At 66.6% G+C, this 56,965-nt stretch carries 50 protein-coding genes (1 of these 50 cut by a window edge); 21 read left to right on the top strand and 29 right to left on the bottom strand.

The annotated features are described in order from the left end of the window. The 7 genes from U4012_RS33430 to U4012_RS33400 form a co-directional block, all read right to left on the bottom strand. Positions 1-1,933, bottom strand: the 5' portion of a protein-coding gene (locus U4012_RS33430; protein ID WP_321804005.1) for an ATP-binding protein. The gene continues 1,538 nt to the left of window position 1, outside the view; only the first 1,933 of its 3,471 coding nucleotides appear in the window; its start codon is at positions 1,931-1,933; the stop codon falls past the left edge of the window. A 3-nt stretch (positions 1,934-1,936) separates the two neighbouring features. Then, complete coding sequence (locus tag U4012_RS33425) at positions 1,937-3,187, bottom strand: metallophosphoesterase family protein (protein ID WP_124489712.1); 1,251 nt, start codon at positions 3,185-3,187, stop codon at positions 1,937-1,939. Between the two features lie 617 nt (positions 3,188-3,804). Then, positions 3,805-4,344, bottom strand: a complete 540-nt coding sequence (locus U4012_RS33420) for a hypothetical protein (protein ID WP_044848832.1) — start codon at positions 4,342-4,344, stop codon at positions 3,805-3,807. Positions 4,345-4,591: 247 nt separating this feature from the next. Then, a complete protein-coding gene (locus U4012_RS33415) occupies positions 4,592-4,960 on the bottom strand; it encodes a hypothetical protein (RefSeq protein WP_321804002.1) in 369 nt (122 codons plus the stop codon). 172 nt (positions 4,961-5,132) lie between these two features. Next, complete coding sequence (locus U4012_RS33410) at positions 5,133-5,612, bottom strand: RES family NAD+ phosphorylase (RefSeq protein ID WP_044848830.1); 480 nt, start codon at positions 5,610-5,612, stop codon at positions 5,133-5,135. After that, on the bottom strand, positions 5,609-6,064 hold the full coding sequence (locus tag U4012_RS33405; protein ID WP_124667906.1) for an antitoxin Xre/MbcA/ParS toxin-binding domain-containing protein: 456 nt from the start codon (positions 6,062-6,064) through the stop codon (positions 5,609-5,611). The genes U4012_RS33410 and U4012_RS33405 overlap by 4 nt, the downstream gene beginning before the upstream one ends. A gap of 345 nt (positions 6,065-6,409) precedes the next feature. Then, the gene (locus tag U4012_RS33400) at positions 6,410-7,051 is read right to left on the bottom strand and encodes an HD domain-containing protein (RefSeq protein ID WP_321803999.1); all 642 of its coding nucleotides are present in this window, start codon (positions 7,049-7,051) and stop codon (positions 6,410-6,412) included. Positions 7,052-7,275: 224 nt separating this feature from the next. On the opposite strand from U4012_RS33400, the gene U4012_RS33395 reads away from it, so the two are divergent. From U4012_RS33395 to U4012_RS33385, 3 genes are all read left to right on the top strand, one after another. Continuing rightward, on the top strand, positions 7,276-8,241 hold the full coding sequence (locus U4012_RS33395) for a GlxA family transcriptional regulator (protein ID WP_185640901.1): 966 nt from the start codon (positions 7,276-7,278) through the stop codon (positions 8,239-8,241). A gap of 448 nt (positions 8,242-8,689) precedes the next feature. Beyond that, positions 8,690-9,001: a DUF4148 domain-containing protein gene (locus tag U4012_RS33390; protein ID WP_124893821.1), complete on the top strand. Its 312-nt coding sequence runs from the start codon at positions 8,690-8,692 to the stop codon at positions 8,999-9,001. Between the two features lie 312 nt (positions 9,002-9,313). Next, the gene (locus U4012_RS33385) at positions 9,314-10,027 is read left to right on the top strand and encodes a dienelactone hydrolase family protein (RefSeq protein WP_124530008.1); all 714 of its coding nucleotides are present in this window, start codon (positions 9,314-9,316) and stop codon (positions 10,025-10,027) included. A gap of 336 nt (positions 10,028-10,363) precedes the next feature. Here U4012_RS33385 and U4012_RS33380 read toward each other — a convergent pair whose 3' ends face one another. Both U4012_RS33380 and U4012_RS33375 read right to left on the bottom strand, forming a co-directional pair. Then, the gene (locus U4012_RS33380; protein ID WP_044848839.1) at positions 10,364-11,305 is read right to left on the bottom strand and encodes a LysR family transcriptional regulator; all 942 of its coding nucleotides are present in this window, start codon (positions 11,303-11,305) and stop codon (positions 10,364-10,366) included. Between the two features lie 237 nt (positions 11,306-11,542). Further along, complete coding sequence (locus U4012_RS33375; RefSeq protein WP_321803993.1) at positions 11,543-12,832, bottom strand: adenylosuccinate synthase; 1,290 nt, start codon at positions 12,830-12,832, stop codon at positions 11,543-11,545. 140 nt (positions 12,833-12,972) lie between these two features. On the opposite strand from U4012_RS33375, the gene gcvA reads away from it, so the two are divergent. Then, complete coding sequence (gene gcvA / locus U4012_RS33370) at positions 12,973-13,878, top strand: transcriptional regulator GcvA (RefSeq protein ID WP_044848823.1); 906 nt, start codon at positions 12,973-12,975, stop codon at positions 13,876-13,878. Between the two features lie 324 nt (positions 13,879-14,202). Here the strand turns inward: gcvA and U4012_RS33365 are convergent, their stop codons facing one another. Beyond that, positions 14,203-14,529 carry a hypothetical protein gene (locus U4012_RS33365; RefSeq protein WP_044848822.1) on the bottom strand — a complete coding sequence of 109 codons (327 nt, stop codon included), beginning with the start codon at positions 14,527-14,529 and terminating at the stop codon, positions 14,203-14,205. Between the two features lie 229 nt (positions 14,530-14,758). After that, the gene (locus U4012_RS33360) at positions 14,759-15,334 is read right to left on the bottom strand and encodes a hypothetical protein (protein ID WP_321803990.1); all 576 of its coding nucleotides are present in this window, start codon (positions 15,332-15,334) and stop codon (positions 14,759-14,761) included. A 1,723-nt stretch (positions 15,335-17,057) separates the two neighbouring features. Between U4012_RS33360 and U4012_RS33355 the strand changes: the two genes are divergently transcribed. Continuing rightward, positions 17,058-18,374 (top strand): replication initiation protein, encoded by a 1,317-nt coding sequence (locus U4012_RS33355; protein WP_321803988.1) that lies wholly within the window; start codon positions 17,058-17,060, stop codon positions 18,372-18,374. A gap of 90 nt (positions 18,375-18,464) precedes the next feature. Here the strand turns inward: U4012_RS33355 and U4012_RS33350 are convergent, their stop codons facing one another. Together U4012_RS33350 and U4012_RS33345 are read right to left on the bottom strand one after the other, a co-directional pair. Further along, on the bottom strand, positions 18,465-19,496 hold the full coding sequence (locus U4012_RS33350; protein ID WP_321803986.1) for a ParB/RepB/Spo0J family partition protein: 1,032 nt from the start codon (positions 19,494-19,496) through the stop codon (positions 18,465-18,467). Then, positions 19,489-20,184, bottom strand: a complete 696-nt coding sequence (locus tag U4012_RS33345; RefSeq protein WP_006759638.1) for a ParA family protein — start codon at positions 20,182-20,184, stop codon at positions 19,489-19,491. The genes U4012_RS33350 and U4012_RS33345 overlap by 8 nt, the downstream gene beginning before the upstream one ends. 380 nt (positions 20,185-20,564) lie before the next feature. On the opposite strand from U4012_RS33345, the gene U4012_RS33340 reads away from it, so the two are divergent. Beyond that, a complete protein-coding gene (locus U4012_RS33340) occupies positions 20,565-20,795 on the top strand; it encodes a hypothetical protein (RefSeq protein WP_321803983.1) in 231 nt (76 codons plus the stop codon). 1,275 nt (positions 20,796-22,070) lie between these two features. On the opposite strand, the gene U4012_RS33335 is transcribed toward U4012_RS33340, so the two are convergent. Beyond that, positions 22,071-23,195, bottom strand: a complete 1,125-nt coding sequence (locus U4012_RS33335; protein WP_321803981.1) for an MBL fold metallo-hydrolase — start codon at positions 23,193-23,195, stop codon at positions 22,071-22,073. Between the two features lie 84 nt (positions 23,196-23,279). On the opposite strand from U4012_RS33335, the gene U4012_RS33330 reads away from it, so the two are divergent. The 4 genes from U4012_RS33330 (at position 23,280) to U4012_RS33315 (ending at position 27,720) form a co-directional block, all read left to right on the top strand. Beyond that, a complete protein-coding gene (locus U4012_RS33330; protein WP_321803979.1) occupies positions 23,280-23,930 on the top strand; it encodes a TetR/AcrR family transcriptional regulator in 651 nt (216 codons plus the stop codon). A gap of 192 nt (positions 23,931-24,122) precedes the next feature. Continuing rightward, complete coding sequence (locus U4012_RS33325; RefSeq protein ID WP_044849164.1) at positions 24,123-24,614, top strand: flavodoxin family protein; 492 nt, start codon at positions 24,123-24,125, stop codon at positions 24,612-24,614. Between the two features lie 603 nt (positions 24,615-25,217). Then, the gene (locus U4012_RS33320) at positions 25,218-25,877 is read left to right on the top strand and encodes a ProQ/FinO family protein (RefSeq protein ID WP_044849165.1); all 660 of its coding nucleotides are present in this window, start codon (positions 25,218-25,220) and stop codon (positions 25,875-25,877) included. 781 nt (positions 25,878-26,658) lie between these two features. Next, positions 26,659-27,720, top strand: coding sequence for a DMT family transporter (locus U4012_RS33315; RefSeq protein WP_321803976.1), 1,062 nt, complete (start codon positions 26,659-26,661; stop codon positions 27,718-27,720). Between the two features lie 131 nt (positions 27,721-27,851). On the opposite strand, the gene U4012_RS33310 is transcribed toward U4012_RS33315, so the two are convergent. The 9 genes from U4012_RS33310 to U4012_RS33270 form a co-directional block, all read right to left on the bottom strand. After that, positions 27,852-28,217 (bottom strand): bleomycin resistance protein, encoded by a 366-nt coding sequence (locus U4012_RS33310; protein ID WP_321803974.1) that lies wholly within the window; start codon positions 28,215-28,217, stop codon positions 27,852-27,854. A gap of 118 nt (positions 28,218-28,335) precedes the next feature. Further along, positions 28,336-28,926, bottom strand: a complete 591-nt coding sequence (locus tag U4012_RS33305) for a nitrogen fixation protein NifQ (RefSeq protein WP_044849173.1) — start codon at positions 28,924-28,926, stop codon at positions 28,336-28,338. Between the two features lie 85 nt (positions 28,927-29,011). Next, positions 29,012-29,437: a TOBE domain-containing protein gene (locus U4012_RS33300; protein ID WP_044849168.1), complete on the bottom strand. Its 426-nt coding sequence runs from the start codon at positions 29,435-29,437 to the stop codon at positions 29,012-29,014. A gap of 183 nt (positions 29,438-29,620) precedes the next feature. Then, positions 29,621-31,120: an efflux transporter outer membrane subunit gene (locus U4012_RS33295; protein WP_044849169.1), complete on the bottom strand. Its 1,500-nt coding sequence runs from the start codon at positions 31,118-31,120 to the stop codon at positions 29,621-29,623. Continuing rightward, the gene (locus tag U4012_RS33290; RefSeq protein ID WP_321803971.1) at positions 31,117-32,082 is read right to left on the bottom strand and encodes an HlyD family secretion protein; all 966 of its coding nucleotides are present in this window, start codon (positions 32,080-32,082) and stop codon (positions 31,117-31,119) included. Before U4012_RS33290 ends, U4012_RS33295 begins: the two co-directional genes overlap by 4 nt. 2 nt (positions 32,083-32,084) lie before the next feature. Continuing rightward, a complete protein-coding gene (locus U4012_RS33285; RefSeq protein ID WP_044849171.1) occupies positions 32,085-32,297 on the bottom strand; it encodes a DUF1656 domain-containing protein in 213 nt (70 codons plus the stop codon). Positions 32,298-32,331: 34 nt separating this feature from the next. Next, positions 32,332-34,482: an FUSC family protein gene (locus U4012_RS33280; RefSeq protein ID WP_321803967.1), complete on the bottom strand. Its 2,151-nt coding sequence runs from the start codon at positions 34,480-34,482 to the stop codon at positions 32,332-32,334. Beyond that, on the bottom strand, positions 34,479-34,958 hold the full coding sequence (locus tag U4012_RS33275; protein ID WP_044848654.1) for a MarR family winged helix-turn-helix transcriptional regulator: 480 nt from the start codon (positions 34,956-34,958) through the stop codon (positions 34,479-34,481). The genes U4012_RS33280 and U4012_RS33275 overlap by 4 nt, the downstream gene beginning before the upstream one ends. A gap of 269 nt (positions 34,959-35,227) precedes the next feature. Then, on the bottom strand, positions 35,228-36,937 hold the full coding sequence (locus tag U4012_RS33270) for a dihydroxyacetone kinase family protein (protein WP_321803965.1): 1,710 nt from the start codon (positions 36,935-36,937) through the stop codon (positions 35,228-35,230). A 350-nt stretch (positions 36,938-37,287) separates the two neighbouring features. Here U4012_RS33270 and U4012_RS33265 point away from each other — a divergent pair, with 350 nt between their 5' ends. After that, a complete protein-coding gene (locus U4012_RS33265; RefSeq protein WP_321803963.1) occupies positions 37,288-38,481 on the top strand; it encodes a collagen-like triple helix repeat-containing protein in 1,194 nt (397 codons plus the stop codon). A 156-nt stretch (positions 38,482-38,637) separates the two neighbouring features. Here the strand turns inward: U4012_RS33265 and U4012_RS33260 are convergent, their stop codons facing one another. Continuing rightward, the gene (locus tag U4012_RS33260) at positions 38,638-39,756 is read right to left on the bottom strand and encodes a sigma-54 interaction domain-containing protein (protein WP_321803961.1); all 1,119 of its coding nucleotides are present in this window, start codon (positions 39,754-39,756) and stop codon (positions 38,638-38,640) included. Positions 39,757-40,270: 514 nt separating this feature from the next. On the opposite strand from U4012_RS33260, the gene msuE reads away from it, so the two are divergent. The 4 genes from msuE (at position 40,271) to U4012_RS33240 (ending at position 44,975) form a co-directional block, all read left to right on the top strand. Beyond that, positions 40,271-40,831 (top strand): FMN reductase, encoded by a 561-nt coding sequence (gene msuE, locus U4012_RS33255; protein ID WP_124523108.1) that lies wholly within the window; start codon positions 40,271-40,273, stop codon positions 40,829-40,831. A 35-nt stretch (positions 40,832-40,866) separates the two neighbouring features. Continuing rightward, entirely contained in the window at positions 40,867-41,970 is a 1,104-nt protein-coding gene (sfnG, locus tag U4012_RS33250) for a dimethylsulfone monooxygenase SfnG (RefSeq protein WP_321803957.1), read from the top strand. A gap of 178 nt (positions 41,971-42,148) precedes the next feature. Continuing rightward, positions 42,149-43,378: an SfnB family sulfur acquisition oxidoreductase gene (locus U4012_RS33245; protein ID WP_321803955.1), complete on the top strand. Its 1,230-nt coding sequence runs from the start codon at positions 42,149-42,151 to the stop codon at positions 43,376-43,378. A gap of 148 nt (positions 43,379-43,526) precedes the next feature. Further along, the gene (locus U4012_RS33240) at positions 43,527-44,975 is read left to right on the top strand and encodes an APC family permease (RefSeq protein WP_321803953.1); all 1,449 of its coding nucleotides are present in this window, start codon (positions 43,527-43,529) and stop codon (positions 44,973-44,975) included. A gap of 43 nt (positions 44,976-45,018) precedes the next feature. On the opposite strand, the gene U4012_RS33235 is transcribed toward U4012_RS33240, so the two are convergent. Beyond that, complete coding sequence (locus U4012_RS33235; RefSeq protein WP_321803951.1) at positions 45,019-45,666, bottom strand: LysE family translocator; 648 nt, start codon at positions 45,664-45,666, stop codon at positions 45,019-45,021. Positions 45,667-45,772: 106 nt separating this feature from the next. Here U4012_RS33235 and U4012_RS33230 point away from each other — a divergent pair, with 106 nt between their 5' ends. Continuing rightward, positions 45,773-46,621 carry a LysR substrate-binding domain-containing protein gene (locus U4012_RS33230; protein ID WP_124489318.1) on the top strand — a complete coding sequence of 283 codons (849 nt, stop codon included), beginning with the start codon at positions 45,773-45,775 and terminating at the stop codon, positions 46,619-46,621. A gap of 24 nt (positions 46,622-46,645) precedes the next feature. On the opposite strand, the gene U4012_RS33225 is transcribed toward U4012_RS33230, so the two are convergent. Then, complete coding sequence (locus tag U4012_RS33225; protein WP_321803948.1) at positions 46,646-47,536, bottom strand: LysR substrate-binding domain-containing protein; 891 nt, start codon at positions 47,534-47,536, stop codon at positions 46,646-46,648. A gap of 153 nt (positions 47,537-47,689) precedes the next feature. On the opposite strand from U4012_RS33225, the gene U4012_RS33220 reads away from it, so the two are divergent. Continuing rightward, entirely contained in the window at positions 47,690-50,743 is a 3,054-nt protein-coding gene (locus U4012_RS33220; RefSeq protein WP_321803946.1) for an FAD-binding and (Fe-S)-binding domain-containing protein, read from the top strand. A gap of 81 nt (positions 50,744-50,824) precedes the next feature. Here U4012_RS33220 and U4012_RS33215 read toward each other — a convergent pair whose 3' ends face one another. The 3 genes from U4012_RS33215 to U4012_RS33205 all read right to left on the bottom strand — a co-directional run bounded on the left by U4012_RS33215 (position 50,825) and on the right by U4012_RS33205 (position 53,861). Beyond that, positions 50,825-51,124: an XRE family transcriptional regulator gene (locus U4012_RS33215; protein WP_321803944.1), complete on the bottom strand. Its 300-nt coding sequence runs from the start codon at positions 51,122-51,124 to the stop codon at positions 50,825-50,827. 88 nt (positions 51,125-51,212) lie between these two features. Beyond that, on the bottom strand, positions 51,213-52,367 hold the full coding sequence (locus U4012_RS33210; RefSeq protein WP_124523117.1) for a branched-chain amino acid ABC transporter substrate-binding protein: 1,155 nt from the start codon (positions 52,365-52,367) through the stop codon (positions 51,213-51,215). Between the two features lie 591 nt (positions 52,368-52,958). Then, positions 52,959-53,861 carry a DMT family transporter gene (locus U4012_RS33205; RefSeq protein WP_321803941.1) on the bottom strand — a complete coding sequence of 301 codons (903 nt, stop codon included), beginning with the start codon at positions 53,859-53,861 and terminating at the stop codon, positions 52,959-52,961. Between the two features lie 57 nt (positions 53,862-53,918). On the opposite strand from U4012_RS33205, the gene U4012_RS33200 reads away from it, so the two are divergent. The 4 genes from U4012_RS33200 (at position 53,919) to U4012_RS33185 (ending at position 56,860) form a co-directional block, all read left to right on the top strand. Further along, positions 53,919-54,899, top strand: coding sequence for a LysR substrate-binding domain-containing protein (locus tag U4012_RS33200; RefSeq protein WP_124530034.1), 981 nt, complete (start codon positions 53,919-53,921; stop codon positions 54,897-54,899). A 171-nt stretch (positions 54,900-55,070) separates the two neighbouring features. Continuing rightward, on the top strand, positions 55,071-55,730 hold the full coding sequence (locus U4012_RS33195) for a hypothetical protein (RefSeq protein ID WP_044848640.1): 660 nt from the start codon (positions 55,071-55,073) through the stop codon (positions 55,728-55,730). A gap of 33 nt (positions 55,731-55,763) precedes the next feature. Further along, on the top strand, positions 55,764-56,231 hold the full coding sequence (locus tag U4012_RS33190) for a sodium:proline symporter (protein WP_321803937.1): 468 nt from the start codon (positions 55,764-55,766) through the stop codon (positions 56,229-56,231). A 155-nt stretch (positions 56,232-56,386) separates the two neighbouring features. After that, positions 56,387-56,860 (top strand): hypothetical protein, encoded by a 474-nt coding sequence (locus U4012_RS33185; RefSeq protein WP_044848656.1) that lies wholly within the window; start codon positions 56,387-56,389, stop codon positions 56,858-56,860. Positions 56,861-56,965: the final 105 nt, after the last annotated feature.

Genomic DNA, 56,965 nt, shown 5'->3' with positions numbered 1-56,965 from the left:
TGTCGCGCTTCGCGAGCCAGTCGCCCATCGCCGCCAGCGGCATGCCGGGCACGCCGGCCGTCGTCGCCAGTTCGGCCCACGCGTCGCGATGTGCCGCCAGCTCGCGTTCGCGCTCGTCCACGGTCGCCTGCCGGCGCGTCAACACGACGTGCGCGGATTCGACCTGCTGACGCAGCGATTGCAGTGTCGCCGCCGCTTGCGTGGCGCCGAGCTGCGCATCGACGAGTTCGTCGGCAAGGCGAATCGCATCGTCGACAGCCGGCGCGCCGGTTGCGAGATCCACCGCGCCGCTGCGAACGTCGCCCCAGGCGCCATCGCGGCGAGCGCGCGCCGCCAGCACCTCGGCGGTCGTGACGACCTTGTGGGTCTGAGCGAAATGCTTCTCCTGCAGTTCGAGCCGCTCGTGTTCTTCCTGCGCGCCGTCCCGTGCATCGCGTGCGGCGGCGGCCGCGCTCGCGCGTTCGCTCGCTTCGGTCAGCAGCACACCGAGCCGAGCCGCCGACGGCACGTCGAGCGCACGCAGCGCGTCGACCGGCTTGCGCCACTGGCCGAGCGCATCGAGCGCGTCGGACAGCGTCTGCTCGGCGGCCGCGATGTCGCGTTCGAGTGCCTGTTCACGCTGCCCGCTATTGCGAAAGCCCTGCGCATCGGCGAGCGCCGCACGAAGCGCTTCAGGCACATCGACGGTCGACAGGCGCGCCAGTTGTTCCCGTGCCTGCGCGAGCTCCTGCGTGCGCTCGTCGAGCGACTCGCGCGCGCCGGCCAGCGCCTGATGCAGCGCGCCGTGGTCGCGCAGCAGGTTCGCGACCGTCTTCAGCGACAGCGCGGTCGGCAGGGCCGCGCGCAGCGACGTCTCGTCGGTCGGCCAGCCGAGCTGCGCGGCGGACGAACCCGCGGCGGACAGATGCCGCTCGACGTCCGCGCCGAGCAACAGCAGATCCTGTGCATGATTCATGCATGCGCCGCGCAGCCGGTCGAGCGCTTCGATATCGGCTTCGAGCGCGAGCGCGTCGGCATCCGGATCGATCGCATCACGCGCCTGCCGTTTCGCGAGCAGGTCCGCGCGCCGTTCCTCGAGCACCTTCTGTTCGGCCGCGAGATCGCCTTGCGCTTTCAGCAAGTCGGCATACGCGGTCGGCGGCAGCTCGACGACGGCCCCCAGTTCGGCCAGCGCCGCTTCCTTGATCGTCAGTTCCTTCAGGTACGGCGCCAGCCGCCGCACGCGCTCGAGCTTCGAGCGCAACGCTTCGAGGCGACGCTGCTCCGCGCGCGCCTGCTCGATCTCCTGCTCGACCGCGTCGCGCGCCTCCTTGCGATCGACCCAGTCGCGCGTGCGCACCTGGACTGCCTTCAGTTCGCCAACTGCTTCGTTGAACGAAGTCTCGGCCTGCGCGAATGCGCTGCCGCTGCGCCGCGGCGCCCACAGCTCCGCCGCGCGCGCGTCGAGTTCCTCGCGCACGGGGCCGAGCGTGCCGACACCCGCCGCCGATTCGAACAGCACCTGGCCGAGCTTGTCGGACGCGTCGAGAATGCTCCGGCCGCCGTCGACGAGCCGCCCGTGGTCGAGCCCGAACATCTGTTCGAAGAACTCGCGCGTCGCGCCATCGAGGATGGCGTCGAGATAGTCGTCCGGCAGCTTGTCGTCGGCGGGCGTGCGCAGCGGACTGCGCCCGCGGGCGCGATGAAAGGCGAGCGCGCCGGCGCCGCCCTCCAGCACGCCGCCGATCCGCAGTTCGGGCGTCGCATGCAGGAAGTCGAGCGGGGTCTGCAGTTTCATCCCGAACAGCAGTTCCGACACGGCCGTCCGGATCGTCGACTTGCCGGCCTCGTTCGGCCCCACGATCACGTGGAAATCCTGGCCGGCCGACGGAAAGCGCAGCGTCTCGTCGGTGAACTTGCCGTACTTGATCAGGTCGAGCTGGCTGATTCGCATCGCTTATTCCCCCCTCGCCAGCCGCGCGAGCAACGCGGGACCGACCTGCTCGACCAGCGCCGTGAGTTCGCCGGCGCGCGCCATCGTCAGCAGCGGCACCTCTTCCTTCACGTCGCTGCGCACCTTGCCGACGAACGGCTTCAGGTCGCGTTCGAGCAGCGCGAGAAAATCCGGATCGTGTGCGGCATCGGCCAGGATCTGCTTCAGATCCTCCAGCGCCTCGAGTTGCTCGCTCTCGCCTTGCGGCTGCACGGGCGCGGACGTCGCGAGCCGGACCTTCTCCAGCCACAGCCGTTCGTTGCCGATGATGCCGATCTGGTTCAGCACCTCCGCACGCAATTGCGGCGCACGGCCGAAGAAGAGACCGTGCGCGGGCGTGCGGCCCGTGACCGTCACGCGCACCGCGCGCGGCACGTGGCCATCGACGCTCAACAGCGTCTCCAGCGACTGGCCGATCTTTCTCGACAGGTCGGCGACCGTCAGGCAATCGGACGCGTCGACCGACAACGCTTCCCAGCGCAGCACGTCGAGGTACAGGCGCTCGACGTGCGTGCGGCCCTGCTCCACCGTCACGAGTACCGCACCACGGCGGCCCGTCTCGCGGATATGGCGCCCCTGCAGGTTGCCGGGAAACACGACGGTCGACGGCCCCGACCAATGCTGGAATTCGTGCACGTGGCCGAGCGCCCAGTAGTCGTAGCCTTTCGCATGCAATTCTGCCAGCGAGCACGGCGCATAGTTCGCATGCGCCGCATAGCCTTCGAGCGCGGTATGCAGCACGCCGATGTTGTAATGGCCCGGCACGGGATCCGGATAGCCGATCGCGAGATTGTCGACGACGGCCTTGTCCTTGAAGCTCTGCCCGTGCAGCGCCACGTCGAATTCCGGCAGCTTGAAGGTTTCCGGCTTGCGGTGGCCGAACACGGTGACGTTGTCGGGCAAGGTCAGCTTCTTCGTCATCTCGCTTTCGGCATCGTGATTGCCGCCGAGCACGAATGCGCGAATGCCGGCCTTGCGCAGGCGGCCCATTTGCTGGCCGAAGAAAATGCCGGTGTTGTGGTCCTTCCAGTCGCCGTCGTACAGGTCGCCGGCGATCACGAGGAACGCGACTTCCTCTTCGATCGCACGATCCACGAGCTGCCGCAGCGCCTCGCGCGACGCGTTGCGCAACTGCGCGGCCGGCGCATCCGGATACGCGCTCAGGCCGTGCAGCGGGCTGTCAAGGTGAATGTCTGCGGCGTGGATGAACTTCACGAAGATTCCTCTGGTTCATGACGAAAGGGCGATGTCGACCGGCATTGTGCGCCGTCGAACGACGCGCGGCCGCTGGTCGCAGGCCGGACCGCCGCCGGATGCGCCGTCGCAGGTGGCGGCGCTCGTCCGCACCGATCGTGCCGCCCGTCGCCAGCGGGTCGGGATGGTACCTGAAAGCGGGCGCCGCGAATTCGTCCGGCCTCGCGCCCACCGTGCTCACCCCGCACGCGTCACTCGCCGCGCGGCATGGGCGGTGACGCGCAAGCCGCGAGCCACGGCACGCAGGCAAGCGCGAGAAGACGGAACGGGATGGTCATGGTCGTGATGCCTCGGAATGTTATCGGACCACGCCGGGCGGGCCGCGGCAGCGCTTTGGAGTCGTCTGTCGTCACGCTGCCGATCGGACATGCTTGCCTGCATCGACCGGTGCCGCGCAAGAACGACCGTCGACCGGGAGCCCCGCTATTTAAGCATGGCGGGCAGGCAATGGGCAGAGGGTGCGCGGCACGCCTATTCCGGTTCGCGGCACACTGACGCGGCCGCGATGCGCGGCGCGCGCCGAAAAAAAAGCCCGGCCCGCATCGAAGCGGGCCGGGCCTTGGCTGAAAGCGTATCGCTTACAGCGCGCCGCCTTGTGCCGACGCCGAACCCTTCACGCCGACCGATGCGCCGCCCTGCACCGAGTTCGCCGCACCCTCGAGCGCTTCGCCGGCCTTCGCCTTCGCGCCGCCTGCGACATCACCCGCCGTCGACACCGCGCCTTGCGCGTGGCTCTTTGCCGAGGATGCAACGTGCTTCACGTGCGACTTCGTCGTGTGCACGGCCGATGTCGCGGCATCCTTCGCCGAACCTGCAGCCGAGCCGACCGCCTGCGTCGCACCGCCAACCGCGTTGCCCGCTGCCGAGCCGACGCCGCCGACCGTCTTGCCCACGCCGTTCAGCGCACCGCCGACCAGGTTGCCTGCGCCCGACCCCGAGCCCGCGGCATTCGCGCCTGCACCCGCCTGCACGCCCACGCCGCCGCCGAGCAGCGGCGTCTGGACTTGTGCACCGACGCCGGCGGAACCTTCTGCGCCCGTCTGGGCCGTTTGTGCGAAAGCGGCCGATGCGATTGCCGTCAGCGCGGCGCCAAGCAGAATCGTGCGAATCTTGTTCATGGTCATTCTCCCCAAAGACGTTGTTGCTGCGGGCCGCCTTCGTGCGGCTTGTCGCATGCCTCACCGCGACGTGCGGCAGGTGGAGCCAATGTAGCCGCACCCACGCCCGAAACCGTCGAATTGCGGGGACTGTTACTTCCGTTGCAAATGCTGACGATTGACTCACACTGTTTGACAATCATCGCGGCAGGCACGTGATTGGCATCGTCCGATCGCATGCCTCGGCGCATCCGGTACGCCGCATCGGCTAGCAGGGAAACCGGCCGTTCGTGTAGGTATCCCAAAGAACGCGTGACGGCCAGCCGTCGGTGCGGCCCGACAGCCGGCTTCGCGCGATCAGCTCGATGTCATCCGACACGCACGCCGCGATGTCGGCATTCCCCGATGCCCGGAACGCGAGCCTGAACGCCTTTTCCCTCAGGGCATCCACGGCCGGCTTGTCCAGCACGGCGCCCGGATCGCCGTCGATTTCGTCGAATGCCGTCATCCAGCCGGCGTCGAACGGCTCCGCCTCGCGGCTGGCCAGCGCGCGATCGCAATCGACGTCGCCGAGAAAATCGAAAAACCCCGGGCCCGACAGGATGGCGTCCATTTCGAGCAGATGCGCGTTCGTCACGGCGCCCCCTTGCCACGATGCGTGGCCGTTCTGTTCATCGATCGTTGCTGCCGTGTGCCGCCTTCATGTTTCGCATCGGTGACGTGTAGCACCCTGCCCGCCGCGACCGGCAGACCGGAGCCGCAGGCGGGCGCTGATCGGCGCGGTGCCGCTCGACGACGCGCAATCAGCCCTATTCGCTCTTGTTCGACTGGATCAGCCGCAGAATCCGGCTGTCGTACGGCGACTGCATGACTTCGGCGATGCGGATCCCGGATGCGGCAGGGTGCAGCGGATTCAACAGGAAGTTGTGCGCGTGCGGCACGACGACGCTCGGTACGCGCAACAAGGCGCTCGGCTGCGTGTGCAGCCACTCGGTGCCGGCGCTGCGGGTCCAGTCGACGTCCTCTCGCCAGTCGGCCGGCGCATCGCCCTCCGCGATCTCGGCAACATCCACCGATTCAGGCACCTCGACCCGAAGCAGCTGGTAGCCGCTCGGCAATTGCGCAACGGTGGCGATTTCGAAGTGAACGAGCGTCTCGAGCAGCGCGAGCGCCGGATGCTCGGCGAGATAGACGACGGGCTGCCCGGCAAAATGCCAGCGCCCGCCGGCCCGCAATCCGCCGATGCCTTTCAGGTCCGCGTAATTGCTGATGCGCCACAGCGTCGTCAAGCGAAGTACCCCTCGTCGATCTGCGTGAGGGCTTCCTCGACGAGCCGCGCGCCATGCTCGGTACTCGCCATGTCGAGCGACGTGCGTCCGCCGAAGCGTTGGAGCCCGTTGCGCAGCCACGCCATCGCCTTGTCCGGGTCGCCGAACGTGGCCGTCGCCTGCGCGACGATGCGCGCCAGCCGGATCGCCTTGTCGGACTCCTCCTGCGACAGCCGTTCGTGCGCCTGGCGGCGATGGCTCAGCGTGCGCCGCGGGATGATGAAGGCGAGTTCGTCCGACTTCAGGCCGCGCTCCGACAGCCGGTCGATCACCGCGACGTCGACGCGCGCGCTCGCCAACTCCGCGAGATCGGCGCCCGAGCGCACGCGAATCGCGAGCAGTTGCTCGAGGATCGTGAACTCGGCCTGGCGCGGGTGCGCGACGCCCGAAGGGTGAAACGCGATCGTACTCATGACTCTTCTCCGGCAATTTGCCCAACCATTATAGGCGTTTTGCCTAAGACGGGCGGATTCGGTCGTCAGGCGGTCGACGACCGGTCGACGGCGGGCAATTGCGGGGGCCGGCGAAACGGGGCTTCCCGCTCGCCGCCCCGGCACGCGTGATCGGAGATGCGCGCCCGAAGTGAGATCGTGAAGTTCACGTATATGAAGTCACTGGCTGACGTCATGAAGTTGTCACGTAACAACTTTTCTAATGAATATTCCATCGACGAAACGGAGCCCGCCCCGTCCGAGCACCGAATACGACATGCGCCACACCGGTTGCCTTCCATCCTCCGTGCCCGCCACCGACGCCGATCAACCGGCCCACGCCGACGCTCGGATCACGCTGCAGAAATTGCCTGCACGGAAATGCGGATCCTTGTCGGCCAGCACGTCGGCCTTCACGTTGCCGAACGTCGTGTCCGGCTTGTGCCGGATGCCGTCGTAGAACGCCTGGATGATGTCTTCCTTGAAGCGCGGCGTCCTCGGATGCGCGCGGACGACGGCTTCTCGCTCGACGTCGCTGTACTCCGGATACGTGAGGCCCAGCACATCCATCTCGACACCGGCGGTGACGAGCGCGACGACCGGATGCATGTGCTGCGGAATGCCGGGGGTGGTGTGCAGTGCGATCGCGGTCCACACGAGGTCGATGTCCTGCTGCGAAATGCCCCTGCTCTTCAGGAAATCGCGCGCGGCATTGGCGCCGTCCACTTCGAATCGCTCACACGCGCTGCTGTGTCGATGCGTGAGCCCCATGTCATGGAACATGCAGCCGCAATAGAGCAGTTCGGGATCGTAGCTCAGCCCGCGGCGCTGGCCCGCGAGCGCACCGAAGTAGTACACGCGGCTGGAGTGATGAAACAGCAGCTCGGACTCGGTATCCCGTACGAGTTCGGTGATCTCGCGCGCGAGTTGGCTATCGGGAAGGGTGATGCCGGCGACGTTCACAGTCATGATCGATCTCCTTGGAAGACAGCATTCATTCTGCGGAGACCGTCGTTTGGCATCAATCGGCGTATTACGCCAAATCCTGCCATTTTGCTCGATCGACGGCCACCACTGCCGGAACCATCGAATCGCACCCGCGTAATGCGCCGATGCCCCGCCCGTCGCATCGCACCGCGCGTCTATACTGCTACGCGTCACATTCGACACACCGACACAACACGCAACCGAACATGCCGAAGGTCGTGGGTATTTTCGCGGTACCGGGCGTACAACTGCTCGACGTCTCCGCGCCGCTCGACGTATTCGCACAGGCAAACGCCGAAAGCGGCAAACCGTTCTATACGCTGCGGATCATCGCGAGCGAGTCCGGCCCGATCCGCACGTCATCGGGCGCGCAATTGCTGGCCGACTGGATCGCTCCCGACATTCCCGATCGCATCGACACGCTGCTCGTTGCCGGTGCACCGGGTGCCGGCCGGATCGCGCTGCGCACCGACGTGCTCGCGTGGCTTCGATCGGCCGCCGTGCAAAGCAAACGGTATGGCTCGATCTGCACCGGCGCATTCATCCTCGCGGCGACCGGCCTGCTGAAAGGACGACGCCTGACGACGCACTGGGCCGCGGCCGATGCGCTCGCCGCCGCCTATCCGTCGCTCACCGTCGAAGCGGACGCGCTGTACGTACGCGACGGCAAGCTGCGCACCGGTGCCGGCGTCACGGCCGGCCTCGATCTCGCGCTCGCGCTGGTCGAGGAGGATCTCGGCCGAGAAATCGCGCGGCGCGTCGCCGCGCAACTCGTCATGTTCTTCAAGCGCCCGGGCGGGCAGCTCCAGTTCAGCCGCAGCGGCGCGGCGCGCCCGGCGGGGCGTTCGGTGCTGCAGGAAGTCCAGCGCTGGATCGCCAGCCATCCGGAACTCGAGCACTCCGTGGCGGAACTCGCGAAGCATGCGGGCATGAGCCCGCGCCACTTCGCACGGCTCTTTCGCGCGGAGGTCGGCATGACGCCGGCCGCGTGGGTCGAAGCGACCCGCGTCGCAGCGGCTCGCCAGTTGCTAGAAAACGGACACGACACGCCGAAGCAGGTCGCCGCGAAATGCGGCTTCGCGAATGTCGATACGCTCAGACGGTCGTTCGCACGGCATGTCGGGATCACGCCTGCCGAATACCGGAAACGGCAGGCCATCGTCGACGCGTGATGTGGTACGCGCGACGAGACGGCACGGGCATTCCGGTCGATGCGCGAAGGAAGGCTGGTCTCGATTTCAACGCGATGGGGCGTGCGGCTTTCCGTGTCCACCATCAATACTTCGTTATCCGATTCAATTGAGCTTTCTATCGGCCAAGGTCGACGTTCGGTCGCCATACGCTCCTGTCCTGTAGCGCGGCGGCCCGTCGTTCTTGCGTCGACATGCCATGCTCGACTCACCGCCGCCGCGACAATCATGCCCCACCGCAACCCGTGACCGCCATCAGGCACGCCAACAATCGTCCGACAAAACCCGTTTTTCCCGCGAATCGTTTACCCAGTTGCAATAATTATTCGCTGGAACGCCTATTTCCGACCGGTATCGCGATCGCTACGATGCAAATCAACCGCTCAACGCAACAAGCGAAGCGCGAAATCTACGAAAACCGGAGGTCATCATGAAGTCGTTCATCTACGCAGTCGCCGCTGCCAGCGCCCTGTCCGCATCGTTTGGCGCATTCGCTCAGTCGAACCCGTCGGACCAACTGACGCGTGCCCAGGTCCGCGCAGAGCTCGTCCAGCTCGAACAGGCCGGGTACAAGCCGGAAGTCTCCGATGTCCACTACCCGAACGCGCTGCAAACCGCGCAGGCGCGCGTGACGAACGGCGACGCGACGGGTTACGGCGCACAGGCCGCCGCCGGCGTGCGTGCCGGCCGCGCGATCGCGGTCAAGCAGAACGCTCGCGACTCGGTCTATTTCGGTCAGTAAGACTGCCGCACGCGACGCATTCCGCGATACGCCCGTTGCCGACGCAACACCCCGCTCCCGTCCATCGGGGCGGGGTGTTGTGTTTTCGGCGCACGCGACATGCGCGCCGCACGACGCCCGATCGACGCGCGCGCGCGAATCGGCCGCCGCATCGCGCCGTTCACGCAGACCGCCGGCGTTTGCGCATAGAATGGCCGCGTGGTCGGCGCCGGCCGAAGCGAACGCGAGCGAGACCTCGACTCACCGGGCATACCGCACTCGCTGGCCGACCCGATGCCGCACTCATCGCATTTTTCGAAAAGGAGCGGTTTCATGTCTCAAACATCCGGTTCCATGATCACGTTTCGCCGTCCGGACGGCCAGGAACTGCAGGGCTACCTCGCCACGCCGGAAAAGACCGAAGGCGCACCCGCGGTCGTCGTCATCCAGGAGTGGTGGGGCCTGAATGACCAGATCCGCGGCGTCGCCGATCGCCTCGCGCGCTGCGGCTACTTCGCGCTCGTGCCCGACCTGTATCGCGGCAAGTCGACGGTCGAGGAGGAAGAAGCGCACCACCTGATGACGGGCCTCGATTTCGGCGACGCCGCGTCGCAGGACATTCCCGGCGCGGTGCAATACCTGAAGACGCACGCGTCGCGCGTGGCGGTCACCGGCTTCTGCATGGGTGGCGCGCTCACGCTGCTGTCGCTGCAGTTCGCCGAGGCGGACGCCGGCGTCACGTGGTACGGCTTCCCTCCGCTCGACTACCTCGACCCGTCGAAGATCAAGGTGCCGCTGATGGGTCACTGGAGTACGCAGGATGCGTTCTTCGCGATCGACCAGGTCGATGCGCTGGAGAAGAAGCTGACCGATGCAAAGGTCGACGTCGAATTCCACCGCTATCTCGCGCATCACGCGTTCGCGAACGAAACGGCCGTCGGCCCCGGCCGCATCGGCGGCACGCAGTTCGATCCGGTGTGGTCGCAGATCGCGTGGGATCGCACGCTCACGTTCTTCGGGCGCACGCTCTGGGACAAGCAGCAGTAATACCGCAGCAGGCATCCGCCACTGCCGTGCAGCGATGCACGTCAAGCAAAACGCCACGGACTTGCATCCGTGGCGTCGTCGTATGCGGCAAGGATTGCGTTACGCGAGCGGCGGTGGCGCGCGCTCGACGCTTCACACCGAACCGACGATCTCCGATATCGAAAGCAGGTTTTCCATAACGGCGCGCATCGAGCGATGCAGCCGGTCGGTGAAGTCGTGCCGCATCTTTTTCACCATCAATTTAGGTATGCAAAGTATCTTGCGCAGCCGGAACCTGGACTCAAGGACGATGCGTGGGCCGCGTCATGCGATCCGGCACACGTCGTCCGCCTTCGCTCAGGACTCGCAGGAACCGCGCAGCGCAGCCTCGTCGGCGGACAGCATTTCAGGCACGCATTCGCGCAGGAAATCGACGAAGGTACGGATCTTCGCGTCGAGGTACTGGCGCGACGCGTACAACGCGTAGACCGTGAGTTTCTGCAGTCGGTACTCGGGCAACACGCGAACCAGCGCGCCGCTCGCCAGTGCGGGCACCGCGGTCGACATCGGCAACGAGCCGATCCCGAGGCCGGCGCGCAACGCGGCGCCGAGCGCGTCGGCAATGTTGACCTGGAAATCCGCCAGCGGCAGTTCGAACGTCTCGCGACCGTCGGGGCCGTCGAGATGCCAGCGGTCGCGCGGAAAGATCGGCGTGACGATCTGCAGGCACGCATGCGCTTCGAGATCGCGCACGGTGCGCGGCGTCCCGCGTTCCTTCAGGTACGCCGGCGACGCGCACAGCACGCTGTGCACATCGCCGAGCCGCTGCGACACCAGCCCCGAGTCGGGCAACTCCGTCGCGCTCAGTTGCAGCGACACGTCGTAGCCTTCGTCGATGATGTCGGGCACGTGCTGCGACAGCGTGAGCTCGACGGCCACCGACGGATAGCGCTGCCGGTATCGCACCACTGCGGGCACCAGGTAGGCCTGGCCGAAACTGGTCGTCGCGTGCACATGCAGGCGCCCCGACGGCTTCGCCTGCGCATCGGCCGCCTCGGCTTCCGCTTCGTCGATATAGCCGAGGATGCGCTGGCATCGGTCGAGATAGCGCTGTCCGGCATCGGTCAACGCGATGCGGCGCGTGCTCCGGTTGAGCAGACGGGTGCGCAGGTGCGTTTCAAGTTGCGCGACCGAACGCGATGCGTAGGCGGTGGTGATGTCCAGGCGCTGGGCCGCGCTCGTGAAGCTGCCCTCCTCCGCCACCCGGACGAAAATGCGCATCATCTGTAACGTGTCCATCGACATGTCCCCGGGATTGAAATCGCTTCGCAGCGGCGCCCGCCCCGGCACGGGCCGGTCTGGCGCGAATCGTGCGGAACAGTACCGCAGCGATGCAGGCGTGTCCAGTTTGCCGTGCGCCGCGGCGGCAGGCCGTCGTTCACGCGACAACCCATGCCGCAGGACGACCGGCGCCGGATCGATGCAGGCCGCATGGCGGCGGCCTGCCGGGCACGCATTGCGCGTGCCGCGTCGCGCTCAGGCCGGGTCGAAAGGATTGCTCAGCACGATCGTGTCGTCGCGCTCGGCGCCCGTCGTGATCATCGATACGGGCGCGCCCGCGACCGCCTCGACGCGTGCGATGAAATCCTGTGCGGCGCGCGGCAGCGCCGCACGCTCGCGCACGCCCTTCACGGTCCCGTCCCACCCGGCGAACGTTTCATAGACGGGCGTTGCGCGCGCCTGCGCATCGAGGCTCGCGGGCAGATGGTCGACGCGTGCGCCGTCGAGTTCGTAGCCGACACACAGCTCGATCGACGCAATGCCGTCGAGCACGTCGAGCTTGGTGAGCGCGAGCGAATCGATACCCGAGATCCGCACGGCCTGCCGCAACTGCGCGGCATCGAGCCATCCGCAGCGGCGCGGCCGGCCCGTGTTGACGCCGAATTCCTGTCCGCGTGTGCGCAGCGTTTCGCCGGTGGCGTCGTTCAGTTCGGTGAGGAAAGGGCCGCCGCCGACGCGCGTCGCGTACGCCTTGGTCACGCCCAGCACGTGACCGAGTTTCGACGCGCCGAGGCCGGTGCCGGCCGCCGCGGCCGATGCAACGGTGCCCGACGACGTCACGAACGGATACGTGCCCCAGTCGATGTCGAGCATCACGGCCTGCGAGCCCTCGAACAGGATGCGCTCGCCGCGCTCGTTCGCGTCGTTGAGGTCGGCCCACACGGGACGCACGAACGGCAGGATCTTCGGTGCGATGTCGACCAGCATTGCAACCATCGCGTCGCGCGAGCACGGCTCGAGCCCCAGGCCGCGGAACCATGCATTGTGGTGATCGACCAGCACGTCGAGCTTGTCGGCAAGCCGGTCCGGCTCCGCCAGATCGGCAACCCGCAGCCCGCGGCGCCCCACCTTGTCCTCGTAGGCCGGCCCGATCCCGCGCAGCGTGGTGCCGATGGGTTCGCGACGCAGACGCTCCTGCGCCTGGTCGATCGCACGGTGAATCGGCAGGACCAGCGTGGCGTTCTCCGCGATCGACAGATTGTCCGGCGTCACCGACAGCCCGAGCTCGGCCATCCGCCCGATCTCGGCCAGCAGCGCCTCCGGATCGAGCGCCACGCCGTTGCCGATCACGCCGCGCTTGCCGCGCACGATGCCGCTCGGCAACAGCGCGAGCTTGTACGTCTTGTCGCCGACGACCAGCGTATGGCCCGCGTTGTGGCCGCCGTTGTAGCGTGCGACGAGATCGGCCTGCGCCGCCAGCCAGTCCACGACGCGCCCCTTGCCTTCGTCACCCCATTGGGCGCCCACCACCACCACGTTCGGCATGCTCCACACTCCATGTGAGAAATTCAGACACATATTCCGGCCGGATCGGCCGTTTGTGTGCCATATTGGCGGAGCATGATCGCCCGATCAAACGATTAAATCTGAGCATTCGCATGAGTAAAACTCACGCGAAACGATGAATGGCCCGACGACTCCCTCCGTTGAATTCGCTGCGCGCGTTCGAAGCCGCGGCCCGGCACGGCAGTTTCACGCTCGCCGCCGACGAGCTGTGCGTGACGCATGGCGCGATCAGCCGGCATGTCCAGCAACTGGAGGCGTGGCTTGGCCGGCCGCTGTTCGAGCGGCACAACCGGCGGGTCGACCTGACCGATGCCGGTCGCGCGTACCTCGCCGAGGTCGGTGCATCGTTCGACCGGATTGCGCTGGCCACCGCGCAGCATTTCGGCCAGGGGCAGCAGCGCGTGCTGCGCGTCAGCGCGCCCGCGACGTTTTCGCTGCGCTGGCTCGTGCCGAAGCTGTCGTCGTTCCAGGTCGCCCATCCGGCCGTCGAAGTGCGGCTGTCGACATCGAACGAGCCGATCGAGAAGTTGCGCGACAAGGTCGACCTGATCGTCCGCGGCGGCCCGCAGGCAATCGACGGCTATGTCGCCGAGGAATTCCTGTCCGAAGTCAGGCTACCCGTATGCGCGCCGAAGCTGCTCGAGGGCAGGCCGTTGCGTACGCCGGCCGATCTCGCGGGCTTCACGCTGCTGCATGCGGCGACCTATCCCGGCATGTGGCCCGAGTGGCTCGCGGCAGCGGGGCACGCGAATCTGGTGCCGCGGCATTCGCTCACGCTCGAGCATTTCTATCTGACGCTGCAAGGCGCGCTCGACGGTCTCGGCGTCGCGATGGGGCCGATCGCGCTCGTCGCGGACGACATCGCCGAAGGCAGGCTGGTGCAGCCGTTCAGCGAACCGGCACTGCCGCCGTGGCGCTACTTCACTTATGTGGCGGCTGCGCGCGCGGAGGACGAAGCCGTGCGGGCATTCAAGGACTGGCTGAAAGTGACGGGGAATGCGGCGGCAGCGAACGCGCGGCGCTGACCAGGTCCTGACGGCGACGATCGCTCGGTCGGTGTGGGTTTCGGGCGCCGTTGCGACGCCGCGTATTGCTCGTGCATGAACGAGCCTCGTCGTTCATCCAACGGTTTTTGCATTCCGTAGGATTACTACTAGTCTGAACAGGACGGACGGACAGAGCAGGAAGAGTCACCGCATCGAGGTGGTTTCCACCTCATCGAAAAACAAAGGATACCGAATTATTTGATGCGGATGTGATACCCGCATGGGTGCCCGGACACGCATCGCGTTTCCGCAGCACAAACGACAAACCCCGGCTCGAGCCGGGGCTTTTCTCGCGACGGACGCTTATTGGCTGGCGCCCGCGGCTTCGCCCGCCTTCTTCTCAGCGTTCTGCAGGTTCTGCGGGTAGTTCGGATCGTTGGCCGCCGGCTTGTAACCCGCGTCTTCGAGCTTCTTCAGTTCGGCGTTGTTCTTCGCGCGCGCTGCCTTGTGTTCGGCTTTGCGTTTTGCCCGTGCTGCCTTGCGTGCTTCACGCTTCGCAGCTTTCGCATCCGAAGCGGCGGATGCGGCCGGTGCGCTGGCGTCGGTCTGCGCGAACACCGGAGCAGCCGAGCCGAAGAGGAACGCCGCTGCCGTAGCAGCCAGCGTCAGTTTTTTGATCTGGATTCGCATCGCTGAACTCTCTTTTCTGATTGGTCACGGAGTGAAAGGACATCGAGATACCGCCCCTGCCCCTGGCCGGTCTTCATCTCGCGATCAGGGCCTTTGCATCATAACCGCGTTGCAAAAAATGTGGCGCTATCGTGCGCACATTCTTGGGGATACATGTATGGGAAACGTCGCATCGTCACGTCTCCCGCGTGCCCGCCGGATCCTCGTTTCGCAGGGACACGGCAATACATCACGCGACGTGTGCGACCACCGCAAACATGTGACGAAGCGGATTGTTCCGTCGATACGATGCAGGTTGCCGATGAGGACGAGATCCGCTTCGGCGCACCGCGCCCGCGTACGACGCCGACTGTTTCATCCGTGGAATTTGCTGCTCCCGCAACGCGATCGTTGCCTCATGAGCAGAACATGCGACGGAATCGCGGACCTGTGCGCCATGTTGCGATTTGCGGCCGCGCGAACGACGGCTCCTCCCATAAATGACCACGAATCGTTCCATGCCGAGTCCGCCCCGTTCCACTACACGTCGGCCCGATACGATGCGAACGATCGGGTAACCGGTGGCCGCTTGCATGGTTACCTGTTCGGCGCGATTCGTCGCCACTTCTGGGAGATGACATCTGCCGCACAAGGTGAGCGCTTCGATCGGCATTCGTTCACGATCGCGCATCTGCATCGTACGATGCAGTCGCATGAGCGCCTGCGCTGCGCGCGTCATCGTATCTGCATCACGAAGCGTTTTGCGCCTGTGCGACAAGCACGCCGGCGCGTCTGGCGCTGCGCGCATACGCCACAGCTTTTCCATCGGGTGCCCTTATCTCGTGCGGACGCGTCGCACGGACGGTCCATCAACCTGCGAGGAGCTAGTCGGTGAGCCTTTACAAGATCCGACAACTTCCGACGGTGAGCATTTTCGGGATTCGAGTATGTTTCCAGCGAGCGTGAGCCTGGTTGACTCGCCTCACGTTCGGAACCATGCCGGGATCGCCGTGACCGAAGCGCGTTTGATCGTCGTGTCGACCGGCACAGGGATGCAATTCTTGTCCGGTCTGTCGAGATCCCGTACCGATTTCGATACGGGCCCAAAGGTAGAAAACTATGAGGCCAAATGAACGGAGCAAGGGCCCGGGGTTTCGTCCGCGCACCGGTCACTGACTGAAAAGTGTCGGACGAGCCGGCGCGCGATAGCCGAAGACTTATCCACGGAAGCGCGGGCACAGACGCAAAAATAACCGCTTGCGGATGAATTCCGGTCATTTCTCACTGCCCTGAAGCCTACCCGCAGTATTCCTGTGCGGGTGCGATGGCCGTTTTCTACGGGTAATCCCGGACGGAGAAACCTCCCGCTGTGGGCATTTTCCGATCCCATAGATGGGAACCTATGTCCCGAAAACGCGGATTCCATCCCATAAGTTTCTACGTTTGAGCGCTTGTTAGTAGGTACTCACCCTCTTGCGAAGCCTTGTCAGGCCTGGGAGGCTCGCAGAATGAGGTCACATATCGGGGGATCCACAGGCTGGAGACCCGGATTGCTGTGCCCGTCGAACCCGCTGGAGTCCCTTTGGTAGCGGTTTATGGGGGTTGTTTTTCTGCACAGGCACACGTGTGTTTACATCTTTGGTAAACAACGTTTACTTCTTTAACTACTTTTAGACGGCTCACAGCCTTGTCTGGCAAGGGTTTGACAGGTGTTCGGTACCCATTTATGGGAGCACAGGCGGAAGAGTATGGGGTTTCAGGTCTGTGGATTTGGGGAATCGGGTACCGCGTTGTGGGAAATGGGGGTTGTGGATATGGGGCACGCGTAGCCTGTTATGGGAATTCGGACCAAAAACACTTCAGGTAGCCCTCTATGGGGGAATCCATTGGTAGCCATTTATGGTGCGTTCCAGCTGATCGGTTGGTGCCGCCGGGCACAGCATTTTATGTGGGGTAGCCGGTTATGGGGCGGACTTCAGGTAGTCGTTTATGGGTGCCTGTATTGACCGCGTGATCTCGTTTGGCTCGTCCCTATAGTTGTGGCGTCCCATAAACAGGATCAGGCCGGTAGAAAGGTTACCTTCTGTGGGGGAATCTGAAGGTAGTCATCCATGGGGAGCATTTTCGCCTGTCGGACACCGTTGAACACAAAACGCCACGCCGGTGGATTTCAACAGGTACCCATTCATGGGGCGTGTTGAAGGTAGCGCGTTATGGGAGGAACGCAGATCGTGTTGCAGGGCACCACGAATCGGGTTCGCCAATCCAGTTCGAGTCGATTGTTTCCCATGGATGGGTACCTTTGATAGGGCAAGTCCCATGCCGGATCCTGGCGACAAACCACACAGGTAGAAGGTTTTGGGAGCTGTTTTTGACCAAAAGGTATATGGATATGGGGCTCCGAACAAATAGGAAAACCTAGGTTTTTCCTTTTGTGACGGGAACTTAGCATCGATAGTGAAAGTGATACCGTAGAAAGAGACGTTGCTCGGTGGCTGGAAAAGGTATAAAGTCCGCCATCAACACGGTCACCTTCTCCGGACATCACGATGCCGCGCAAGCCCGCAATCAAAGGCTCCGACAAGCAGGTTTCGCTATTTCAGACGCCCGAGCCTCCCGATCTGCTGCGCAAGGCGGTCCAGGCCATTCATATCGCTCCGAAGTCCGGAAAGATCGGGCTGCAGCAGCGCAAGATGTTCAGCTCGTTGATCAAGAATGCCCTTCGTCAGGAAGCGTTCGAGCCCGGCCGGACGAGCTTCTCGATCTCGATCGCCGCGCTCTCGCACGAAAGCGGGTTGAACAGCAACAACACGAAGTACGTGAAGGACACGGTCAACTCGCTGATCAGTACCGTCGTCAACTGGGACTACCTTGCGGCCGACCGCTCGACGGTGTGGAAGGCGTCGGGCCTGCTCGCCGGCGCCGAACTCGAGCAATCGGTGCTGAAGTACAGCTTCTCCGACCAGATTCGCAGCGAGCTGCTCAATCCGGAGATCTACGCGCTCATCGATATGCGGATCGCGCGCGAGTTTCGGCGCTCGCACTCGCTTGCGCTGTGGGAAAACACGGTGCGCTACGAAGGGATCGGCATCACGGCGAAGATTCCGCTGCCAAAATTCCGCGATCTCATCCTCGGTCAGGACAAGGCATCGCAATCGTACAAGGAGTACAAGCTCTTCAAGAGCAAGGTCCTGGTGCCGTGCATTCAGGAGGTGAACGAAGTTTCCGACCATACGCTCGAGCTGATCGAACACAAGTCAGGTCGCAGCGTGGAGGCCGTCCAGTTCAAAGTGACGCGCAAGCAGAGCGCGGATATGGTCGAGGAAGGCGACGTCAAGAACGAAGCACTCGTCGACGAAGTCGCCAAGTTCGGCATCCCGCGTTCGGAAGCGCGCCGGCTGATCACGCAGTACGGTGTGCAGCGCATCAAGGCGGCAATCGCCTATACGCTCAATCGGACTACGAAGAAGAATGCAGCCCCTGTCGACAACGTGGCCGCGTATTTCCGCAAGGCGCTGACACACGGCTATACGCTGGCCGACGGTCAGGGGACCGAAACGGCCGCGCCGGCAAAGGAATCCGCGCAGAGCAAGCAGGAACAGATTCGCGACAAATACCTGGCGGCGAAGGTCGACGAAGCCGGTGCGTATTTCCGCGAGCTGGAGATCGACGACCAGACCAAGCTGATCGAGCGCTACAACGAGACGGTGGCCGGTTCGAAGGATCTCACGCTGTCGCCGAAGAAGAAGGCGAGCAAGCTGGCGCAAACCAGTTTCTTCCGTTGGCTGGCGATCGACACCTGGGGCGAACCGACCTCGGACGACTTGCTGGAATTCCTGCTGAAAAGCAGCCTCGCGACCAGCTGATCAAGGCCTCGCAGCCTGGCATGCGCCGCGCGCCGGACTTCATCCGGTTGCGCGGTGCCGTGCAGGCGCGGGGCCTTTGTCTTGGCGCACCTACTTTTGCGCGGCTTCTGCCAGTTCGGCGACGTACGCGTCGATTACGGTCTTGAGCCGGTCGGCGAGTGCTTCCTGGTGAGACGCATCGACTCCCTTCAGTTGCAGATCCAGACGCCCGTCCGGATAGGTCTTCAGCTGACCGATCGCGCGTGATTCGAGCGCGAAATCGTGACGGACGCTGTAGCGCGTGCGCCCCGCCTTCTTGTTGCCGTCGCTCTGCGCGCGAAGGAAATTCTCGAGGTCGCGCACCGACTTTTTCCGGTCGATCACCGCGGTGAGCAGCCGGTCGGCAGCCGGTTCGCCCAGGCGCTCGAAAATCAGCTTCAGGAAGTACGCCGCCTGCAGGCCGACCACATCGTTCGCGCTGGCCATCCGTTCGAGCAGCGTGTTGGGCAGAGCGTTCAGCGACAGCGTCTTGCTAATCGATGCCTTGTCCTTGCCGATCTTTTCCGCGAGCGTGTTCTGGTCGGGGAAGACCTTTTCGTCGAGAAGACGCTTCCACGCGACCGCATCGTCGAAGATCGTCTGGCGCTCGTGGTCGTGGTTGGCGCGATACGCGATCGTATAGAGCTGCTCGGGCGTGTGGTCCGTGCGAAACGTCGCGTTGATCGTCTCGTCGCCGTTGATGCTCGTCGCGCGCAGGCGGCGTTGCCCGTCGATCACGACGAGTTTGCCGGGAAATTCCGGGAGCCGGGTGACCTTGATCGGCTCGATCTGCCCTTCCCGTTTCAGTGTCAGCGCGAGCTCGTGCAGGCTCGATTCCGAATAGAACACGCGCGGGTTGAACGGGTTCGGGATACAGTCCTTGACCGCGACTTTCTGCGGCGCGCCGAGGTCGATCGCGTCGGCGGACGTGGTCGAGGCGGGGGCGACGGGGGGAGCGGCTTCGACGGCGGGATTCGACGCGGGCACCGGCTCCGGCAGGCGCGTTTCGAGCGCCGCGTTTTCCTGCGCGAGCCCGCGCAGCAGGCCGGCCGCGAGATGCAGGTTGCCGGTCGGCTTCTTCTCTTTTGAGGTGTCCTTAGCCATGAGCGGCTCCGGTAGCGCGCGTCGACGCGATGTATTGGGCCATTTCGGTGACCAGGCGCTCGATTTCCGCGCGGGCTTCCTTCAGCCCCTTCAGGTATCGATTGTGATGATGGATCGTGGTGCCGAGGGCGAACGTCTGCCGGTAGACCTCTCGCTGCGCGATCTGGCTGTCGAGCAGATGCTCCCCTATTTCTTCAGCCCTTAGAATTTTTAAAATTTCTTCACGCATTTTAGTTTTTCCATTGACGCTATTCAGCATCAGCGCGGAAGACAAATTCGGGTTCCGAACGGCACGCATCGACTCGATCATTCGAATCATCGCGACGGTGCTGTACAGGTCGGCGGGCGACGGGGACAGCGGGACGAGGCAGAAATCGGCGACCTCCAGCACGGACGCGATGCGCGGGTCTTCGAGGTTGCCCGGGCAATCGACGACGATCACATCGAAATTTGCGTCCTGCTTCTTGATCTCGCCGCCGATGCCGCGACCGGCGGGGGCCAAAGACAGAACCGTCATCGGGAGCGTATTTTCCCCGCTCGTGACCCATCTGACTGACGTGCCTTGAGGGTCGGCATCGATCAAGGCGACCTTGTTGCCGCCAGCCTCGAAGGCCGCCGCGATATTGACGGAGATGGTCGTCTTTCCAGTACCACCTTTTTGATTACTAACGGCGATCTTGAAAGCCATTAAATTCCTCCAAGGAGTTTTGCGTAATATATGCAGTTGTTGTTGAAAAGTCCAGAAAAGTGTTAGATGAACAGAGAAATTTTCTGATCAATGTGGTTGTCACGTGACAAGCAGGCCAAATGGCTAGCAGATTATTTCTTGAGTTCAAATCGACTGAAAAATAAAAACGGACAATACTTCATTTGAAATGGTAAGTGCCGATGGAGTGGTGGGGAATTCGGCGACGGACGCGACAAGAATCGCGGTGCGGTTTCTTCTAAGGATGATTTTGTTGTCGACCTGAAAATGCGGGACAGGTTTTCGAACTACTTGCGAACTTGAACAGCGTCGGGATCTGCAGTTGTCACGTGACAAGTCGATGCGGATGACTAGGATCGCAAATGCACGCCGACGGGGAGTATGCAGATTCGACGCGCAGTGGACTCGGGGGATTCTTTCTTCCTCTTTCGTCATTGCCGCTGTTGCGCTCAGATATGCTGGTGCTGGTGCTGGTGCTGGTGCTGGTGCTGGTGCTGGTGCTGCGACTGCGACTGCGACTGCGACTGCGACTGCGACTGCGACTGCGACTGCGACGGACGTGGTTGTTACGTGACAACCCGCCTCAGTTGTGATTCCGGGCGGGTTCGCTAGCCTCAATGCACTTACTAGAGAACTTGCTAGCGTGAAGAAATCCGTGCGATATGCGAAGTGGACGTGGTCGATCGGACAAGGTCACGGGTGGGGAGCCGTTCGATTCGCATGGTTGTCACGTGACAACCGCTGAGGTCTCATGTCGGCATAACCTGCTTCATACCGATGTGGCGTCTTCATTGGGGAGCCATATTAGCGAGTTGGAACGTGCGAGTGATATGTGCGAGCGAGCGGTACTGGCCGGGCGGCTCGGCCATCCTCTAGCATTCTTGTACTCTGCAGGCTCTCGATCTCTCACGGCATGTCAGATGGGAGCTTTGGCGGCCATGATATGGCCCCAATAAATTGACCCCGGTCTGCGCTCCCCCTTGCCACGACGACGCGGCAAGGGGAGGGTTGATATTCGGAGCTTTGTTGCGTCAACGAGTGATTCAATGGTGGAGGGTATCGACGTCGTTTCACGTATCTTGATCGCGCGACGGCTTTTGGGGCGAATTCATGCATGTCGCCGAGGCGAGATGACGCGAATCGACAGGGTCGTGAAACATTTCTCTAAAACGGTCCGTCTCCGTAAACCCTTGTCTAGCAATCAGTTGCGCCACTTTCTTCATGTTGTTTCACGCGAACTGAACGTGATTGATGGGTAAAATGGGGGCGCATGGAGCTCGAGCGTCCTATTGGGTTCAAGCGATGAAAAGTGAGGTCAAGCCGTATCAATGAAAACGTGTTTTGTAGTTTTCAATACGTTCCGCTCTGCGAAGACAATCGACACGCCGTCGAACTGCGACGTCGCGCCGAACAGACCCACGGGGATTCAAGAGATGCGACGCCCCTCTTCATCGCCAGTTGTCACGTGACAACGCGCTGCCCCGGGTGGTGCCGGATTGCGAATCCACGGGTGTTGGGAGAAATCGAAGCGGGCGCCGGGCCGATGTTGAATTTATCGGGCGTCCAAAGACTGCGTCGAACTAATGCTGATTCTGTAGACAGCCTCGGATGACCCTCTCCGATGGGCTTGGCCAATGTCTATCGCAGCGCATACGAAACGGGGATCTGCAGAAACTGCATCAAGAAGATAAGGTGCATTGCCACCGTCGGGCCGGCCGTGTCTATCTGGATAGCGTGGAAGGTCAGATTTCCGGCCTCACCGATCATCGTCACCGACCATCAACAACGCGTTCGCTACCAAGCCCCGTATCGCGACGAAAATTCATCGCCGCGACGTTTCCGCCCAGAAACCGTCGCGGCCATCGAACCTACTTCGTCGCTTGCGACGCGCAGGGTTGCCACCGGCGTGTCTTCGTTTCGGCAGTCTTTGCCGGCTCATCGACCGATCGCCACCACCGCTCGCCGCGATGTGGCTTATTCAGGTCGAGCCGCTCACCCATCCTGGGCGTTGACAGCTCGACGCCATGCACCATTGCCAGCGCGGTGACGCGTTCGAACGGCTCCTGCCAACGATGCATCGCGAGATCGAACGTGCCATTGTGAATCGGCATCAGCGTGCGACCGCGCAGGTCGATATGCGCCTGCACGGTTTCTTCCGGCTGCATGTGCACGTAAGGCCATTGCGGGTCGTATGCACCGGTCTCGATCAGCGTCACGTCGAAGGGCCCAAGACGCTCGCCGATTGTCCGGAAACCGTCGAAATAGCCGGTGTCGCCGCTGAAGAACACGCGCAGATCGTCGTCGACGACGACCCACGACGCCCACAGCGTGCTGTTGCCGTCAAACAGGCTGCGCCCGGAGAAGTGCTGCGCCGGTGTCGCGATCAACGTCAGGCCGTCGACGTCGATGCTCTGCCACCAGTCGAGCTGCCGTACCTTCTGCGAGTCGATACCCCATTCGATCAGGCGGTCGCCGACGCCCAACGTCGTGACGAACACGCCGGTGGTGGCCGCAAGCGCGAGCACCGTGTCACGGTCGAGATGATCGTAGTGATCGTGAGACAGGATCACGCCGCGCAACGGCGGGAGGTCCTCGAGCGCAATCGGTGGCGCATGGAAGCGCTTGGGGCCGACGCGCCGGAACGGCGATGCACGCTCGGCAAACACGGGATCGGTCAGCCAGAACTCACCGCGCAGTTTCAACAATAACGTTGAATGCCCCAGCCGATACAGGCTGCGGTCGGGGGCCGCGTCGAGTTGCTCGCGGGTCAGTGAATCGATGGGCAATGCGCCTGTCGGAACCGTGTTGCGCGGCTTGTTGACCAGCATGTTCCATGCGATACCCAGCGTCTTGCCGAAGCCTTCGACCGGTCGCGGTGCGACGTTGCTGAAGCGTTCGCCGTTGTGCTGCGGCGACTCGCCGGACAGCGTGCGGCCACGCCTGGCGGCGGCGAAACCCAGTACGCGATGAAGAAAAACGAGAGGCGAAGCCATGTCGATTCGTCCGGAAATAAAAGTACACCGAGCAGTGTAGTTTATCCCTGGGAAAAGTAAACTCGGCGGTGTAAAATTTTTTGTATGGATACGAGCACTTCTCCTCAGCGCCTGACCGACCGAAAGCGTGCGGCAATACTCGCCGCGGCGATCGAGGAATTTCTCGCGGCCGGCTATGACGCAACCAGCATGGATCGCATTGCCGCGCGCGCCGACGTGTCGAAGCGCACCGTCTACAACCACTTCCCGGGCAAGGAAGCATTGTTCGCGGCGATCCTGCATCAGCTGTGGGACGCGACACTTACCGCCGGCGCGCCGGCTTACTGCGCCGACGTGCCGTTGCGCGATCAACTGCTCGCGCTGCTGGGCCGCAAATTGCGGTTGCTGAACGACGAAGCGTTTCTCGCACTCGCACGCGTCGCGATCGGTGCGGCCATCCACTCGCCGGAACGCGCGCGCGACATGGTCGAGCGCATGGGCGAGCGCGAAGAAGACGTGACGGTCTGGATTCGCGCGGCCGCGGCGGCCGGCCGGCTGACGGTGACCGATCCGGTATTCGCCGCGCATCAGCTGCACGGAATCGTGAAAGCGTTCGCGTTCTGGCCGCAGGTGACGATGGGCCAGCCGCCGCTCGGTGTGCGGGAGCAGAAGAAGGTCGCGGAAGCGGCTGCCGACATGTTTCTTGCGTACTACGCGCGTGCGGGCCACGCTGGTGCGAGTGCCGGGCAGGACTGACCGCACATCGTGCGAAGCGCGGAGTGGAACAGGCGCTCGATATACTCGATGTGCGCTGCGTCTGCCGCCTCGAAGAATCTGCCATTCGACAGCGGAAGAACGCAGGCCCGGGCACACACGTCGACGTAGTCCGTTTGAGCCGTACCGACGGGTGCGGCGGACGCATTTGAAACCGAACGCGAGCGAACCCCGATGAAGACGCTGTTGATCGTCTATCACACGATGACCGGAGGCACGCAGCAGATGGCCGAGGCGGCCGCAGATGCCGCGCGCCAGCAACCCGGCGTCGACGTCAGGTTGCAGCGTGCGGATGCGACGAGCGCGGATGACGTGCTCGCCGCCGACGCCTACCTCTTCGCGACGCCGGAAAATCTCGCCGCGATGTCCGGGCTGATGAAGGATTTCTTCGATCGCTGTTACTACGCGGCACTCGATCGGGTGAACGGCCGTCCGTATGCGGCGATGATCTGCGCAGGCAGCGACGGACAGAACGCGCTGCGCCAGATCGACCGGATCGCGACCGGATGGCGGCTCAGGAATGTGGCGCCGGGCCTGATCGTCTGCACCCATGCGCAGACACCGGAGCGCATCCTCGCGCCGAAGACGATCGGCAGCGAGGATCTCGCGCGCTGCGCGGAGATCGGCGCGGGTCTTGCCGCAGGGCTTGCTCTCGGCGTGTTCTGATTGGCGACGATCGAGCCGGCCACCGCGAGGCCGCAACTGCGCGCAACGACCGGAGCGCGACGCCTCGTGTGCCGCGTTCGATGACCGCGAGTGCTAGCGATGCGCACGATTCGCGGGACACCACTCCAGCGAACCGCATTGGCGTTCGCGGCAGCGACACCCAGCGATACCAAGCGACACCAACAGCTTGTCGATGCCCCGGTCAACCTTTGCCGATACTGGCAGCTGATGATGTTCGGGCCACAGGCTTTTCACGTGAAGCGCACTGAAGCGAGAAAGTGCGGAAAGCGACACTACGTAACGCGTGTGTCGATACCTGTCGAAAACACCGCCATAATGCGCGTCACGACTGCGCGGACGCCTTGCCTGCCACCCGGATCCGTCAAATCCGAACCGGTGAGTCAACCGACTGCCGCGCGTACCGGTATACTTCCACTCCTGCCTTTGTCCGGCATCGTGGCCGGGTGCCTGAAACAGTGGTGGTGGCGATGCGGCCCCGCAATGATCCGCATCGGTGGCAGTCGAGCCGCAGGCGATGCGGCGAACGCCGATGTGCGGAATGGCCGCACGAACCACACCTTATATTCCTGGTGGATTGAATTTATGGGTTTTGAACAACTTGCCGAATTGCGGGCGCAGCTCGCAGCCAAGGCCAAGCAGGAGCGCAACGCGAAGCGACCGGCTACGCAACCGGACGCAGGCGCGAAGCCGAAGTCCGGCGACCGGCCCGCTCGTGGGGCCAAATCGGGTGCCGGGGCCAAAGCGCCGTCCGGCGCGAAGCCCGCTTCGGCGAAGCCGTCGACGCCGGTCGATCCGGTCATCGTCGCGATCGGCAAACTGCAGCGCCGGTTCCCGCGCGCGTTCCCGAAGAATCCGGCTCCCAAGGTGCCGCTGAAGGTCGGTATCTGGGACGATCTCGCCCGCGAGGCGCAGGCCGTCGGCCTGAGCGAAGCCGAACTGCGCGAGGCAATGTCCACGTGGTGCCGCGGCAATCGTTACTGGTCGTGTCTCGTCGAAGACGCGGTGCGGGTCGATCTGCAAGGTAACGAAGCCGGACGTGTGACGCATGACGACGCCGCGCGTGCGCGCCGGCTGAAGTCGCGTCGTCCGGGCAACAAGGGCGGCGCACAAGCAGCGAAGGGCGCACCGCAGCAGCCGAAGGCCGATGCACAGGCCGACGCCGCCGCGCCGCAGCCGGCAGCCGTGGAAGCACCGGCCGATGCAGCACCGCAGGCCGAGCAGCAAACGGCCGCGAGCGAGTAACACGCGATGCGTCGCCGCGCGATATGCGCGGCGACGGCCGGCCTTCACCGCGCATATCGCGCATCACATGACGGACCGACCTGTCCTTGTCCGGGCAGGTCGGGACTGCCACCGCTGGCCGCACAGCCAGTCAGCCTTACCCGATCAGCATCGAACTGCCAATCGAACCGACGACGAAAGCACGTCGGCGGACGCGGCGTGTGCAACGTGTCGCTTACGTCGGGCGCGCGGCGACAGGCATCGGGGAGTGTCGGTGCGCATCATGAATGCACGGTGCCGTCCCATCCGGAGAACGATGCACAGGCGGGCGTCCCGCGCGACTGCGTATCCACGCTTGCGCGCAGACGATCGACGCATGCGCCATCGAGTGAGTGACCAACGCACATCCGCTTGCGTTCAATCACGATAATTCGTGTTCCTAATTTAATCGGATCGGGGATGAAACCCGGATTCGCACCCACGCGAATATGTCTCACGTGAACTGTTGTCAGGCGCGAAGTGCGGCCGTATTCGAGAGACGGACGTTGAGATGTCCGGATGCGCCGCCGCGGCCGGCCGCTCGTCAGTTGGCGACCCGTAACACAAACGCGATAATCTCCCCGGCACGAATCGTCGGGCCGGCCTGCGTTGCCGCCCGTGCATGACGCGACAGGTACCTGAAAGCCTGCGCAATTCGTCCGACATTCCCCGACATTGAAAGGCACCGGCAAACCGCAAGCGCCACCGCATCGCACGCAACCTGCCGATTCCATACGCCCAACGCCAACGCCAAGACCGCATCATGAACCCGAGACATTCCGCGATTCTCGTCGCGCTCACCGCCGCCGCGCTGTTCGGCGCCGCGACGCCGCTCGCCAAGGCACTGATCGGCGCGATGTCGCCGTTCATGGTCGCGGGCCTGTTCTATCTCGGCAGCGGGATCGGCCTGGGCGTCGGGATCCTGCTGCGCGGGTTGCGCCGCCGCCGCGCGCCGGCCGAGGACGCAGCGCCGCTGCAGCGCGCGGACCTGCCGTGGCTCGCCGGCGCGATCGCGGCCGGCGGCGTTGCGGGTCCGGCGCTGCTGATGCTAGGGCTGTCGAGCACGCCGGCCGCCACGAGTGCGCTGCTGCTCAATCTCGAAGGCGTGCTGACGGCGGTCATCGCGTGGGTCGTGTTTCGCGAGAACGTGGATCTCCAGGTGTTTCTCGGCATGGTTGCGATCGTCGCGGGCGGCACGCTGCTGTCGTGGGTGCCGGGGCGCGCCGGCGTGCCGGTCGGCGCGCTGCTGATTGCCGGCGCATGCCTGTGCTGGGCGATCGACAACAACCTGACCCGCAAGGTCGCCGCGAACGATGCGATGGTCATCGCGTGCGTGAAAGGCCTGGTCGCCGGGCCCGTGAACATCGGCATCGCGCTCGCGACGGGTGCGTCGCTGCCCGCCGTTCCGGCCGCGGCCGCCGCGATGCTGACCGGCCTCGGCGGCTACGGGATCAGCCTCGTGTTGTTCGTCGTCGCGCTGCGCCATCTCGGCAGTGCACGCACGGGCGCGTATTTTTCGGTGGCGCCGCTGTTCGGCGTCGTGCTGTCGTTGCTGATCTGGCCGGCGCTGCCGTCGGTCACGTTCTGGATCGCGGCCGCGCTGATGGCGCTCGGCATCTGGCTGCACGTGCGCGAACGGCACGAACACGAGCATGCGCATGAGCGGCTCGAGCATACGCACCGGCATCGGCACGACGAACATCATCAGCACGCGCACGACTTTCCGTACGACGGCGATGAACCGCACACGCATCCGCACGTGCATCTGCCGATCACGCACAGTCACGCGCATTTTCCGGACATTCACCACCGCCATCGACACTGATCGCGCGGCACGGGAGCACGACCCGCGCTGTGTGCCACGCGCATTGCAAGGTAACCGTTTATGGGGCCGCCGTTCGGGTCCGCTGCGCGGCTGCGGCTGCGGCGTCGATCGACGGGGCGAACCGTAGCGAGTCAGTCGTCCGTCTGAATCAACCGGATCAACGACCCGTCCGGGTCGATCAGCGCGCCGACGGTGCCGCCCCATGCCTCGCGTTTCGGCCGATGCACGCGCGGCCAACCGGTCGTTTGCTCGGGAATGCCGGCGGCGAGCACTTCGTCGAAAAACGCACCGACGTTCGCGAGCCGGAAGCAGCAGCTGAACCAGCTCGCGGCCGGATCGAGACCGGGATGCGGAAAGAATTCCAGCAGCAGGTCGCCGCGTCTCAGGATCATCCAGCCGTCGTCGCGCCAGGTTTCGACGAAGCCGAGCTTCGCGTAGAACAGCGACGTAACTTCGAAATCGCGCGACGGCAGATTGGGACTCGCAAAGTCGGTCAAGGCGGTTCCTCCAGTGGGTGCAGCGATCGAACGAACGCGCGGGAAAACGTGCGGACGGATGTCGCGCATGGTCGGTCAAACGATGCGCACCGGCAAGCCGCGCAAGCCGCCGCCGCGACTATCGTCCCGCGGGAAAGCAGAATCCGAAATCCTCGCAGCCCGGGCATCCGGGGGCGGGCCCGGGCGGCAGGCCGAGCGATGCGGCCGCTTCCTGCGCGAGGAATTTCTTCCAGCGCAGGTTCGCGACATTGCGTGCGGCGAGCGCGGGGAAATAGCGGTCGAGCAGCGCGGACACCGCGGCGCGTCCGTCGAGGCCGAGATCGCGCCACAGGTGATCGGGGCGCAGGCACGCATGCGCGATGATGGTCGCGACGCAGTCGGCATCGTCGCGTGCGACGGCGCAATGCGCATCCTGCATCAACCGCGCGTGCAGTGTCGCGACGAACTGCGCGTGCGCGGTCGGCAGCGGCGCGATGGCGGCCGCCGACACGAGCGCGGCGGCATCGTCCGAACCCAGGTGCGGAAACTGGCGGGCAAGCAGGCCGCTCAACCGTGCGGGAGACAGACCGAGCAGCGCGAGCTCGTTGCGGCATGCGCGTGCCGCAACGAGCGTGCCGAACAGACGTGCATCCGGAGAATCGGCGTCGGCCGCCCCGGCCAGCAGCGATTGCAATATGCGCTCATGCGCGTGCTCGAGCATGGACGTCATCGTGTGCGCCCGCGCGCCGGTCGAGCGTCGCACGCCGCTTGCGGGTGCGGCGCGCGACGGATCGTCGGTGCGGTCGACAGGGCGCTCACTCGACTCCGACGATCACGCTCGACGCCTTGAAGATGGCGGACGCGGCCCTGCCGCTCGCGAGGCCGAGACGATCGACGCTGTCGTTGGTGACGATCGCGACGATCTCGGCGCCGCCCGCCGCCTTGATCACGACTTCCGAATTGACCGCGCCTTTCGCGATCGACGACACGGTGCCCGAGACGCAGTTGCGGGCCGACACCTTGCTGCTGTCGACGTCGACCATCACGATCACCGACGAAGCCTTGACGAGCGCAAACGCCTTCGTGCCGGCCGCGAGGCCCAGCGATGCGACGCTGCCATGCGTGATCACCGCGACGATGTCGAGGCCGTCCTGGGTACGCAGCGTGATTTCGTCGTTGACCGCACCGGGCTTGACGGCGCCGATCTGGCCGGCGAATTGATTACGGGCGCTGGTTCGCATGATGACTCTCCGGGAAATGGGCCGCCCGACGGGCGGCCGGCGAATGACGGAAACAGCGGACGAGTTTACCGGCAATGCAGGCGACGCGCGACGTCGGCATCGGCATACCGGACATGCGAAATCGCGCACGATGGCGCGGGACGGCAGACGTGTCTTGCACGCCGGCTGCCGCCCCGCGCGCGCTTACTTTGCGGCGGCCGGCGCCGCGGCCGGCGTACCCGCTGCGGAAGTCTGCTGCGCCGCAGCGGGCGCAGCATCGCCTTCCCATCCGCCGCCGAGGGCGAGGAACAGCTTGACCTGGTCGGCGGCGACCTGGCCCTCGGCCGCGGCGACCTGCGCGCGCACGCTCGTCAGCGTGCGCGTCGCATCGAGATCGGAGATGAACGACTCGCGGCCGGCCGTATAAAGCCGGTGCGTTTCGTCAGCGGAACTGCGCGCCGATTCGTAGGCCGTGCGCAGCGCATCGGTGCGCTGCACGTCGGCAGCATAGGTCGCGAGGCTCGACTGCGTTTCGCGCAGCGCGTTCAGCACGACGCCGTCGAAATGCGCGAGCGCGCCACCGGTCGCGGCTTCAGCCTCGCGCACGCGCGCGCGCTGGCCGTTGACCGGGAACGACCAGCTGATCAGTGGTCCGAACGACCAGCGATTGGTGGTGGACGAGAACAGGTCGGCAGCGACGCCGACCGAGCCGGCCGACGCGCCGATGCTGACCGACGGATACAGCGCGGCCGTCGCGACGCCGATCCGCGCGGTCGCGGCGGCGAGCTGGCGCTCGGCCTCGCGCACGTCGGGGCGGCGGCGCAGCAGCGCGGCGCCGTCGCCGATCGGAATCGGCTGGCGCAGCTTCGGCAGCCGCTCGCATTCGGCGACAGCCTTCGGCAGGTCGGCCGGCGAACGCGCGAGCAGCGCGGCGAGCTGGTACTGCGCGATCTTGCGGCGGCCTTCGAAACGCGGGATGTCGGCCGCGAGCGTGCGCACCTGCGTGACGCCGCGCGTGACGTCGGTCTGGTTGCCGCGCCCCGCGTCGCGCAGCCGCTGCGACAGCTTCACGCGCTGCTGCTGCAGCGCGAGCGACTGCTTCGCGATCGCGAGCTCGTCGCCGGCGGAGCACGACTCGACGTACGCGCGCACGACGTCCGCGACGACCGTGATGCGTGCGAGGTCGGCGGCCGCTTGCACGGCTTCGCTGTCCGCGCGCGCGGCCTCGACGCCGCGCCGCAGCTTGCCGAACAGGTCGAGCTCGTACGACACGCTGATGCCGACCGCACCTTCGTTCACGACCGGCAGCTTGTTTTCGAGCAGATACTGTTCGGCCGATTCCTGCGCGCGCTGCACGGCGGCTTCCGCGCGGCCGGAAAAGCCGCCCTGTTCGTTCGCGACTTCCAGCGCCGCGCGCGAACGCGCAAGGTTGGCCGCGGCGACGCGCAGGTCGGTATTCGATTTCAGCGCGCTGCGCACGAGTTCGTCGAGCACGCGGTCGTCGTACAGCTGCCACCAGTTGCCGGGCACCGCGTCGCGCGACACGAGCGTGCCGTTCGCATCGTCGAGCGCATGGTTCGCGAGCGGCGCATTCACGTACGCCTGCTGCGGCAGCCTGTAGTCAGGGCCGACGGATTTGCACGCGCCGAGTGCGAGCGCGAGCGGCGCGAGTGCCGCCGCGAGGCGCAGGCCGTGCCGCTTCATTGCGAGGCTCCCGTTGCGCTGACGGCCGCGGGTGCGGATGCCGTCGCCGGCGCGGCAGCGCCGGCAGCCGGCTTCGCCTTGTCGTCACGACGCGCATCGGGCGAGCGCATCGCGACGGTCGCGGTGCGCCCTGCGATCATCCGGAAGTCGTCGGGCACCTCGTCGAGCACGACGCGCACCGGCACGCGCTGCGCGAGCCGCACCCAGCTGAATGCCGGGTTCACGTTCGGCAGCAGGTTCGCGCCCTGCGTGCGGTCGCGATCCTCGATCGCGGCGACGATGCTCTGCACGTGGCCGCGCAGCGGCCGCGGCTCGCCCATCACGACGATGTCGACCGGCTGGCCGATGTGGATGCCGCGCAGCTTGGTTTCCTCGAAGTAGCCGTCGACGCGGAACGAATTGCGGTCGACGACCGACAGCACCGCGCGGCCGGCCGGCACGTATTCGCCGACGCGCGGCGCGCGATCGTTCAGGTAGCCGTCGACGGGACTCACGATCGTCGTGCGCTGCAGGTTCAGCTTCGCGGTGTCGAGCGACACCTGCGCGTCGGCGACGGCGGCTTCGCCCTGCTCGACGCGCGTGCGGCTTTCCTCGACCTGTTCGCTGGCGACCAGGTTGCCGAGCTGCTGGTTGCGCGCATATTCGCGCTTCGCCTGGGCGAGGGTCGCGCGGCGCTGCGCGAGCGTCGCTTCGGCCAGCCGTTGCGCGAGCGCGTAGCGGGCCTGGTCGATCACGAACAGCACCTGGCCGCGCTTTACCTCCTGGTTGTCGGCGACCTGCACCGCGGTGATGAGCCCCGCCACGTCGGGTGCGACCTGGATCACGTCGGCGCGCACGTGGCCGTCGCGTGTCCACGGCGAGAACATGTAGTAGTTGATGATCCGCCACAGCACGAGGGCGGCCACGACGACGACGATCAGGGTGAGCAGGATCTGCCCTGCCGAGAGCCAGGTTTTTTTCACGGTTAGCTAGCCACGAGATGGTGAGACACGATGACGACCGCGGCAAGCACGAACACGTAGATGCCGAGGTCGAAGATCGAACGGTGCCAGACGAGGCGGTAAAAGCCGACGCGTTCGAGCAGCGCGCGCACGACGATGTTGATCAGGTAGGCGATCAGCATCAGCACGAGCGGAGCCGGCACGAATACGCCGAAGATGTCGATTTCGCCGATCATGGTCGCGGTCGGAAAGACAGGTTGGAAAGCGGGATCATGCGCGTGCTCCGTCCGGTGCGGCTTGCGGCGGCTGCGCGGATGCGGCCGGGTACAGCGACAGGCGCAGGCCGACGAGCGCGTGCAGCGTATCGCGCAGCCGGCGGTGCGTCGCGGGCGTGACCGGCGCCGCGGGCGTGCCGGGCGTCGTGCCGCCGTCCGCCGGCGCGACGGAAGTGCCGGGCAGGTTGCGCCCGGCCACGCGCTGCAGCGCGTCGTCGATCGATGCGAGCAGCGCGGGCGGTGCAGGCTGGCGCGCATTCGCGGCCGCGCAGCGCGTGTAGTGATCGTTGACGCCGGCGAGCACGCGGTCGATCGCATCGGGCACGTCGCCCGTCAGCTTGCGGCGCGAGCGGCGCAGGTCGAGCGCGTTCAGCGCGATGCGCAGGTCGCGGAAGCTCTCGATCGACGGATGGCGGTGGTCGTCCGACGCGCCGAGGCGCGGCAGCAATTGCGTGACGCGATCGAGCATGCGCGACGCATGGTTGCGCTGGTCGTCGAGCGGCTGCGTCGACGCGGAGCGCGCGACGTCCTCCCAGCCCGAGCGCAGCAGGCGCCGCACCGCGAGCTCCGCGCCGAACGGCCGCGTCGCGCGCGTCCATACGTACGCGAACAGCAGCCCGGCGACACCCGCGAGGTTGCTGTTCAGGAACACGAAGAAGTCGGCGTCGTATGCGCTCTGGATGCTGATGAAGGTGGCGGTGTTCACCGCGACGAGCATCGTCACCATGTTGAATTGCGGGCGCGGCAGCAGCGTGCCGATCAGGATGAACGGCCCCGCGAACATCAGCACGAGCATCGGGAAGTCGTGCACGTGCGGCAGCACGACGAACAGGTACAGCCCGGCGAACACGACGCTCGCGGCCGTCGACAGGAAGAACTTGAACACCAGCGGCGCCGGTTCGTCGAGCGCGGCGAAGAAGCTGCACGACACGGCCACGAGCGTGACGGCCGCGGCACCGTCGTGCCAGCCGGACGAGATCCACAGCGAGCACGCGAACACGATCGCGAGCACGACGGTCAGCGTCGAGAACAGCATCATCCCGCGATCGAAGAAGCGTTCGGTGCCGCCGAGCCGCCAGTGCCGGTAGCGCGGCTGCCAGACGCCCGACTCGTTCGCGATCAGCGCGCGCAGCGAGCGGCAGTCCTGCCAGATGTCGATGACCTGGCGCAGCCGCCATAGCGCGTTCGACAGCAGCGCGCCGTCCCAGCTCGCCAGCGCGCCGTCGGCCGGCTGCAGCGCGGCGATGCGTGCGCGCAGGTTGTCCGCGACCGGGTCGTGCGCCATGTCGCCGTCGCTGCCGGCCTTCACGGCCGGCAACGGCGCGTCGAACCACTTCGCTGCGTCGGCGAGCAGCGCGTCGAGCGCCGGCGGCCGCACGTGCAGGTCGCGCATCAGCGCGATCAGCGGATCGGCGAGCGACGACATCAGCGGCAGGAACAGCTGCATCCGGCCGGCGAGCGCCTGCGCGCGGGCGAGCACGCGCGGGTGCGCATGGTCGTAGCTCAGCTGGCTCAGCAGGAATTCGAGGCCGGTGATGGTCGCGGCGAGGCGTTGCCGGCACGCGGACAGTGCCTTGCCCGCGATATGCCCGGACAACGTCTCGCGGCCGTAGAACGCGGCGTCCTTGAACCATGCGTCGGTGCGCTCGATCAGCGTCGGCGCGAGCCGGTTCGGGAACACGGCACTGCCGACCACGCTCGCGCACACGATGCCGAGCACGATTTCCTCGGTCCGCGCGATCGCGACGTCGAAGATCGTCGACGGATCGGTCACCGTCGGCAGCGCGACCAGCGGCATCGTGTAGCCGGCCAGCATGAACACGTAGCTGCGCGCGGTGCGGTCCGAGATCGCGAGATAGAGCAGCGTGCCGCACCATGTCGCGACGATGACGCTGAACAGGAACGGCGTCTCGACGAACGGCGGCACGAACAGGATCGCGGCGGCCGCGCCGAGCGCGGTGCCGAGCGCTCGATACAGCGCCTTCGAGCGCGTCGCGCCGACGAACGGGTTCGACACGATGTAGACGCTCGCCATCGCCCAGTAAGGGCGCGGCAGCTGGAAATACAGGCCGAGGTACAGCGCCAGCATCGACGCGGCGAACGTCTTGCCCGAGAACAGCCAGTCGCGAAGGCTCGGATAGGTCATGACGCGGAATCGGCTGGGTGGGACGGACGCGACGCCGGATGCTGCGCATCGGCCGCGTTGAACGCGTTCAGCACGCGCAGCGTGGCTTCGAGATCGGCGCGCGTGACGCCCTTGAGCACCTGGCCGCGCAACACGCGCAGGTCTTCTTCCATCTTCGCGGTGACCGCGCGGCCGGCGGCCGTCAGCGAGATCGTCTTCGCGCGGCGGTCGTGCGGATCCTCGTCACGACGTGCGAGGCCGGCCGCGCACAGCTGGTCGAGCAGGCGCACGAGCGACGGCCCCTCGATGCCGACGTGTTCGGCGAGCGTACCCTGGCGCACGCCTTCGCCGAGGCGGCCGGCGATCAGCAGCGGCGTCGCGCAGGCTTCGGATACGTTGTACGCGGTCAGCACGCCGTCGCTCGTGCGGCGCCACTTGCGCGCGGTGAGCACCAGCAGGCTGCTGACGGCGAGGCGGAGGTCGTGCAGATTGGTCATGGGCGAGATGATAGGAGCAAAAACATTCGATAGCAAACTATCGGTTTTGTCATCCGGGTGTCATGCCGCACGCCGGGGCGCCGACCCGCAATGCGCAATTCGGGCGTCCGGCCGAGAGCGGGTCAACCTGTAAGGTCGCAAGCGCGCGGTGCGCCGTGATGCCGCGCGGCAACCCGATGGATCGACCGGATCGCGCCGTCTGGTCCGACCGGGAGATCGCGCCCGGCGAACGCCGGCGCGCGAGGCCGGCGCGTCGCCCGGATCCCCGCCTACCGCACGTACGGCAGCAACGCGCGCAGCCAGTACGCGACCGCCACGGCGCCGCCGTCCGGCGTGCCGATCGCGCGTTCGCCGAGATAGCTCGCCCGTCCCGCACGCGGTGTCATGCCGGCCGTCTGCTGCGCGCCGCGTTCCGCGGCGTCCACGGCGGCCGCCCATGCGCTCGTGGGGTCGCGGTCATGGTCGAGTACGTGGTCGAACGCATCGGCGGCGGGCAGCAGCGCGTCGAGCATCGTCCGGTCGCCGGCGCGTGCGCCGCCCAGTTCGGCGATTGCATCGGCTGCGCTGCGCAACGCCGCGGCCCAGTCGCGTGCCGACGGCTCGGCGGTATCGGCCGCCGCGGCGAGGCGCCGCGACGCGCGCAGCAGCGCGGTCGCGTAGAACGGTCCCGAACTGCCGGCGATCGCGCGGCGCAATGCGGCGCCGAGCGCCGCGAGCGTGCCGGCCGGCGTGCCGTGCGCGGCGTCAGGCAACGCGAGGATCGCCTGCGCGGCGCGCCGCATGCTCGCGCCGAGATCGCCGTCGCCGGCGGCCGTGTCGAGTTCCGTCAGGGTCGCCTCGTGGTCGATCAACGCCTGCGCGACCGCACGCAGCGCAGGCTGCAGCCGGGCGGCCCATGCGCGACCGGCTGCATCGAGCGGCGGCAGCGGCTCGTCGTGCGCGGCGGCCGCGGCCACGCGAATCTGCGCGTTGACGGCGCCGCCGCCGGGCCATGCGCGCGCCTGCGTCGGCGCGTCGAGCAGGGCGATCCGCTCGTCGTTCAAGCGCAGCAGCGAGATCGAGCAGCCGGGCATGTCCAGCGCGGACAGGAACGTGCCGGCCCATGCGCGCGCGACGCTGATACCGCGCCGGCTCAGGTTGTCGTACGCGGCGCGCAGCACGATCGCCAGTTCCATGTCCGGGGTCGCGCCGAGACCGTTGACGAACAATGCGACGCGTTCGCCGCGATCGAGCACGAGGTCGGTGACGATGCTCGACAGCAGCGTCTCGACGAGCGCGTCGGCCGGCATCGGCGCGGTGCGTTCGACGCCTTTCTCGCCATGGATGCCGAGGCCGAGCTCGATCTCGTGTTCGGCGAGGCTGAACCCCGACTTGTCGGCGCCGGGGATCGTGCAGCCGTCGAGCGCGACGCCCATCGTGCCGAGGTCGGCGGCCGCGTCGCGTGCGATCGCCGCGACGCGGACAAGCGGCAGCCCGCGCGCGGCGGCCGCGCCCGCCAGCTTGTGGATCAGCACGGTGCCGGCGATGCCGCGCCGCTGCCCGCGCTCGACGCGGCCGCGCAGCGACACGTCGTCGGCGACGATCACCGTCTCCACCGGAATGCCGTCGGCGCGCGCGAGTTCGGCGGCCAGCCCGAAATTGAGGCGGTCGCCTGTGTAGTTCTTCACGATGAGCAACGCGCCGTTCGGGCCGGCGCTCGCGCGGATCGCGGCGAGCACGGCATCGGTCGGCGGCGACGTGAACACTTCGCCGCAAACGGCCGCGCTCAGCATCCCTTCGCCGACGTAGCCGCCGTGCGCGGGCTCGTGACCGCTGCCGCCGCCGGACAGGATCGCGACGGGGCGCCGCGACGGCTCGGGCAGCGGCTGGCGGACGAGCACCTGCTCGTCGCCGAGGATCGCGACATGCGGCGACTGCCGCGCGATGCCTTCGAGCATTTCGCGCACGACGTCGGACGGGTGGTTCACGAGCTTTTTCATGGCGACGGTTTCCTGACGATGGGGCGCAGCCCGGCGGCACGCGTGCGGTGCCGCCGGGGCTGCGTACTGTGGATGGTAGGCGGTGAATGGCAGGCGGCGCGCGCCGAATGCAATGCGCCGCGCTTAGCGTTACGTAACATCGAAGCATTCGTAGCACGAATGTAACGATACCAGCGCCGCTCATGGGCATGAAACGCATCGATGATCGCGGGCAGGCGCTTGCCCAGGCCCGCGGGCGCCGGCACGGCGGCGGGAATGCCCGTGCGCTCGCACCAATGGCATGAAAAATGCTGTTTCTTCCTCCGGTCCTCAATCGAACCTTCAATCGCCCGGACCGCGAGGAGACCACCATGTATCGCACCCGCATTGTCACGTCCGCGGCGTTGCTCGCCGCCGCCGGCGTGCTGGCCGCCTGCGGCGGCAACGACGTCGCCGCGCCGTCGAGCGCCGCCGCGAGCACCAGTGGCGCAACCATCGCCGGCGACGCGCCCGGCAGCAACACGTCGGACGGAGGCTGGGGCACCAGCGGCGCCCCGGGCACGCGCGGCGTCGTGAGTACCGCCGGCGCGCTCGCGGTCGGCGTCGGCTCGACCGTCAGCGCGGCGTCGTTGCCGGTACTCGGCAACGCCGTGACGCGCAGCGCAGGCGACACGATCTCGAGCGTCAGCACGATTTCGCGCGCCGCGACCAATGCGCTCAGCGACGGGCTCGGCAGGATCGGCTCGACGTCCGACCCGGTCGGCACGACGGTTGCCGGCCTCGGCGACGTGGTCGGCGCAACGGCGAATCCGGTCGCGGGCCTCGCGCAGACCGTCCGCGCGCTCGGCTCGGGGCCGCTGGCGCCGCTCGCGCCGGTGACCGCCCCCGTCGGCGCGGCGCTCGACACCGTGGCCGGCGGCCTCGGCACGGCGGGCAAGACGGTCGGCGCGACGCTGGCGTCGGGCGCCGTGCAACAGGTCACGCAGCCGCTCAGCTCGGCCGTCACGCCGCTCGTCATCACGGCCGGCCAGGCGACGCAGCAGATCGGCGCGACCACGGGCCTCGGGCAGCCGGTGGCCGGCCTGCTCGGGCAGGTCGGCGGCGTGCTGGCGACGACCGGGTCGCGGATGGGCTCCGTTTCGTCGCAACCGGCGGTCGGGGCGGTGGGCGAAGTCGTCGGCGCGCTCGGCAATACCGTCACGAACGCAGGTGGACTCGTGAACGCCAACGGCCCGAACGGCGTCGCGCCGATTCCCGGCCTGATCGTGAGTCTCGCGGGCGCTTCCATCACCACCGTGCAGAACGGTCCGTCGAACGGCGCGCCGGGCGGTTCGAGCGCGTCCGGCCCGCTCGGCGGCTTGCTGTCGGGGGCCGGCTCGACGCCGCTCGGGTCGCTGACCGGTGCGCTCGGCGGCGCGGCGAGTCCGCTTGCTCCGGTGACCAATCTCGTGTCGACGGTCACTGGCGTGGTCGGTAGTGGCGCGGGCGGCGCCGGTGCCGCGGCGAATCCGCTCGCGCCCGTGACGTCGTTGCTCGGCGGTGTGACGGGCGGCGTCGGGAAATAGCGGCGCACCGCGCGGCGCGCGACCGGACGACGCGCGGCTCGCCGCTGCGGGAACGCGCGCCGCATCGCCTTCGCCGAGCCACGCCGTCGACGATGCGCGACGCGCCGACGCGGCCGTCACCCGCAACAGCTGACGCGCAGCGCCGCGCGATCGCGCCTACTTGGCTGCCGCGATCGCTTTCGCGCGAATCAAGCGCGCACGCAGCACATTGCGGCTGATGCTGAGCAGGCGCGCAGCCTGGATCTGGTTGCGGTGACTGAAGTCGAACGCGACCCGCATCACGGTGTCCTCGATATACTCGAACAGGTTCTCGTGCGCCTCGTCGAACAGCGCGCACAGCGCCAGCTCGAGCGCTTCCCGGGCAGTCACCCGGCTCGCCGCTTCCCCCGCGGCCGTGACCGGCACGCACGACGATGCCAGGTTCAGGTCGGTGTCCTGCAGTGCATCGTGACGGCTCACCAGCAGCGCGTGATGCATCACGTTCTCCAGTTCGCGGATATTGCCGGGCCACGAATGCGCTTCGAGGCGGCGTGCCGCGCGCGGATCGATGCTGCGCGGCCCGTGGCCGAGGCGGCCGCGGTATGCGTCGAAGAAGTGGCGCGCGAGCGGCAGGATGTCGCCGGGCCGTTCGCGCAGCGATGGCACGTCGAGCCGCACGACGTTGAGCCGGTAGAACAGGTCGCCGCGAAACCGTCCGTCCGCCACCGCCTGCTGCAGGTCGACGTTGGTCGCGGCCACCACGCGCACGTCGATCGGGATGCCTGTGCGCGAGCCGAGCCGCACGACCTCGCGTTCCTGCAATACACGCAGCAGCTTGACCTGCATCGATAGCGGCAGGTCGCCGATTTCGTCGAGAAACAGCGTGCCGCCGTTCGCGGCCTCGAACCAGCCCGGCTTCGTGCCGGCCGCGCCCGTGAATGCACCTTTCTCGTGACCGAACAGTTCGCTGTCGACGAGCGTGTCGGAGAGCGCGCCGCAATTCACGGCGACGAACGGCCCGCCGCCGCGATGGCTGACGTCGTGCACGTGGCGCGCGATCAGCTCCTTGCCGGTGCCGGTTTCGCCGACGATCAGCACGTTCGCGTCGCTCGGCGCGACGCACCGCACGCGCTCGAGTAGCGCGAGCGAACGCGGATCGACGAAGACGTGCGCGCGTGGGCGGGCCGGTGCGTGGTGCGCCGGACGGGCGGGAGCGGGCGCGCTATGCGATTCGTCCGGCTGCGCGGTGACGACACGAAGATTGACCGGACGCGGCGTGGCAAACAGTGAAGTCATGGCGATGAAGGCGTAAGTCGATCGAACGGGCCGGACCCGCGCCGGCGGGCGCCGCGGTCCGGTTGCTGCCCGGTCAGCAGAGTGTTCAGTGTTTTGCGCCGCACGGGAAACATCGATTTCTGATAACGAAAGCGGGATTGCTGCGCAGGATGCAACGGCGCGAGAACGTGCAGCCGCGACAGCGGATTCGACGGTATCGCGCTCGACGCGATGCGCGCGGCGCGTCGCAATCGGACGGCTGGAGCGCGCGACACTGCTGATTGAGCAGCAGCGCATCAGCACGGCTGTTTCCGCGGGTTCATCGCCGTGCGGAATATCGATGTGACGTGATTTCCGGAGCGCTTGCCACGATCGGTCATATGGCTGCGGAAGCCATGCCAGGCGGGCGCTCGAACGATATTTCGTCATGCAGAGGATCGACGCGATCGCGCCTGCGTCGACAATGGCACGCTCCTTGCGAACCCGACACGGTATCGGCGCGGCAACGCGCAGCTCGACAACGGGAACGCATGGCATGAGCAATACCCTCAACGTCGTCGCCATCTCGGGCGGCCTGCAGCGGCCGTCACGCACGCTGGCGCTGACGAACGCGATCGTCAGCGCGCTCGGCGATGCCGTGCCGATCGACGCACGGTCGATCGAACTCGGCGAAATCGGCAGCCGGCTGGCCGGCGCGCTGAAGCGCGCGCAGGTACCGCCCGATCTCGACGCGCTGATCCGCGCGATCGAGACGGCCGATGCGCTCGTCGTCGCGAGCCCCGTGTATCGCGCGTCGTACACCGGTCTCTTCAAGCACCTGTTCGACCTCGTGCATCACGAGTCGCTGGTTGATGTGCCGGTGCTGCTCGCGGCCACCGGCGGCAGCGAGCGGCATGCGCTCGTGATCGACCATCAGCTGCGGCCACTCTTCAGCTTCTTCCAGGCGCGCACGCTGCCGATCGGCGTGTATGCGGCCGAAAGCGATTTCGACCGCTACGAGATCGCGAACCCCGCACTGCGCGCACGCATCGCGCTCGCGGTCGAGCGTGCGGTGCCGCAATTGCGTCCGCGCGCGCTTGCCGCCGCGGCCGCGTAGCCCGTCTCTCGTTTTCCATTGGATCAGGACTTCTCATGAGCATTCACGAATCTTCGGCCGACGGCGTCAAATTCGCATACTGGGTGCCGAACGTCAGCGGCGGCCTCGTCGTCAGCACGATCGAGCAGCGTACCGACTGGAGCCTCGAATACAACCAGAAACTCGCTCGCACGGCCGAAGCAGCCGGCTTCGACTACGCGTTGAGCCAGATCCGCTTCACGGCCGGCTACGGCGCCGAATACCAGCACGAGTCGGTGTCGTTCAGCCAGGCGCTGCTGCACGCGACGACGAAGCTCAAGGTGCTCGCGGCGATCCTGCCGGGGCCGTGGCATCCGGCCGTGGTCGCGAAGCAGCTAGCCACGATCGACCACATCTCGAACGGGCGCATTGCGATCAACGTGGTGAGCGGCTGGTTCAAGGGCGAGTTCACCGCGATCGGCGAGCCGTGGCTCGAGCACGACGAACGCTATCGGCGCTCGAAGGAATTCATCCAGGCACTGAAGGGCATCTGGACGCAGGACAATTTCACGTTCAAGGGCGACTTCTACCGCTTCAACGACTACACGCTGAGCCCGAAGCCCGTGCAGAAACCGCACCCGGAGATCTTCCAGGGCGGCAGCTCGCGCGCGGCGCGCGACAACGCGGCGAGCGTGTCGGACTGGTACTTCACGAACGGCAATACGCCGGAGAACCTGAAGGCGCAGATCGACGACATCCGCGCGAAGGCCGCTGCGAACAACCATCGCGTGCGGATCGGCGTCAACGCGTTCATCATCGCGCGCGATACCGAGGAAGAGGCGAAGGCCGTGCTCGACGACATCATCCGGCACGCGCATGTCGAGGCGGTGAATGCGTTCGGCGATGCGGTGAAGGAGGCCGGCAAGGCGTCGCCGGAAGGCGAGGGCAACTGGGCGAAATCCACGTTCGAGGATCTCGTGCAGTACAACGACGGCTTCCGCACGAACCTGATCGGCACGCCGCAGCAGATCGCCGAGCGGATCGTCGCGCTGAAGGCGATCGGCGTCGATCTCGTGCTCGCCGGGTTCCTGCATTTCATCGAGGAAGTCGAGTACTTCGGCAAGCGCGTGCTGCCGCTCGTGCGCGAACTGGAAGCGCAGCGGCAGGCGGTTGCCGCGTGATGCGCGGCGCCTGCGCGCTGAAGTGAGGCGCTGAGGCAGGCCGCGCACGGGGCGAGCGAACGGACAGCCTGCGATGAGCATCGCAGGTGAGGCGCCTGACGCTTTCCCTATCGAAACAGGCGGTCGACGGATGCCTGCGCGGCACCGTCGATCCATGCAGTTTTTTGCCGGAAATTCCATGTCCACGGAAATCATCGAAGAAAACACACGGCCGCAAGCAGACGCTGCGCCCGTTCCCGTCATCGGCTCCGATGCCGAAGCGCTCGACGTCGCGCATCAGGTCGCGGCGCGACTCGCCGAACATGCGGCGCTGCGCGATCGCGAACGGAAGCTGCCGTACGACGAAATCGAGCTGTTCTCGTCGAGCGGACTGTGGGGGATCACCGTGCCGCGCGAATACGGCGGCGCGGAAGTGTCGAACGTCACGCTCGCGGAAGTGATTGCGATCGTCTCGCAGGCGGACCCGTCGATCGGGCAGATTCCGCAGAATCACTACTGCCTGATCGAGGATATTCGTCTCGAAGGCAACGATGCGCAAAAGCGCTTCTTCTTCGATCTCGTGCTGAAGGGCGCGCGCTACGGCAACGCGTTTTCGGAAGCGGGCGGCAAGAACGTGCTCGACATCCGGACCCGCGTGCGCCGCGACGGCGACGGATTCGTGCTGAACGGCCGCAAGTTCTACTCGACCGGTACGCTGTTCGCGCACTGGATTCCGGTGCTGGCCCTCGACGAGGCGGACCAGGCGGTACTTGCATTCGTGCGGCAGGGCGCGCCGGGGCTTACCGTGGTCGACGACTGGAGCGGCTTCGGCCAGCGCACCACCGCGAGCGGCACGGTGATCGCCGAGAACGTGCGCGTGAGCGCGTTCGAGATCTTCCACACGCAGCGTTCGTACGATCGCCCGACCTTCGCGGGCCCGTTCGCGCAGATCACGACGGCCGCGATCGATCTCGGCATCGCGCGCGTCGCGCTGCAGGACACGATCGCATTCGTGCAGCAGCATGCGCGGCCCTGGATCGACAGCGGCGTCGAACGCGCGAGCGAGGACCCGCTGACGATCGCGCAGATCGGCGACATCGCGTACCGCGTGCATGCGGCCGAAGCGCTGCTCGCGCGCGCGGGGCGCTTCGTCGACGTCGCGAAGCGCGAGCCTGACGAGGACACGGTCGCGCAGGCCGCGATCGCCGTCGGCGAGGCGAAGATCGCGACGACCGAGGTATCGCTGCTCGCGGCGAGCAAGCTGTTCGAACTGGGCGGCAGCAAGTCGACGCTCGCGAAATACAACTTCGACCGCCACTGGCGCAACGCGCGCGTGCATACGCTGCACGATCCCGTGCGCTGGAAATACCACGCGGTCGGCAACTACTACCTCAACGGCGTGAAGCCCGCGCGCCATTCGTGGAACTGACGAACCCGCGCCGGCGTCGTCGCCGCGACGTCGTTCCGATGCGCGCCGCGGCGCGCATTTTCGTACGGGCGCACGCAGCGGCCCGCGTCGAGGCCATGCCACGGACGCGGCACACGCCGCGCCGCCTCAATCATGACAAGGTGAATCGATGAGTCATCCAGCCACACCCGCGCAGGCGCTGCCCGCGCCGGGCGCCGCGCCGCAGGCAGGCGGCCTGCGGCGCAATTACCTGAGCCTGCCCGAGCTGATCGCGCAGTCGATCGGCCTCGTCGGCGTGTCGGGCGGGATCGGCGTGCTGATTCCCGCGGTGTTCGCGACGGCCGGCAACGGCACCTGGCTCGCGTACCTGTTCGCGATCGTCGCGCTGCTGTTCTCGTCGTGGAGCATCTCGGTGTTCGCGCGCGATTCGGCGTCGCCGGGCGCGCTGTATGCATACGTGTCGGCCGGCATCGGGCCGACCTGGGGCGCCATCTGCGGCTGGTCGCTGCTGATCGCCTATGCGGTGGCCGCGGCGGGCATCCTGCAGGGCACGATCAACACGTTTCTCGTGCTCGGCCGCGAAACGGGGCTGCTCGGCGCCGCGACGCCGCTCGGCACGGTGCTCGGCCTCACGGTCGTCACCGCGTTTGCCGCGTGGTACATCGCGTTTCGCGACATCCGGCTGTCCACGCGCTTCACGCTGTTCGTCGAGCTCGCGACGCTGCTGCTGATCGCCGCCGTCGTGATCGGAACGATCGCATTCGGCGGTCATCCCGTCGATCGCGCGCAGCTCACGCTCGAAGGCGTGAAGCCGACGCAGCTGCAGCTCGGGATGGTGCTGGCGTTCTTCAGCTTCACCGGGTTCGAGAGCGCGACCGTGCTCGGCGCCGAGGCGCGCGACCCGTTCCGCGCGATTCCGCGTGCGGTGCTGATCAGCGTGGTCGGGCCGGCGCTGCTGTTCGTGGTCGGCGCGTACGGGATGGTCGGCGCGTTCCACGGGCAGACGCCGCCGCTCGATCGCGTCGACGGGCCGCTCGCGGTGCTCGCGCATCGGCTGGGCGCCGGGTGGGTCGGGGTGCTGATCGACGCGGGGGTGGCGCTCAGCTTCTTCGCGGCATTCTTCTCGTCGATCAACGCGGCGGCACGCATCGTCTATACGTTCGGACGGCAGGGCGTGCTGCATGCGTCGACCGGGCGCGCGCACGAGACGAACGCGACGCCGCACGTCGCGGTCGCGCTGATCGCGGTGCTCGCGCTGGCGACGGCGCTGGTGCTGACCGCACGCGGCACGGCGCTGCTGGATTCGTACGGCTATCTCAGCTCGATCGCCACCTACGGCTGGCTGCTCGCCTACGTGCTGGTCGCGATCGGCGCGCCGCTCTATCTGCGTCGGCAACGCAGGCTTCGCGCGCGGCACGTCGCGATCAGCGTTATCGCGGTCGTGCTGCTCGCGATTCCGCTCGCCGGCAGCGTGTATCCGGTGCCGGACGGCGTCTATGCATGGCTGCCTTACGTGTTCGTCGCGTTGCTGGCGGTCGGGCTCGCGTGGTTCGTGGTGCTGCGCGTGCGGTTTCCGGAGCGGCTGCGCGACCTGGAGGCCGAATTGCTGACGAAGTGAATGCGCGGCGGCGCGATGTACATCGGTACGTGCATCGCGGCCGTCACGCCGCACCCGCCATGCTCGACGCCTCGACGAGCATCTGCACGCCGAGGCCGCCGAGCACCGCGCCCATCGCCCAGCGTTGCGCGAGCAGCAGCGCCGGCCGCCCGTGCAGGAACTTCGCGATGCCGCTCGAGCCGATCGCGACCAGTCCGTTCGCCGACACGAACGCCGCGATCAGCAATGAACCGAGAAAGAGCGACTGGCCGAACACGCTGCCTTGCCGGTAATCGATGAACTGCGGCAGCAGCGACACGAACAGCATCGCGAGCTTCGGATTCAGCACGCTGGTCGTCGCGCCCATCGCGAGCAGCCGCAGCGGCTGCTCGTTCGGCAGCGTCTTCACTTCGAACGGCGAACGGCCGCCGGGCCGGACGGCCTGCCACGCGAGGTAGAGCAGATACGCGGCGCCCACCACGCCGAGCACGGTGCCCGCGTACGGCACGCTCAGGAACAGCGTCGTGATCCCGAACGCGGCGCCGAACATGTAGAACAGATAGCCCACCGTCACGCCGGCCAGTGAAATCAGCCCGGCGGTGCGCCCTTGCGCGATCGAGCGCGACATCACGTAGACCATGTTCGGCCCCGGCGTGATCGCAAGCATGCCGCCGATGACCAGGAATCCGTAGAGCGAGCCGGAGGTATGCATGGTTACAGCTTCCCGCGATGAATGTCGATGACGTCCATTGTCCGGCGTTGGAGGAGGACAGTAAAACGGGATAAACTGAATCGATTGATCAGATTTTCTGAATGACATGAAAAAGCTCGATCTCGATGTGCTGGCGATGGTGGTGGCCGTGGCGGAGTCCGGCTCGTTCGCGCAGGGCGCGCAGGCGGTGCACCGGTCGCCGTCGGCGGTGAGCATGCAGATCAAGGCGCTGGAGGATGCACTCGGCAAGCCGCTGTTCATCCGCGACACGCGCAACGTCACGGCCACCGACGACGGCCGCATGCTCGCCGAATACGGCCGCCGGATGCTGGCGCTGCGCGACGAGGCGTGGGCGTCGGTCGTGCGGCCGGAGATCCGCGGGCGCGTGACGATCGGCGTGCCGGACGACTACATCTCGTCGCTGCTGCCGCAGGTGCTCGGCAAGTTCGCCGCGATGCATCCGCGCGTCGAAGTGCGCGTGATCGGCCAGCCGAGCAGCGCGCTGGTGCCGATGCTGAAGGACAACACCATCGATCTTGCCTGCCTCACGCGCATCAAGGGCGTGACCGGCGAGCTGGTGCGGCGCGAGCCGATCGTGTGGACCGGCTCGGCGAAACGGAACGTATGGGAAGAGCGGCCGCTGCCGGTCGCGCTCTTCACGCACGGCAGCATGGCGCGCGATCACGCGCTCAAGGCGCTGAACCGGCAGAAGATTCCGTTCCGGATGTCATACGAAAGCCCGAGCTTCCTCGGCTTGCTCAGCATGGTCGAGGCCGGCCTCGCGATCGCGCCGCTCGCGCGCTGCAGCATTCCCGCGCATCTCGTCCGGTTGTCGCAGAACGAAGGGCTGCCGCCGCTCGACGCGGTCGAGGTCGTGCTCGCGCGCAGCGCGCAATCGGCGCGCCCGCTGTGCGACTACCTCGCCGAACAGATTCTCGATGAATGGCGCGCGTGAGCGCGCCGCGCGGCTGCCTGCGGGTCAGCACGATTTCAGCAGCCATTCCCGAAACGCAACCAGCGACGGCAGCGTGTCGTTTTCCGGCGGATACACGAGGTAGTAGCTGCGCTGGCTGGTGATCGCGTCGCCGATCGACACGAGCTCGTTGCGGCTCAGCTCGTCTTCCACCAGCACCTTCGGCACGAGGCCGATCCCCATTCCCGCCCGCACGGCCTGGATCAGGTGCGACGTCAGCTCGAAACTGGGACCGATGCGCATCTCGCGATGATCGAGCCCGAAATGCGAGAACCATTCGGCCCACGCGTGCTGATTGCTCGTCACGCCTAGCAGCGTCTGCCCGGCCGCCCATGCCGGCGCGCGCGGGCCGGCCTTGCGGCGCCCGACTGACTCGGGGCTCGCGATCGCGATCAGGAACTCGTTGTACAGCCGGTGCGCGTGCAGGCCGGGCCAGTCGCCCGCGCCGACGGTGATGGCCGCGTCGAGATCGTCGGTATGGAAGTCGATGCCGCCGATCCGCGAATGCAGGTGCACGGTCACGCCCGGATGCGCGGCATAGAAATCGTGCAGGTGCGGCAGCAGCCATTTCGAGCCGAAGGTCGGCAAGGTCGCGAGCCGCAGCGTGCCGGCGCCGGCCTGGTGCGACATCGCCTGCAGCGTCGCGCCGCGGATGCGCCCGAGCGCGCCGCTCAGCTCGACGAAGTAGCGCCGCCCGACTTCCGTCAGCTTCACGGAGCGGCCTTCACGCCGGAACAGCGGCACGCCGAGCTGATCCTCGAGCGTCTGGACCTGCCGGCTGATCGCGCTCTGGCTCAGCGACAGCTCGTCGGCCGCGCGCGTGTAGCTTTCGTGGCGCGCGGCGGCCTCGAACACCAGCAGCAGCGACATGGACGGGGTCAGTCGACGGTAATTCATGAGTTTTATGCAAGTTTTGCCGGGGGAGAATTCGTTTGTTTCTCGCGCTGATTCGCACGATACTGGATTTCCGGGCTGCGCGAAATCTTGCTCAAAACTCATGTTTTCGATCGAGGCCGCGCACCGGCTCCCTCCACATTGCGCTTTCATCCCATGCCGATCGCTCCGTTGCCCCGTCCCGCCAGCCCGCCCGAGGCTCGTTACCGCGACTTTCTCGCCGCCCTCCAGGCGGCCGGATTCGCCGGCGAAATCCGCGCGGACCATGCGAACCGGACCGTGCAGGCGACCGACAACTCGATCTACCAGCGCCTGCCGCAGGCGGTGATCTGTCCCGCGCATGCGGACGACGTGCGGCTGCTCGCGCGCCTGCTCGCCGAACCCGCGCACCGCGACGTCGCGGTGGCGGCGCGCGGCGGCGGCACGGGCACCAACGGGCAGTCGCTGACCGATGGCGTGGTCGTGGACCTGTCGCGCAACATGAACCGGATCCTCGAAATCAATGCCGGCGAGCGCTGGGTGCGCGTGCAGGCGGGCGTCGTCAAGGACCAGCTCAACGCCGCGCTGAAGCCGCATGGCCTGTTTTTCGCGCCCGAGCTGTCGACGTCGAACCGCGCGACGGTCGGCGGGATGATCAACACCGACGCGAGCGGGCAGGGCAGCTGCACGTACGGCAAGACACGCGACCACGTGCTCGCGCTCGACTTCGTGCTGATGGGCGGCGAGCAGCTGCACAGCGACGCGCTCGCGGACGACGAACTGGAACGCCGCTGCGCACGGCAGGACCGGCTCGGCAAGGTCTATCGCACCGCGCGCCGCATCAGCGACGAAAAGGCCGCGCTGATCGACGCGAAGTTTCCGAAGCTCAATCGCTGCCTGACCGGCTACGATCTCGCGCACCTGCGCGAACCGGACGGCCGCTTCAACCTGAACAGCGTGCTGTGCGGCGCCGAAGGCTCGCTCGGCTTCGTGGTCGAGGCGAAGCTGAACGTGCTGCCGATCCCGAAGTATTCGGTGCTGGTCAACGTGCGCTACGCCGGCTTCATGGACGCGCTGCGCGATGCGCGCGCGCTGCTCGAACTCAAGCCGTTGTCGATCGAGACGGTCGACTCGAAGGTGCTGATGCTCGCGATGAAGGACTTCGTGTGGAGCAGCGTGGCCGAGTATTTCCCGCAGGACGATGCGCGTCCGACGCTCGGCATCAACCTGATCGAATTCTGCGGCGACGACGCCGGCGACGTCGATGCGCGCGTGCGTGCGTTCGTCGAGCATTTGCGCACCGACACGAGCGTCGAGCGGCTGGGCCACACGCTCGCGACCGGCGACGACGCGGTGAAGCGCGTGTACGCGATGCGCAAGCGCGCGGTCGGCCTGCTCGGCAACGTGCAGGGCGAGGCGCGCCCGCAGCCGTTCGTCGAGGACACCGCGGTGCCGCCCGAGAACCTCGCCGCGTACATCGCCGAATTCCGCGCGCTGCTCGACGGCCACGGGCTGCAGTACGGGATGTTCGGCCACGTCGACGCGGGCGTGCTGCACGTGCGTCCGGCGCTCGACATGAAGGACCCGAAGCAGGCCGCGCTGGTGCGTCCGGTGTCGGACGCGGTGGCCGAACTCACGCAGCGGCATGGTGGCCTTCTATGGGGCGAGCACGGCAAGGGCGTGCGCTCCGAATATGCGCCGGCGTTCTTCGGCGAACTCTATCCGTCGCTGCAGCAGCTGAAAGCCGCGTTCGATCCGCACAACCAGTTCAACCCGGGCAAGATCGCGACGCCGCCGGCGCCCACGCTGCGGCTCTTGAAGATCGACGAGGTGCCCACGCGCGGCGATCACGACCGGCAGATCGACGAGCGCGTGTGGCAGCACTACGGCACGGCGATGCACTGCAACGGCAACGGCGCGTGCTACAACTTCGATCCGGACGACGCGATGTGCCCGTCGTGGAAGGCGACGCGCGAACGCGTGCAGTCGCCGAAGGGGCGCGCGTCGCTGATGCGCGAATGGTTGCGTCTGCAAGGACAGGCCGGCGTCGACGTCGTCGCGGCCGCGCGTGCGCGACAGCCGTTCCTGCGCGGTTTCGCGCAACGCTGGCGCAACAGCCGCGCGGCGCGCAACGGCGAAGCCGACTTTTCGCACGAGGTGTACGACGCGATGGCCGGCTGCCTCGCGTGCAAGTCGTGCGCGGGGCAGTGCCCGGTCAAGGTCAACGTGCCCGAGTTCCGCTCGCGCTTTCTCGAGCTGTATCACCAGCGCTATCTGCGGCCGCTGCGCGACTACCTGATCGGCTCGCTCGAATTCACGATGCCGTGGATGGCGCGCGTGCCCGCGCTGTACAACGGCCTGATGCGCGCCGGCTGGGTGCGCACGCTGCTCGAGCGGCACGTCGGCATGGTCGATAGTCCGCTCCTGAGCCGCTTCGACCTCGCGGCCGTGATCCGGCAATGGAAGGTGCGGCCGGCTGAGCCGCAGGCGCTCGCCGCGTTGAGCGATGCGCAGCGCGCACGCAGCGTCGTCATCGTGCAGGACACGTTCACGCGTTATTTCGACACCGAGCAACTGGCGACGCTGATCGAACTGGCCGCGCGTATCGGCTTCCAGGTGTGGCTCGCGCCGCTCGCGCCGAGCGGCAAGGCGCTGCACGTACAGGGCTTTCTTCGCGCGTTCGGGCAGGCGGCGATTCGCAATGCGACGCAACTGGCCGCGCTCGCGCGCTCGGGTGTCGCGCTCGTCGGCCTCGATCCGGCGATGACGCTCACATATCGGCAGGAATACCTGAAGGTGACGGGGCTCGCCGACGTGCCGAAGGTCGCGCTGCCGCAGGAGTGGTTGCTGGACGCGATGCCGGAGGCCGGGGCGGACGCGCACGGCGTATCGGCAGCGTACCGGCTGCTGCCGCATTGCACCGAGAAGACCAACGCGCCCGACAGCGGCAAGCAGTGGGCGCAGGTGTTCGCGCGTCGCGGGTTGCGCCTGGCGGTTCAGGCGGCAGGGTGCTGCGGGATGTCGGGGACCTACGGGCACGAGGCACGCAACCTGCAGACGTCTCGCACGATCTATGCGCAATCGTGGGCCGCGCATGTCGATGCGCCGGAAGTGGAGGGTGAAGCGCTGGCGACCGGATATTCGTGCCGCAGCCAGGTGAAGCGCATGTCCGCGCGGCAGGTACGTCATCCGCTGCAGGCGCTGCTCGAGCACGTGCGTGCGGCGGCGTGACGGGCGGGCCGCGAGCGCGGCGCGGCAGCGCGCGTGACGGTGTCGAGCGGCACCGGCGATGCCGCTACCGACCGCTGCGGCTCAGGAGCCGGCTTTCGCGGTCTTTCGCGTGCGCGGCTTTGCCACCGGAAACGCGCCGACGCCGCGCGGCCGTTTCGGCTCGATGCCCGTCTTGCCGATCACGTGCCGGAAATCGATCTCGTGCGCGGCGAGCGCGCCGATGAGTGTCGCGATGACCGCGAGGTGGGAAGGGACGGTGCCCTTGCTCGAATAGTTCGTGATGGAACTTTCGTTCATCCGGATCAGCCGGGCGAACTCGCGCGCCGTCAACTGCGCTTTCTTCAACTCCTGTTGAAATTCCGCATACGCCATTGCACACATGTCGCCTCATCTCCGCAAAACTTGAATCGGCCCCGCGCGACGCCGGCGCAAACGGGTGGCGTTCCCGTCGTGCCGGCGTCGCGAGGCGTTACATCTTCACCTGGTCGAGGAAGGTCTTCTTGCCACTCTTGTAGCCGTAGATCGAGATGATCCCGTGCGTCAGGTCGCCCTTCGCGTCGAACGTCGTCGTGCCGATCACGCCTTCATATTTCGTCGACGGCATCGCGGCGAGGATCTTCGCCGGGTCCGTCGAGTTCGCGCGCTTCATCGCGTCGACGGCGATGTAGACCGCGTCGTACGCGAACGGCGCATCGAACTTGATGCCCTGGTTGAAGCGCTTCTGGTACTTGGCGAGGAACGCCGCGCCGCCCGGCATCTTCTCGAGCGCCGCGCCCGCCTGCGAGCACAGCACGTTGTCGGCGGCCGGGCCGGCCAGCTGGGCGAGCGAGTCGGTGCACACGCCGTCGCCGGACAGGATCTTCGCGCGCAGGCCGAGCTGCTTCGCCTGCTTCGCGAGCGGGCCGCCGGTGGCGTCCATGCCGCCGTACATGATCGCGTCCGGGTTCTCGCCCTTGACCTTGGTGAGAATCGCGCGGAAGTCGACGGCCTTGTCGTTGGTCGCGTCGTGCGACAACACCTTCAGGCCGAGCGCCTTCGCCTTCTTCTCGAATTCGTTCGCGAGGCCCTGGCCGTACGCCGTCGAATCGTCGATCACCGCGACGCTCTTCACGCCCTTCGACTGCGCGTAGCTCGCGAGTGCCGGACCTTGCTGCGCGTCGGTCGCGACCACGCGGTAGGTCGTCTTGAAGCCCTGCAGCGTGTAGGTCGGGTTCGTGGCGGACGGCGAGATCTGCACGATGCCCGCGTCGCTGTAGATCTTCGACGCCGGGATCGACGTGCCCGAGTTCAGGTGGCCGATGACGGCGACGACCTTGTCGTCGACGAGCTTCTGCGCGACCTGCGTGGCCTGGCGCGGGTCGGCCGCGTCATCCTGCGCGTCGAGCTGCAGCGTGATCTTCTGGCCGCCGATCGTCAGGCCCTTCGCATTGATTTCTTCCACCGCGAGGCGCGCACCGTTCTCGTTGTCCTTGCCGAGGTGCGAAATGCCGCCCGTCGTCGGTTCGACGCTGCCGATCTTCACGACCTGGTCGGCCATCGCGCCCGACGCGGCCGCAAATGCGGCGGCCGCCAGTGCGACGGTGATCAGGGGTTTGCAGCGCATGCCGACAGTGCTTCGTTCCATCTGCCATCTCCGTTGATTGATATTTCTGGTGCCGTCCGGTTTGCCGCGCGCCCTTGTGAGGCGGTCGGTGTGCCGGACGAATCTCCGTGACCCGTGACGGGCCCGGCTTGCATGTCGCCCGGGGCTCGCACGAGCGAGCGGGCGATTGCGTCCGGCGACACGCAATTCGTATGAATATATCCGAACGCGCTTGCGCCCGCTTCCGCGAATTGCCCGGCCTTGCGCAAATGTGATGCGATGGCGCGGCCGTTTCGCGATGCGTCGCGCAGGTGTGAGCGTCTTGCGCCGTCGATTGCTTCGATTATTCGACCGGGCCGATCCCGATGACCATGGACAGCGCGATGCAATCAATCCGGCACTGTTCGGTCGATTTGTCTGCACAGTTTCGTCGCCGTGGCGCGGCGAAGCCGCCATCCGCTTGCTGCAACTAACGGTCAAGCCCGGCCGCGTCCGCGAATGGCGCATGGCGACGGGCCGTTCGGCGCAGCGTGTACGTCCAGCTTTGCAGATGACGGGGGCCGGCTCGTTCGGCTCGGCCGGCCCGCTGCCGGCTCGTCCGGACCGGCGTCGCCGTCCCGCGCGGCCGCATGCCTACGTCCGGCCGCGCATGGCCACGAATATCACGCCGGCAATCGCCAGCAGGCCGCCGCACACCGTTTCGATGCCGGGCCGCTCGCCTGTCAGCGCCATCGACAACACCGTCGCGACGGCCGGTGTCAGGTACAGGAAATTGGCGGCGCGCGCCGCGCCGAAGTAGCCGAGCGCGAAGGTCCAGGTCGCGTAACCCAGCGCGGCGGGAAAGATGCCGAGCACCAGGACGGCGAGCGCCGTGTCGAGTGACGCGCCGCCGCCGAGCGACGCGAGCGCGCCGGGCAACCAAGGCGTGAGCAGCAGCGCACCGGCCAGCAGCGTATACGCGGTGCAGGGCAGCGCGCCGTACACGGGAATCAGCCGCCGCTGCAGCACGAAATAGCTGGCCGAACACAATGCCGCGCCGAGGATCAGCGTGCTGCCGGAGCCAAGCACGAGGCCGCCCGGCTGGCCGTGCGCGATCACGGCGATGCCGGCCAGGCTGACCAGCGAGCCGAGCCATCCGCGGCGATTGAAGCGTTCGCGCAGAAACACCGCGGCCAGCAGCGCCGTGAAGATCGGCAGCGTGTTCACGATGAAGCTCGCCGCGCCGGCCGACACGGTCTGCTCGCCGGTATTGAGCAGCGCGTTGTAGAGTGCGATGCCGAGCAGGCCGCAGACGAGAAAGCGCAACGCGTCGCCGCTGGCCGGCATGCGAGGCCGCCGCCACGCGAGCCATGCGATCGCGAGCACCGCCGCGGTCGCGAAGCGCGCGGCCGCGAGTTGCAGCGGGGCCAGCCCGTGCAGGCCGATCCGGATGAACGGGAAGGCGGAGGCCCACGAGACGATCGTGAACGCCACCGCGCCGGCCGCGACGAGCGGCAGTCGCGCGCTGCGCGACGAGGGGGAGGAAAGCGTGTTCATGCGGCAATGGTGTGGCGACGCGAGATGTTAAGCTAGCGCACAGATCAACCAGCGGGTATGAATATGGCTCACAGCTCGGTGCGACGCCGGGCCGATGGCCCGGCGCGCACGCAGCAGCATGCGGCGGACGCGCTGCCGTCGGTCGCGCCGGCACCCGGCCCGCGGCCGCCGCTGGCCAGCCTGGAAACCGTCTGTGCGGTGGCGCGGCTGGGCTCGTTCCTGGCGGCCGCCGACGCGTCCGGCGTCACGCACGGCGCGATCAGCCGGCGCGTGGCGGCCGTCGAGAACTGGCTTGGCATGGCGTTGTTCGAACGTCATGCGCGCGGCGTGCGGCTGACGCCGGACGGCCAGCGTTTCGTCGGCCGGATCGAACAGGCGTTCGCGATCATCGACGGCGCGGCCGACCAGTGGCGCTCGCCGCGTACGCCGCGACTGGTCAGGATGAGCGTGGTGCCGGCATTCGCGCAGCTCTGGCTGCTCGAACGCCAGCACGCGCTCGAGAGCGAGGCGCCCGCGTTGCGCATCGAGCTCGGCATCGAGCTTCGCAATGTGGACATCGCCGCCGGCGAAGCGGATCTGTCGATCCGGTACGGGCGCGGCAACTGGCGTCAGCTCGAAACCAGCGCGTTCATGCCGGAGACGCTCCATCCGGTCGCGCATCCGCGGCTCGCCGCGCAGCTGGCCGCGCGGCGCCGTCGCAACGACGCCGCCGCGCTGCTCGAGATGCCGCTGCTGCACGACTCCGACGTGACCGGTTGGCGCACCTGGTTCGACGCGCTCGGCATACCGTTCAAGCCGCGCGCGCAGGATCGCCGTTTCGAGGACTACAACCTCGTGCTCGCGGCGGCCGAGGCGGGGCTTGGCGTGGCGCTGGCGCGAACGCCGCTCGCGGATGCGTATCTCAAGCGCAGCGCGCTCGTCCGCGTGAGCCGGCATGAGGTCGAGTCGCCGCTCAGGTATCACTTCGTGCATGCGAAGGGCGAGAATCGTCCGGAGGTGCTCGCGCTGATGGAGCGGATGCGGGCCGCGCTGGGATAGGCGGCACGGGCGTCGAGATGTGCGACGCAGGCGACGCACGCGGCGCGGACGGCGCCGCCGCTCGACCCGGGCTACCGGATCGTCGACAATGCGACCGCGGAAAATTGCGGGACCCGACAGATTAACGAGAATCGAGCGTGTTGAACCGTTCGAATGCAGAGGGAATGAGGAATGAATAGACCAGACAAGTCGTCGAAAGCGCGTGCGGCGCTCGACCAGCTGTTTTCGGGCATGGCGCCCGCGGACGCGCAGCAGCGCGCGTCGCGCCCGGGCAACCCGTTCGAAGCGGCAGGCGACCCGACCGGCGCCGACGGCCGCGTCGAAGTCACGTTGTCGACGAGAATCCAGTTGCGCGGCTATCCGGGCGCGGATGCGTTCATGAAGCGCATGGCCGAAGCGTGGGGCCTCGCGTGGGGCCCGTACGACGCCGTGCGGGCGACGGCGACGCTGCCGGCCGGCTGGCGCTCGCGCCGGCTGCCGGAAGTCACGCAGATCGTCGACGAACGCGACGTGCTGCGCGCGGAAAGCAGCCTGCAGGGCGGCGAGCTGTCGTATCTGAAAGTGCATCCGCGCTATTACATCGATGCGCGCAAGGGGGTCGGCTGGCGCAAGTCGTCGAAGGCGTCCGACGATCCGGATCTCGACGGCCCCGACTGGAACTGCTACGTGATGGACCGGGAAAAATCCGCCGAGGTGCACGAGCTGACGACGTCGTCGTCGAAGGCCGATCTGGACAACGCGCGTGCGACGTTGCTGAAGTGGCTCGACGAGCACTACCCGAAGCATCGCGATCCGTTCGCATACTGGACGGATTGCGAACGCCCGCTGTAAGTCCGCACGGCGCGCGGCCATCGCGGAGCACCATTGAAACAGAACGGTCCGGTCCCGATTCTCTGGGCAGCGTTCGGCGCGGCGGTCGGCTCGACCGTCATCGAGCTGCTGCTCTGGCCGATCGCCGGAGAAGACCCCTTTCACAACCTGCTTCGCGACGCGCGCCTGACGGCCGCCCTCGTGATGGGGCGAGCCGTGCTCGGCGCGTCCGCGGGCTTCGATCCGACGATCATGGGCGTGGCGACGCTGGTGCATGCCGCGTTGTCGCTTGCCTATACGGCCGTGCTGGCGAGGATGGTGCGCAACCTGTCGCCCGGCGCCGCGCTAGTGGCGGGCGGCGCGTTCGGACTGGTGCTCTACGGTATCAACCTGCACGCGTTCACCGCGATCTTCCCGTGGTTCGTTCCGGTGCGCGGCGCGATCACGCTGGTCGCCCATGTGGTCTTCGGCGTGATGGCGGCGGGCGTCTACTGCATCGTCCGGCGTTCGGCGCGCGCATGATCGTCGGCGGTTCGTGCATCACGCATGCGTATCCCGACCCCAGGAATAATCGGCCATGCCACATCGTCTAATGGTCGGGTGACCCTATACGAAGCCGCGCGTCGTCCGTGACGCCAAGGCTCGGGTGGTCGGGGGCAACAATGCAGGAGCCGATCATGTGCAACTTGTTTCGGGTCGGGATGGGCGTCGTCTGTCTCGGCTGCTCCATGTGCGTGCTTGCGCAAACCTATGACGACTCGCCGGACGAAGGCGCCCGCTGCCGTGCGGTCGTCATGCAAGCGGAAATCGACGGCACGGAACAGCAGATCGTCGGGCGCGCGTGCCGGCAAGGCGACGGCACCTGGCAGATGATGCAGAGCACGGACGGCAGCATCGTGTGGTATCCGGATACCGCCTATCCGTACGCCGATCCCTGGTACTGGGGGCCGGCGGTGTTCGTCGGCACGGGCGTCAGCTTCGTCTTCATCGACCGTTTCCATCATCGCCATCACTTCGACCACTTCGGTCACGTCGGCCACTTCGACGGGGGCATGCGTGGTCGTGTCGGTGCTCCGATGGGCACCGGCTTTCACCGTGGCCCGGTGTTCGTCGGCGGTGAGCACGGGTTCGGGGGAATGAGGCGGCATTGAGCCGGCGTACCTTCGTGCGCACGCCGCTCGCGACCGTCGAGCCGCCGTTTGCGAAGAAGTGCCCTGCACGGAAGCGGGCGATCTCAACGTTACATGCTTGGATAG

The sequence above is a fragment of the Burkholderia sp. BCC1988 genome (assembly GCF_905339895.1).
In the GTDB taxonomy this organism is placed as follows: domain Bacteria; phylum Pseudomonadota; class Gammaproteobacteria; order Burkholderiales; family Burkholderiaceae; genus Burkholderia.
The sequence above is the reverse complement of the archived record's forward strand: the minus strand, read 5'-3'. Positions and strand labels throughout refer to the sequence as shown.

What these genes read in the sequence shown, in the direction of transcription:
- U4012_RS33420 (WP_044848832.1), bottom strand. Translation starts at nt 4,344, where the DNA reads ATGAACAAGATTCGCACGATTCTGCTTGGCGCCGCGCTGACGGCAATC.
- U4012_RS33405 (WP_124667906.1), bottom strand. Translation starts at nt 6,064, where the DNA reads ATGAGTACGATCGCGTTTCACCCTTCGGGCGTCGCGCACCCGCGCCAG.
- U4012_RS33400 (WP_321803999.1), bottom strand. Translation starts at nt 7,051, where the DNA reads ATGACTGTGAACGTCGCCGGCATCACCCTTCCCGATAGCCAACTCGCG.
- U4012_RS33395 (WP_185640901.1), top strand. Translation starts at nt 7,276, where the DNA reads ATGCCGAAGGTCGTGGGTATTTTCGCGGTACCGGGCGTACAACTGCTC.
- U4012_RS33390 (WP_124893821.1), top strand. Translation starts at nt 8,690, where the DNA reads ATGAAGTCGTTCATCTACGCAGTCGCCGCTGCCAGCGCCCTGTCCGCA.
- U4012_RS33385 (WP_124530008.1), top strand. Translation starts at nt 9,314, where the DNA reads ATGTCTCAAACATCCGGTTCCATGATCACGTTTCGCCGTCCGGACGGC.
- U4012_RS33380 (WP_044848839.1), bottom strand. Translation starts at nt 11,305, where the DNA reads ATGGACACGTTACAGATGATGCGCATTTTCGTCCGGGTGGCGGAGGAG.
- U4012_RS33375 (WP_321803993.1), bottom strand. Translation starts at nt 12,832, where the DNA reads ATGCCGAACGTGGTGGTGGTGGGCGCCCAATGGGGTGACGAAGGCAAG.
- gcvA (WP_044848823.1), top strand. Translation starts at nt 12,973, where the DNA reads ATGGCCCGACGACTCCCTCCGTTGAATTCGCTGCGCGCGTTCGAAGCC.
- U4012_RS33365 (WP_044848822.1), bottom strand. Translation starts at nt 14,529, where the DNA reads ATGCGAATCCAGATCAAAAAACTGACGCTGGCTGCTACGGCAGCGGCG.
- U4012_RS33360 (WP_321803990.1), bottom strand. Translation starts at nt 15,334, where the DNA reads ATGGAAAAGCTGTGGCGTATGCGCGCAGCGCCAGACGCGCCGGCGTGC.
- U4012_RS33355 (WP_321803988.1), top strand. Translation starts at nt 17,058, where the DNA reads ATGCCGCGCAAGCCCGCAATCAAAGGCTCCGACAAGCAGGTTTCGCTA.
- U4012_RS33350 (WP_321803986.1), bottom strand. Translation starts at nt 19,496, where the DNA reads ATGGCTAAGGACACCTCAAAAGAGAAGAAGCCGACCGGCAACCTGCAT.
- U4012_RS33345 (WP_006759638.1), bottom strand. Translation starts at nt 20,184, where the DNA reads ATGGCTTTCAAGATCGCCGTTAGTAATCAAAAAGGTGGTACTGGAAAG.
- U4012_RS33340 (WP_321803983.1), top strand. Translation starts at nt 20,565, where the DNA reads ATGCACGCCGACGGGGAGTATGCAGATTCGACGCGCAGTGGACTCGGG.
- U4012_RS33335 (WP_321803981.1), bottom strand. Translation starts at nt 23,195, where the DNA reads ATGGCTTCGCCTCTCGTTTTTCTTCATCGCGTACTGGGTTTCGCCGCC.
- U4012_RS33330 (WP_321803979.1), top strand. Translation starts at nt 23,280, where the DNA reads ATGGATACGAGCACTTCTCCTCAGCGCCTGACCGACCGAAAGCGTGCG.
- U4012_RS33325 (WP_044849164.1), top strand. Translation starts at nt 24,123, where the DNA reads ATGAAGACGCTGTTGATCGTCTATCACACGATGACCGGAGGCACGCAG.
- U4012_RS33320 (WP_044849165.1), top strand. Translation starts at nt 25,218, where the DNA reads ATGGGTTTTGAACAACTTGCCGAATTGCGGGCGCAGCTCGCAGCCAAG.
- U4012_RS33315 (WP_321803976.1), top strand. Translation starts at nt 26,659, where the DNA reads ATGAACCCGAGACATTCCGCGATTCTCGTCGCGCTCACCGCCGCCGCG.
- U4012_RS33305 (WP_044849173.1), bottom strand. Translation starts at nt 28,926, where the DNA reads ATGACGTCCATGCTCGAGCACGCGCATGAGCGCATATTGCAATCGCTG.
- U4012_RS33300 (WP_044849168.1), bottom strand. Translation starts at nt 29,437, where the DNA reads ATGCGAACCAGCGCCCGTAATCAATTCGCCGGCCAGATCGGCGCCGTC.
- U4012_RS33295 (WP_044849169.1), bottom strand. Translation starts at nt 31,120, where the DNA reads ATGAAGCGGCACGGCCTGCGCCTCGCGGCGGCACTCGCGCCGCTCGCG.
- U4012_RS33285 (WP_044849171.1), bottom strand. Translation starts at nt 32,297, where the DNA reads ATGATCGGCGAAATCGACATCTTCGGCGTATTCGTGCCGGCTCCGCTC.
- U4012_RS33280 (WP_321803967.1), bottom strand. Translation starts at nt 34,482, where the DNA reads ATGACCTATCCGAGCCTTCGCGACTGGCTGTTCTCGGGCAAGACGTTC.
- U4012_RS33275 (WP_044848654.1), bottom strand. Translation starts at nt 34,958, where the DNA reads ATGACCAATCTGCACGACCTCCGCCTCGCCGTCAGCAGCCTGCTGGTG.
- U4012_RS33270 (WP_321803965.1), bottom strand. Translation starts at nt 36,937, where the DNA reads ATGAAAAAGCTCGTGAACCACCCGTCCGACGTCGTGCGCGAAATGCTC.
- U4012_RS33265 (WP_321803963.1), top strand. Translation starts at nt 37,288, where the DNA reads ATGTATCGCACCCGCATTGTCACGTCCGCGGCGTTGCTCGCCGCCGCC.
- U4012_RS33260 (WP_321803961.1), bottom strand. Translation starts at nt 39,756, where the DNA reads ATGACTTCACTGTTTGCCACGCCGCGTCCGGTCAATCTTCGTGTCGTC.
- msuE (WP_124523108.1), top strand. Translation starts at nt 40,271, where the DNA reads ATGAGCAATACCCTCAACGTCGTCGCCATCTCGGGCGGCCTGCAGCGG.
- sfnG (WP_321803957.1), top strand. Translation starts at nt 40,867, where the DNA reads ATGAGCATTCACGAATCTTCGGCCGACGGCGTCAAATTCGCATACTGG.
- U4012_RS33245 (WP_321803955.1), top strand. Translation starts at nt 42,149, where the DNA reads ATGTCCACGGAAATCATCGAAGAAAACACACGGCCGCAAGCAGACGCT.
- U4012_RS33240 (WP_321803953.1), top strand. Translation starts at nt 43,527, where the DNA reads ATGAGTCATCCAGCCACACCCGCGCAGGCGCTGCCCGCGCCGGGCGCC.
- U4012_RS33235 (WP_321803951.1), bottom strand. Translation starts at nt 45,666, where the DNA reads ATGCATACCTCCGGCTCGCTCTACGGATTCCTGGTCATCGGCGGCATG.
- U4012_RS33230 (WP_124489318.1), top strand. Translation starts at nt 45,773, where the DNA reads ATGAAAAAGCTCGATCTCGATGTGCTGGCGATGGTGGTGGCCGTGGCG.
- U4012_RS33225 (WP_321803948.1), bottom strand. Translation starts at nt 47,536, where the DNA reads ATGAATTACCGTCGACTGACCCCGTCCATGTCGCTGCTGCTGGTGTTC.
- U4012_RS33220 (WP_321803946.1), top strand. Translation starts at nt 47,690, where the DNA reads ATGCCGATCGCTCCGTTGCCCCGTCCCGCCAGCCCGCCCGAGGCTCGT.
- U4012_RS33215 (WP_321803944.1), bottom strand. Translation starts at nt 51,124, where the DNA reads ATGTGTGCAATGGCGTATGCGGAATTTCAACAGGAGTTGAAGAAAGCG.
- U4012_RS33210 (WP_124523117.1), bottom strand. Translation starts at nt 52,367, where the DNA reads ATGGAACGAAGCACTGTCGGCATGCGCTGCAAACCCCTGATCACCGTC.
- U4012_RS33205 (WP_321803941.1), bottom strand. Translation starts at nt 53,861, where the DNA reads ATGAACACGCTTTCCTCCCCCTCGTCGCGCAGCGCGCGACTGCCGCTC.
- U4012_RS33200 (WP_124530034.1), top strand. Translation starts at nt 53,919, where the DNA reads ATGAATATGGCTCACAGCTCGGTGCGACGCCGGGCCGATGGCCCGGCG.
- U4012_RS33195 (WP_044848640.1), top strand. Translation starts at nt 55,071, where the DNA reads ATGAATAGACCAGACAAGTCGTCGAAAGCGCGTGCGGCGCTCGACCAG.
- U4012_RS33185 (WP_044848656.1), top strand. Translation starts at nt 56,387, where the DNA reads ATGTGCAACTTGTTTCGGGTCGGGATGGGCGTCGTCTGTCTCGGCTGC.